Source organism: Streptomyces sp. NPDC049040, assembly GCF_043197715.1.
In the GTDB taxonomy this organism is placed as follows: domain Bacteria; phylum Actinomycetota; class Actinomycetes; order Streptomycetales; family Streptomycetaceae; genus Actinacidiphila.
The window spans coordinates 402,889-455,926 of the sequence record NZ_JBICTO010000002.1 but is presented as its reverse complement, the minus strand read 5'-3'; the positions used below and the strand labels follow the sequence as shown (position 1 = coordinate 455,926).

The 53,038-nt window shown below is 72.9% G+C and carries 46 protein-coding genes (1 of these 46 cut by a window edge); 15 read left to right on the top strand and 31 right to left on the bottom strand.

All coding sequences use genetic code 11. From position 1 onward, the window contains the following. Positions 1–159 precede the first annotated feature (159 nt). The 3 genes from ACGFMP_RS06875 to ACGFMP_RS06865 form a co-directional block, all read right to left on the bottom strand. Entirely contained in the window at positions 160–1,011 is an 852-nt protein-coding gene (locus tag ACGFMP_RS06875; protein WP_393670770.1) for a transglycosylase SLT domain-containing protein, read from the bottom strand. 322 nt (positions 1,012–1,333) lie between these two features. After that, entirely contained in the window at positions 1,334–1,882 is a 549-nt protein-coding gene (locus ACGFMP_RS06870) for a hypothetical protein (RefSeq protein WP_393670768.1), read from the bottom strand. A 171-nt stretch (positions 1,883–2,053) separates the two neighbouring features. Continuing rightward, complete coding sequence (locus ACGFMP_RS06865) at positions 2,054–3,502, bottom strand: MFS transporter (RefSeq protein ID WP_393670767.1); 1,449 nt, start codon at positions 3,500–3,502, stop codon at positions 2,054–2,056. A 127-nt stretch (positions 3,503–3,629) separates the two neighbouring features. Here ACGFMP_RS06865 and ACGFMP_RS06860 point away from each other — a divergent pair, with 127 nt between their 5' ends. Continuing rightward, a complete protein-coding gene (locus ACGFMP_RS06860) occupies positions 3,630–4,664 on the top strand; it encodes an Lrp/AsnC family transcriptional regulator (protein WP_393670766.1) in 1,035 nt (344 codons plus the stop codon). Here ACGFMP_RS06860 and era read toward each other — a convergent pair. Beyond that, positions 4,661–5,614 (bottom strand): GTPase Era, encoded by a 954-nt coding sequence (gene era / locus ACGFMP_RS06855; RefSeq protein ID WP_393670765.1) that lies wholly within the window; start codon positions 5,612–5,614, stop codon positions 4,661–4,663. The two genes, ACGFMP_RS06860 and era, sit on opposite strands and share 4 nt — an antisense overlap. A 181-nt stretch (positions 5,615–5,795) precedes the next feature. Between era and ACGFMP_RS06850 the strand changes: the two genes are divergently transcribed. Further along, positions 5,796–7,145, top strand: coding sequence for an ammonium transporter (locus ACGFMP_RS06850; RefSeq protein WP_393670763.1), 1,350 nt, complete (start codon positions 5,796–5,798; stop codon positions 7,143–7,145). Next, the gene (locus ACGFMP_RS06845; RefSeq protein WP_393670762.1) at positions 7,142–7,480 is read left to right on the top strand and encodes a P-II family nitrogen regulator; all 339 of its coding nucleotides are present in this window, start codon (positions 7,142–7,144) and stop codon (positions 7,478–7,480) included. Before ACGFMP_RS06850 ends, ACGFMP_RS06845 begins: the two co-directional genes overlap by 4 nt. 6 nt (positions 7,481–7,486) lie before the next feature. Here the strand turns inward: ACGFMP_RS06845 and ACGFMP_RS06840 are convergent, their stop codons facing one another. Beyond that, positions 7,487–7,864, bottom strand: a complete 378-nt coding sequence (locus tag ACGFMP_RS06840; RefSeq protein ID WP_393670761.1) for a cytidine deaminase — start codon at positions 7,862–7,864, stop codon at positions 7,487–7,489. A gap of 113 nt (positions 7,865–7,977) precedes the next feature. On the opposite strand from ACGFMP_RS06840, the gene ACGFMP_RS06835 reads away from it, so the two are divergent. Next, the gene (locus ACGFMP_RS06835; protein WP_393670760.1) at positions 7,978–8,160 is read left to right on the top strand and encodes a DUF2304 domain-containing protein; all 183 of its coding nucleotides are present in this window, start codon (positions 7,978–7,980) and stop codon (positions 8,158–8,160) included. A gap of 10 nt (positions 8,161–8,170) precedes the next feature. Here ACGFMP_RS06835 and ACGFMP_RS06830 read toward each other — a convergent pair whose 3' ends face one another. The 7 genes from ACGFMP_RS06830 to ACGFMP_RS06800 all read right to left on the bottom strand — a co-directional run bounded on the left by ACGFMP_RS06830 (position 8,171) and on the right by ACGFMP_RS06800 (position 16,580). After that, the gene (locus ACGFMP_RS06830) at positions 8,171–9,100 is read right to left on the bottom strand and encodes a phosphotransferase (protein ID WP_393670758.1); all 930 of its coding nucleotides are present in this window, start codon (positions 9,098–9,100) and stop codon (positions 8,171–8,173) included. Positions 9,101–9,149: 49 nt separating this feature from the next. After that, the gene (locus tag ACGFMP_RS06825; RefSeq protein ID WP_393670757.1) at positions 9,150–11,786 is read right to left on the bottom strand and encodes an ATP/GTP-binding protein; all 2,637 of its coding nucleotides are present in this window, start codon (positions 11,784–11,786) and stop codon (positions 9,150–9,152) included. A gap of 109 nt (positions 11,787–11,895) precedes the next feature. Continuing rightward, a complete protein-coding gene (locus ACGFMP_RS06820; protein WP_393670755.1) occupies positions 11,896–12,252 on the bottom strand; it encodes a YybH family protein in 357 nt (118 codons plus the stop codon). 111 nt (positions 12,253–12,363) lie between these two features. Then, positions 12,364–13,692, bottom strand: a complete 1,329-nt coding sequence (locus tag ACGFMP_RS06815; RefSeq protein ID WP_393670754.1) for a hemolysin family protein — start codon at positions 13,690–13,692, stop codon at positions 12,364–12,366. Positions 13,693–13,708: 16 nt separating this feature from the next. Next, positions 13,709–14,203, bottom strand: coding sequence for an rRNA maturation RNase YbeY (ybeY, locus tag ACGFMP_RS06810; RefSeq protein ID WP_393670753.1), 495 nt, complete (start codon positions 14,201–14,203; stop codon positions 13,709–13,711). A gap of 14 nt (positions 14,204–14,217) precedes the next feature. Continuing rightward, positions 14,218–15,294, bottom strand: a complete 1,077-nt coding sequence (locus ACGFMP_RS06805) for a PhoH family protein (protein WP_393670752.1) — start codon at positions 15,292–15,294, stop codon at positions 14,218–14,220. Positions 15,295–15,461: 167 nt separating this feature from the next. Next, positions 15,462–16,580 (bottom strand): carbohydrate kinase family protein, encoded by a 1,119-nt coding sequence (locus ACGFMP_RS06800; protein WP_393670751.1) that lies wholly within the window; start codon positions 16,578–16,580, stop codon positions 15,462–15,464. Between ACGFMP_RS06800 and ACGFMP_RS06795 the strand changes: the two genes are divergently transcribed. Then, entirely contained in the window at positions 16,579–17,940 is a 1,362-nt protein-coding gene (locus ACGFMP_RS06795; RefSeq protein ID WP_393670750.1) for a 6-phospho-beta-glucosidase, read from the top strand. The genes ACGFMP_RS06800 and ACGFMP_RS06795 overlap by 2 nt on opposite strands. A 141-nt stretch (positions 17,941–18,081) precedes the next feature. Further along, complete coding sequence (locus ACGFMP_RS06790) at positions 18,082–18,885, top strand: HAD family acid phosphatase (RefSeq protein WP_393670749.1); 804 nt, start codon at positions 18,082–18,084, stop codon at positions 18,883–18,885. Between the two features lie 62 nt (positions 18,886–18,947). On the opposite strand, the gene ACGFMP_RS06785 is transcribed toward ACGFMP_RS06790, so the two are convergent. From ACGFMP_RS06785 to ACGFMP_RS06775, 3 genes are all read right to left on the bottom strand, one after another. Next, positions 18,948–19,853: a ribonuclease Z gene (locus ACGFMP_RS06785; RefSeq protein WP_393670748.1), complete on the bottom strand. Its 906-nt coding sequence runs from the start codon at positions 19,851–19,853 to the stop codon at positions 18,948–18,950. Between the two features lie 22 nt (positions 19,854–19,875). After that, the gene (locus ACGFMP_RS06780) at positions 19,876–20,232 is read right to left on the bottom strand and encodes a histidine triad nucleotide-binding protein (RefSeq protein WP_393670746.1); all 357 of its coding nucleotides are present in this window, start codon (positions 20,230–20,232) and stop codon (positions 19,876–19,878) included. A gap of 294 nt (positions 20,233–20,526) precedes the next feature. Then, positions 20,527–20,904, bottom strand: a complete 378-nt coding sequence (locus tag ACGFMP_RS06775) for a transposase (RefSeq protein WP_393670745.1) — start codon at positions 20,902–20,904, stop codon at positions 20,527–20,529. Between the two features lie 625 nt (positions 20,905–21,529). Between ACGFMP_RS06775 and ACGFMP_RS06770 the strand changes: the two genes are divergently transcribed. From ACGFMP_RS06770 to ACGFMP_RS06760, 3 genes are read left to right on the top strand one after another with little or no spacing between them, the layout of a single operon-like run. Beyond that, a complete protein-coding gene (locus ACGFMP_RS06770) occupies positions 21,530–22,762 on the top strand; it encodes a hypothetical protein (protein ID WP_393670744.1) in 1,233 nt (410 codons plus the stop codon). A 39-nt stretch (positions 22,763–22,801) separates the two neighbouring features. Continuing rightward, complete coding sequence (locus ACGFMP_RS06765; protein ID WP_393670742.1) at positions 22,802–24,904, top strand: tetratricopeptide repeat protein; 2,103 nt, start codon at positions 22,802–22,804, stop codon at positions 24,902–24,904. After that, positions 24,901–25,443 (top strand): flavin reductase family protein, encoded by a 543-nt coding sequence (locus tag ACGFMP_RS06760; RefSeq protein ID WP_393670741.1) that lies wholly within the window; start codon positions 24,901–24,903, stop codon positions 25,441–25,443. The genes ACGFMP_RS06765 and ACGFMP_RS06760 overlap by 4 nt, the downstream gene beginning before the upstream one ends. A 33-nt stretch (positions 25,444–25,476) precedes the next feature. On the opposite strand, the gene ACGFMP_RS06755 is transcribed toward ACGFMP_RS06760, so the two are convergent. Then, on the bottom strand, positions 25,477–28,800 hold the full coding sequence (locus ACGFMP_RS06755; protein WP_393670740.1) for a S41 family peptidase: 3,324 nt from the start codon (positions 28,798–28,800) through the stop codon (positions 25,477–25,479). Between the two features lie 19 nt (positions 28,801–28,819). Beyond that, positions 28,820–29,203: a hypothetical protein gene (locus ACGFMP_RS06750; protein ID WP_393670739.1), complete on the bottom strand. Its 384-nt coding sequence runs from the start codon at positions 29,201–29,203 to the stop codon at positions 28,820–28,822. A gap of 200 nt (positions 29,204–29,403) precedes the next feature. Here ACGFMP_RS06750 and ACGFMP_RS06745 point away from each other — a divergent pair, with 200 nt between their 5' ends. After that, positions 29,404–30,240, top strand: a complete 837-nt coding sequence (locus ACGFMP_RS06745; RefSeq protein WP_393670738.1) for an alpha/beta fold hydrolase — start codon at positions 29,404–29,406, stop codon at positions 30,238–30,240. Positions 30,241–30,308: 68 nt separating this feature from the next. On the opposite strand, the gene ACGFMP_RS06740 is transcribed toward ACGFMP_RS06745, so the two are convergent. The 4 genes from ACGFMP_RS06740 to hrcA form a co-directional block, all read right to left on the bottom strand. Next, entirely contained in the window at positions 30,309–31,052 is a 744-nt protein-coding gene (locus ACGFMP_RS06740) for a 16S rRNA (uracil(1498)-N(3))-methyltransferase (RefSeq protein WP_393670736.1), read from the bottom strand. Next, positions 31,049–32,110, bottom strand: coding sequence for a nitronate monooxygenase (locus ACGFMP_RS06735; protein ID WP_393670735.1), 1,062 nt, complete (start codon positions 32,108–32,110; stop codon positions 31,049–31,051). Before ACGFMP_RS06735 ends, ACGFMP_RS06740 begins: the two co-directional genes overlap by 4 nt. Positions 32,111–32,522: 412 nt before the next feature. Then, positions 32,523–33,656: a molecular chaperone DnaJ gene (gene dnaJ / locus ACGFMP_RS06730; RefSeq protein WP_393670734.1), complete on the bottom strand. Its 1,134-nt coding sequence runs from the start codon at positions 33,654–33,656 to the stop codon at positions 32,523–32,525. Further along, positions 33,657–34,673, bottom strand: a complete 1,017-nt coding sequence (gene hrcA / locus ACGFMP_RS06725) for a heat-inducible transcriptional repressor HrcA (protein ID WP_393670733.1) — start codon at positions 34,671–34,673, stop codon at positions 33,657–33,659. A gap of 175 nt (positions 34,674–34,848) precedes the next feature. On the opposite strand from hrcA, the gene ACGFMP_RS06720 reads away from it, so the two are divergent. Next, positions 34,849–35,592: an MBL fold metallo-hydrolase gene (locus ACGFMP_RS06720; RefSeq protein ID WP_393671354.1), complete on the top strand. Its 744-nt coding sequence runs from the start codon at positions 34,849–34,851 to the stop codon at positions 35,590–35,592. 34 nt (positions 35,593–35,626) lie between these two features. Beyond that, a complete protein-coding gene (locus ACGFMP_RS06715) occupies positions 35,627–36,451 on the top strand; it encodes a DUF3097 domain-containing protein (protein WP_393670732.1) in 825 nt (274 codons plus the stop codon). Positions 36,452–36,470: 19 nt separating this feature from the next. Here ACGFMP_RS06715 and hemW read toward each other — a convergent pair whose 3' ends face one another. The 4 genes from hemW to lepA all read right to left on the bottom strand — a co-directional run bounded on the left by hemW (position 36,471) and on the right by lepA (position 43,852). Continuing rightward, the gene (gene hemW / locus ACGFMP_RS06710; protein ID WP_393670730.1) at positions 36,471–37,703 is read right to left on the bottom strand and encodes a radical SAM family heme chaperone HemW; all 1,233 of its coding nucleotides are present in this window, start codon (positions 37,701–37,703) and stop codon (positions 36,471–36,473) included. A 38-nt stretch (positions 37,704–37,741) separates the two neighbouring features. Beyond that, a complete protein-coding gene (locus ACGFMP_RS06705) occupies positions 37,742–39,571 on the bottom strand; it encodes a SpoIIE family protein phosphatase (protein ID WP_393670728.1) in 1,830 nt (609 codons plus the stop codon). Between the two features lie 299 nt (positions 39,572–39,870). Continuing rightward, complete coding sequence (locus tag ACGFMP_RS06700; RefSeq protein ID WP_393670726.1) at positions 39,871–41,754, bottom strand: AMP-dependent synthetase/ligase; 1,884 nt, start codon at positions 41,752–41,754, stop codon at positions 39,871–39,873. A 223-nt stretch (positions 41,755–41,977) separates the two neighbouring features. Then, entirely contained in the window at positions 41,978–43,852 is a 1,875-nt protein-coding gene (gene lepA, locus ACGFMP_RS06695; protein WP_393670724.1) for a translation elongation factor 4, read from the bottom strand. Positions 43,853–44,091: 239 nt separating this feature from the next. Here lepA and rpsT point away from each other — a divergent pair, with 239 nt between their 5' ends. Further along, the gene (rpsT, locus tag ACGFMP_RS06690; protein WP_327291173.1) at positions 44,092–44,358 is read left to right on the top strand and encodes a 30S ribosomal protein S20; all 267 of its coding nucleotides are present in this window, start codon (positions 44,092–44,094) and stop codon (positions 44,356–44,358) included. Between the two features lie 278 nt (positions 44,359–44,636). Then, entirely contained in the window at positions 44,637–45,554 is a 918-nt protein-coding gene (locus ACGFMP_RS06685; RefSeq protein ID WP_393670723.1) for a hypothetical protein, read from the top strand. Positions 45,555–45,708: 154 nt separating this feature from the next. Here ACGFMP_RS06685 and holA read toward each other — a convergent pair whose 3' ends face one another. After that, complete coding sequence (gene holA / locus ACGFMP_RS06680) at positions 45,709–46,695, bottom strand: DNA polymerase III subunit delta (protein WP_393670722.1); 987 nt, start codon at positions 46,693–46,695, stop codon at positions 45,709–45,711. 64 nt (positions 46,696–46,759) lie between these two features. On the opposite strand from holA, the gene ACGFMP_RS06675 reads away from it, so the two are divergent. Further along, positions 46,760–46,999, top strand: a complete 240-nt coding sequence (locus ACGFMP_RS06675; protein WP_393670720.1) for a hypothetical protein — start codon at positions 46,760–46,762, stop codon at positions 46,997–46,999. A gap of 50 nt (positions 47,000–47,049) precedes the next feature. Here ACGFMP_RS06675 and ACGFMP_RS06670 read toward each other — a convergent pair whose 3' ends face one another. From ACGFMP_RS06670 to ACGFMP_RS06650, 5 genes are all read right to left on the bottom strand, one after another. Then, positions 47,050–48,312, bottom strand: coding sequence for an MFS transporter (locus ACGFMP_RS06670; RefSeq protein ID WP_393670719.1), 1,263 nt, complete (start codon positions 48,310–48,312; stop codon positions 47,050–47,052). Continuing rightward, positions 48,309–48,947, bottom strand: a complete 639-nt coding sequence (locus ACGFMP_RS06665; RefSeq protein ID WP_393670717.1) for a winged helix-turn-helix domain-containing protein — start codon at positions 48,945–48,947, stop codon at positions 48,309–48,311. Before ACGFMP_RS06665 ends, ACGFMP_RS06670 begins: the two co-directional genes overlap by 4 nt. 157 nt (positions 48,948–49,104) lie before the next feature. Further along, entirely contained in the window at positions 49,105–51,744 is a 2,640-nt protein-coding gene (locus tag ACGFMP_RS06660) for a ComEC/Rec2 family competence protein (protein WP_393670716.1), read from the bottom strand. After that, positions 51,741–52,604 (bottom strand): helix-hairpin-helix domain-containing protein, encoded by an 864-nt coding sequence (locus tag ACGFMP_RS06655; RefSeq protein ID WP_393670714.1) that lies wholly within the window; start codon positions 52,602–52,604, stop codon positions 51,741–51,743. Before ACGFMP_RS06655 ends, ACGFMP_RS06660 begins: the two co-directional genes overlap by 4 nt. An 86-nt stretch (positions 52,605–52,690) precedes the next feature. After that, positions 52,691–53,038 carry the 3' portion of a DegV family protein gene (locus tag ACGFMP_RS06650; protein ID WP_393670713.1) on the bottom strand. The gene runs 498 nt beyond the window's last position, so the window shows 348 of its 846 coding nt (coding positions 499–846); the start codon falls outside the window, past its right edge — the gene reads right to left on this strand; it ends in the stop codon at positions 52,691–52,693.

The following is a 53,038-nucleotide window of genomic DNA, read 5'->3' as shown; positions in this document are numbered from 1 at the left end:
GGTTTGGTGGGGGGGGGGGGGGGGGGGGGGGGGGGGGCGCCCCCCCCGGCGCCCCGCCCCCGCCCCCGGGGGGGCGGGGGGGGGGGGGGGGGCCCGCCGGGGGGGGGGGGGCCGGCCCCCCCCCGCCGCCCTTTCGTTGTCACCCTCGGGTGAGGGCGATCAGTACGCCGAGTCGACGTTGTCCATCGTGCCGTACCGGTCGGCCGCGTAGTTGCACGCGGCGGTGATGTTGGCGACCGGGTCGTAGATGTTGTGGGACGTTCCGGACACGTGGTAGCGGTCGAAGGTCGGGTTGATCACCTGGAGCAGACCCTTCGAGGGAATGCCGTTGCGGGCGTTGATGTCCCACAGGTTGATGGCCTTCGGGTTACCACTGGACTCGCGGATGATGTTCCGGTGGATTCCCTCGTAGGTGCCGGGAATCCCCTTCTTGTGCATGATGTCGAGCGACTGCTTGATCCAGCCGTCCAGGTTGTTCGCGTACTTCTTGACGGTCGCCTTCTTCGGCGCGGCGGCCTTCTTCGCGACGACGGCCTTCTTCGGCGTGATGGAGTGCGCCTTCTTCGGCGTGACGGAGTGCGCCTTCTTCGGCGCGGCCACGGCCGCACGGTGGGTGGAGCGCTCGGCTGCGGGCTTCTGCTTCGTGCGCTGCGCGGCGTCGGCTGCGGCCTTCTTCTTGGCGGCCTGCTCGGCGGTCGCCTTCTTCGCGGCATCGGCCAGGTCGGTCTTCTTCTGGGCCTTCTGCTGCGTGGACTCGTGGATCACGTGCTGCGACGCCATACCGGTCTGCGCGCCGAGTTCCTTGGCGTGCGTACCGGTGGAGACGGAGAACCCGGTGGGGTCAGCCGCCGCGGTCGCCGAACCGGCTCCTGCGGTCGCTTCCAGCCCGGTGACCGTCAGCACGACCGCGGCTGCGGCGACGGCGCCGGCTGCGGTGACCTTGTGCTTCTTCGACATCTGGTTGAACTTCGCGAACGTCGGGAGCTTCTTCGGGATCGTGGGGAGCTGCATTAGGGATTTACCTCTTCCGTAGCGGGACCCCTGAATTGTTAGAGGTGGCGGAAGGCCGGGTCAAAGACCCCGTCTACGCAACGCATTCGTAGCGGTCGAATGGAAGGGCGATCCTCCCTGCGATACCGGGCCGGGTATTCACTAAGCGGCTTAGTATGTGACCCACGCCCTATCGAGGGGATCACAAGGGGGCGCCCTTTCATTCACGGCGGGTGAACGAAGGGGCGCTTTACGTGAGGAGAATATGTGACCCCGGTCACCGAAAACGGGGGGTCGAATCAGGACAGAAGCACGGAAGGACGGCTGAAACGGACCGCACCGGCTAGGCGGTGGCGGCCTCGCCGTCCGGGCCGGTCAGCGGAACGCCGAAACGGCGGACCGCGGCGCTGATCTCCTCCTTGGAGGTGTCCAGGGCCGCGGGGAAGACCACCAGCGGGGTGCCGTAGCGCTCGGTCCTGCGGCGGGCGACGCCCTCAGGGCTCGCCATGAAGAGTGCGGGGGCGAGGACCGGCAGCTCAGCCGGGCCCGCGGGGAGGAAGGCCAGGCCGGTGCCCTTGCCGACCTCGCGGACCTCCCGGATCTCGGTCCAGCGGACGGTGCGGCCGTCGAAGAGAGCGATCCCAGCCTCGTCGATCCGCAGCAGCGGGCCCAGCGAGCGCAGCCGCAGCTGGCGCACGACCATCAGCAGCACGGCTGCCAGTATCAGGCCCATCAGCGACATTCCGACGAGGGCGACGATGTGGTCGTGCCGTCCGGCCAGCCGCAGCACGCCCAGGCTGCTGCACACGATGCTCACCAGCTGCCACCTGATGGCACCGGGCCCGATCTCCAGCGGCCCGGAAACCGGGCCGCTCCCCCCGCGCTGCTTCATGTCCCGCCTTTCGCCGGCCTCAGCGTAGTGAAGCCGACAGCCGCACGTATATACGGGTCAGCACGCTGACCCGTATATACGTGCGGCTGTACATACGGCGGGCTCCACCAGCGGCGGGGCGGGGCGGGGCGCGGCCCGCCCCCGGTGTCACGGCCCCTCGGCAGAAGCGGGTCAGCGGGCGGCGGGCTTGCGCTCCGCTGCGGCCGGGGCGTCCGGGCCGTGCGCGGGAAGGGCGGGGGCCGCGGTCCGGGAGGGGCGGACCAAGGCGAAGACGGCGAGCGCGCCCGCGAGACCGGCGGCGGCCGCGTACCAGGAGATCCGGTCGAGGCCGGCGGCGTAGGCCGCGTGCTCGCTCCCGCCCAGGGAGGCGACCGTACGCAGCCGGTCGGTGAAGACCGCGCCGAGCAGCGCGACGCCGATGGTCATGCCGAGCTGGCGTGCGGTGTTGACGGCGCCGCCCGCCATGCCCGCCTGGTGCGGCGGGACCGCGTCATTGGCGGCGGAGGCCAGCACCGGCGTGGTGAGGCCGACGCCGGCGCCGATCACCGCCAGCCCGGTGAAGATCGCGGACTGGCCGGAGGAGGTGCGGACCGTCAGCGCCAGCAGGGCGCAGCCCAGGCCGATGACGAGCAGGCCGCCGGCGATGGGGACCCGCGCGGGGACGCGGTGCATGTGCCGCCCGGCGACCGCGGCGACGACGAAGGCGGTACCCGCCATCGGCATCAGGGCAAGGCCGCCGCGGATCGGGCTGAGGCCGAGCACGTCCTGCAGCCACAGCGAGAAGTAGACCAGGCCGCTGAAGGCCGCGGCCTGGTAGAGCAGGGCACCGCCGAGCAGGCCGCAGAAGCCGGGGCGGCGCAGCAGCGCGAGGTCGATCATGGGGTGGCCGGAGCGGGCCTCGACCGCGACGAAGGCGACCGCCGCCGCCACGGTCACCGCGAAGGCGGCCAGTGTCGGCGCGCCGGCCCAGCCGTCGTCGCCGCCGCGGATCAGGGCGTAGGTGAGGGCGGCCGCTGCCAGCGTGAAGGTGGCGGCGCCCGGCAGGTCCAGCCGGCCCTTCCCGCGCCTGCCGGCCGGCGGCAGGGCCCGCTGGGCGATCACGATCGCGACGGCGGCGACGGGCAAGTTGACCAGGAAGACGGCCTCCCAGCCGAAGCCCTGGGTGAGCAGGCCGCCGAGTATCGGCCCGGCCGCGGCCGCCGCGCCATTGACCGCGCCCCACACGCCGAAGGCGACCCCGCGGTCACGTCCCTGGTAGGTCAGGGCGACCAGCGCGGCCGAGGTGGCGAACATCGCCGCCCCGCCGACCCCCTGCACGGCCCGCGCCGCGATCAGCGCGCCCGCGTTCGGCGACAGCGCGGCGCCCAGCGAGGCCGCCGCGAAGACGCAGAGCCCGGCGACGTAGATCCGCCGGTGGCCGAGCAGATCGCCGAGCGAGCCCGCGACCAGCAGCAGCGCGGCCAGGGCGAGGGCGTAGCCGTCGATCACCCACTGCAGGGAGGAGAAGGGCGCGTCGAGGTCGGACGCCATCTTCGGCAGGGCGACATTCACGATCGTGACGTCGACGAGCAGGATGAAGGCGCCCAGGCAGATCGTCACGAGGGGCAGCCATTTGCGCATCGGGGGACTCCGTTCTCACTGTGGTGCGGCTGTGCGGGGTGGACGGCCCCAGATTGCGGGGCGCCGCTCACCCACCACAGCGGACGGGGCTCTGACGGCGGAATCCGACACCGCATAGCCTGTCCTGATGCAATCCGACACTCGGTGGGAGCCGCTGGGCGATCTCGACCTGCTCGATCGGCAGGTGGCGCAGGCGCTCCAGCTCGACGGCCGGGCCCCCTTCCGGCGGATCGGCGAGGTGCTCGGCGTGTCCGACCAGACGGTCGCCCGGCGCTACGCCCGGCTGCGGGCGTCCGCGGGCCTGCGGGTCCTCGGGCTGACCGACCCGCTGCGGGTCGGGCTCACCCCCTGGTTCGTCCGGGTCCGCTGCACCCCCGACGCCGCCGGGTCCATCGGCGAGGCGCTGGCCAGGCGTACCGACACCCGCTGGGTCAGCCTGCTGTCCGGCGGCACGGAGATCTGCTGCCTCACCTACGCCTCGGGTCCCGACACGGACGCCGACGCGCTGCTGCTGCAGAAGCTGCCCAGGACACCGCAGGTGGTGCAGGTCACAGCGCACGCGCTGCTGCACGTCTTCTTCGGCCACGACCTCAGCCCCTTCAGCAGGACCGGGCCGCTGGAGCCCGCGCGGGTACGGGCGCTGCGGCCGCCGCCCGTCGCGGCGGACGGTGATCCGGTGCCGCTCGGCGACGCCGACCGTCGGATGCTCACGGAGCTCGCCAGGGACGGGCGCGTCCCCGCGGCGGAATTGGCCGCGATCACCGGCTGGTCCGCGACGTCCGTGCGGCGCCGGATGGCAGAGCTGCGCACGGCCGGGGCGCTCTACTACGACCTCGACTTCGGGTCGGGGCTGCTCGCACCCGACATGCGGGCGGTGCTGCTGCTCGAGGTCGAGCCGGCCAGCCTCGCCGCGGCGGGCGCCGCACTGGCCGAGCACGAGGAGGTGGCCTTCGCGGCCGCGACCACGGGGACGGCGAACGTCTACGCGTCGCTGCTGTGCCGCGACGCGCGGGCGCTCTACCGCTATCTCAGCGGTCCTGTGGCGGCGATTCCCGGGGTCCGCAGGACGGAGACGGCGCCGATCCACCGCACCCTGAAGGGCCCGAGCCCCTACCCGGGCCCGGCCCGGGTGGGCGGTGCCCGCCGCGCGGGGAAGCTCTAGAAGCCCAGCTTCCTGAGCTGCCTCGGGTCGCGCTGCCAGTCCTTGGCCACCTTGACGTGGAGGTCGAGGAAGACCGGCGTGCCCAGCAGCGCCTCGATCTGGTGGCGGGACTTGACGCCGACCTCCTTGAGGCGGGCGCCCTTGGGCCCGATGATGATGCCCTTCTGCGAGGGCCGCTCGATGTAGAGGTTCGCGTGGATGTCCAGCAGCGGGCGGTCGGCGGGCCGGCCCTCCCGCGGCAGCATCTCCTCGACCACCACCGCGATCGAGTGCGGAAGCTCGTCGCGTACCCCTTCGAGCGCCGCCTCGCGGATCAGCTCGGCGACCATGATCTGCTCGGGCTCGTCGGTGAGGTCGCCCTCGGGGTAGAGGGCGGGGCCCTCCGGGAGCAGCGGGACGAGGAGGTCGGCGAGCAGGCCGACCTGCTCACCGGCGACCGCCGAGACCGGCACGATCTCCGCCCACTCGAAGCCGAGGTCGCGGCCGAGCTTGTCGACGGCCAGGAGCTGGTGGGCCAGGGCCTTGGAGTCGACGAGGTCGGTCTTGGTGACCACCGCGACCTTCGGGGTCTTGCGGATCCCGGCCAGCTCGCGCGCGATGAAGGTGTCACCAGGGCCGAGCTTCTGGTCGGCGGGCAGGCAGAAGCCGATCACGTCGACCTCGGACCAGGTGCTGCGCACCACGTCGTTGAGGCGTTCGCCGAGCAGGGTGCGGGGCTTGTGCAGGCCCGGGGTGTCGACCAGGACGAGCTGGGCCTCCGGGCGGTGCACGATGCCGCGCACGGTGTGCCGGGTCGTCTGTGGCCGGTTGGAGGTGATCGCCACCTTCTGGCCGACCAGAGCGTTCGTGAGGGTGGACTTGCCGGCGTTGGGTCGGCCGACGAAGCAGGCGAAGCCGGACCGGTGCACGGGGCCGGCGGCGGAGGGGGTACGAGCGCTCATGTGCCTCATTCTCCCCGACAACGGGGATGCGGGTGACGCCCGCGGCCGGTGCGTACCCGGGGCAGGCCCCGGGTACGCCCGGCGGGCGCCCACGTGAGGGTGTCGAAACGCCCGCGCAACACGAAACACCGCGGAAACACGACCGCCCACGTACGGTAACGCGCGCCCGTGACGCTTCCACTACCCGCCCGTGGAAGGGGACCCCCTCGTGCTGCTGCTGACCGCCGACCAGACGGCCGTGAACGCGGCCGACACCGCCTGGCTGCTGGCCGCCACCGCCCTGGTGCTGCTGATGACGCCGGGACTCGCGCTCTTCTACGGCGGCATGGTCCGCAGCAAGAGCGTCCTCAACATGCTCATGATGAGCTTCGTGTCGATCGCGCTGGTCACGATGGTCTGGCTGATCGCCGGCTACTCCCTCGCCTTCGGCCACGACGCCGGCGGGCTCGGCCTGATCGGCAACCTCCGCCAGGCCGGGATGCACGGCATCGGCCCCACCTCGATGCACGGGCACGTCCCCACCCTGCTCTTCGCGACCTTCCAGCTGACCTTCGCGGTGATCACCGCGGCCCTGATCAGCGGCGCGGTGGCGGACCGGGCCCGGTTCGGCGCGTGGGTGGTCTTCGTCGTGGTGTGGACGCTGGCCGTATACGTCCCCGTGGCGCACTGGGTCTTCGCCGACGGCGGCTGGATCGCGGCGAAACTGCACGCCCTGGACTACGCGGGCGGCACGGTCGTCGAGGTGTGCTCCGGCGCCTCAGGACTCGCGCTGGCGATCGTGCTCGGGCCCCGGCTGGGCTTCCGCAAGGACTCGATGCGGCCGCACAACCTGCCGCTGGTGCTGCTGGGCGCGGGGCTGCTGTGGTTCGGCTGGTTCGGCTTCAACGCCGGTTCCGCGCTGGGCGCCAACGGCATGGCGGGCGCCGCCTTCCTCAACACCCAGACCGCGGGCTGCGCGGGCCTGCTGGGCTGGCTGATCGTCGAGAAGCGCAGGGACGGGCACGCCACCACGCTGGGCGCCGCGTCCGGGTCGATCGCCGGCCTGGTCGCGATCACCCCGTCGTGCGGCAGCGTGGACGTGCCGGGCGCGGCCGTGGTGGGGCTCGCGGCGGGCGTGCTGTGCTCGTACGCGGTGAGCTGGAAATTCCGCTGGGGCGTGGACGATTCGCTGGACGTGGTCGGCGTGCACCTGATGGGCGGCATCGTCGGCACCCTGCTCATCGGGCTGCTCGCCACCGAGTCGATGACCGGCGGACCCGAGGGCCTGCTGTACGGCGGCGGGCTCGCGCAACTGGGCAGGCAGGCCGTCGCCGTCGCCGCGGTGGGGGCGTACGCCTTCGCCGTGACCTACGGGCTCGGCAAGGCGATCGACAAGGTGATGGGCTTCCGGGCGAGCGAGGAGCACGAAAGGACCGGCCTGGACCTCACGGTGCACGCGGAGACGGCCTACGATCACGGCGTACTCACGCACGGCATGTCCCACGGCGCCGCCGTGCACGCCGGCGCGCAGGCCGCCCACGACAGGAGCCCACTGGGATGAAGCTGGTCACCGCCGTCATCAAGCCGTACAAGCTGGACGACGTGAAGACGGCCCTGCAGGAGATGGGGGTGCAGGGCATGACGGTCACCGAGGCCAGCGGCTACGGCAGGCAGCGCGGCCACACCGAGGTCTACCGAGGTGCCGAATACCGCGTCGACCTGGTCCCCAAGGCCAGGATCGAGGTGCTGGTCGAGGACGCGGAAGCCGACGCGGTCATCGACGCGCTGGTCGCGGCGGCCCGTACCGGCAAGATCGGCGACGGCAAGGTGTGGTCGGTGCCGGTCGACACGGCGGTACGCGTCAGGACCGGTGAACGCGGCCCCGACGCCCTGTGAGCCGGCTCAGCCCGCGCTGACGACGCCGCGTACGGACCCGTCGGGGCCCGCCACGATCACCGGCACCGCGGCGCCGCCCAGGTCGCGGACCGCGGCCCGGTCGGCGTCGTCCGCCCCGGCCGCGGCGGTGACCACCACGGCCGCCTCGAGCGACGTCGCACCGCTGGCCACCGCCATCGCGACCGCGGTCTGCAACGCGCTCAGCCGCAGCGACTCCAGTGCGACCGTGCCCGCCACGTACGTCCTGCCGGTCTCGTCGCGCACGGCCGCCCCCTCGGGCACCCCGTTGCGCGCCCGTGCGGACCTGGCCAGCGTGACGAGCTTGCGGTCTTCCGGGTCCGGCAGGTCGGTGGCCGGCTGCTGATCACTCATACGCGCGATCATAGGGCGTTCCGCCGGGCATGGCTCTCCGTGTCCGAACATGCGCGCTCGGCGACCGGAGCCTAGCCTGACTGAGCAGTGTGTGTCAGTTGGAGGTGACCCGCATGCTCCTGCACATGCCCTTTGTCATAGCCCTCGCGGCCGTCACGATCTTCCTGAAGCGCAAGAGCGCCCTCAAGTCCAGCCACGCCCTCGCCTGCGGCGCCCTCGGCTTCTACCTGGCCGACACCGGCCTGGCCGGCTCGATCCACGAGGCGAGCGCCAACCTGCTGGGCATGCTCGGCACCTTCACCGTCTGACCCGGCCGGCTCAGCCGGCGGGGCCCCGGGGGACGGATTCCATGAAGTCGACCATCCGCCGGTAGTACGTCGCACGAGCCGGGTCGGGAAAGCGCACGTTGTGCCGGTGGTAACGGTGGAACGCGATGATGGTCGCCGCGTGGGCGATCTCGACAGGCAGTTCCGCCCTGTCCTCGGCCGACAGTGGGCGCACATCGGCGTACCCCTCGACCAGGAGACCGAGGCGGTCCGCGGCGAGGTGCCCGTCGGCGTCCTGGCAGAGTCCGACCGCTGCCATGCCGAGGTCGAGCAGCGGGTCGTCCAGGGACGCGGTTTCCCAGTCGATGATGGACAACTGCCCGTCGGGGCGGACGATGAGGTTGTCCGCGAAGAGGTCACCGTGAATCGCAGTCGGCGTCCGGCGGTGAGCGGCCTCGTGGCGTCCGACCTCGGCCAGCTGCCCGTTCAGCCAGCCTGCGAAGTCCCGGTCGGGGAAGGCCGCGGCGGCGGCCCGGTGCTCGGAGGAGAGGCGCCGCGTGCCGACCGGCAGGTCCAGACTCCCAGGCGAGAAGCCGTGCAGCGTCGCGAGGAGTTCTCCCGCAGCGCCGAGCAGGGCCCGCGGCAACGGGTCCTCCACCTCGCCGGCGATCAGTTCCTTGAGGAGGAAGGGCCGGCCTCGGACGACGGTCACATCGTCGCCGTCTCGGTTTGCCACGACCTGCGCGGTGGGCAGCCCCAGACGCGCGAAACCTCGGGTCATCCCCGCCAGGTGCCGTGCGCTGGCCTCGTCGTGGTTGTCGAGGGCGCTCAACACGTAAGCGCGACCGTCGTGCGGGGTGTCCAGCCGGAAGCTGGAGTTCGCGGCTCCGCCCTTCATCGGCCGCACGGCCGGCTCCCGCAGTCCGTACCAGGCGGCAAGGGCAGGCAGGTCGAGATCGCCGAGGGCGGTGTAGGTGGCCACGGCTGCACGGTAGCGGTCGGCGACGGTGGTCGGGAGGCGGTCGGGATTTTCAGCGCAGGCCGAGGGCGGCTCGGCGGTCCGCGGCGATCGCTGCCCACCGGGCAGCCGTCGCCGGAGTGCCGTCGATCCAGCTGGCCCGTGGCAGATCCGCCGGTGGCTCGCTGGAGTCGAAGAAGTGGGAAATCTCCAGGAGGTAGGCGAATTCGGCTCCGTTCACGCAGTCACGCAACCGGGCGCGCGCCGCATCGAGTGCCGGCTGGTCGCCGCGGACAGCGTGGTGGAAGCAGACCGCCAGCCGGGCGTAGGCGACAGACGAGGTGAGGCCGCTGGCTCGGGCGTCGGCTTCGACCTCGCCTGCGCGCACCGGCATGTCGGATTCGGCCCCCGCGTCCCTGAGCAGAGCGGCGTTCCTGGCCTGGATCTCGGCCCAGCGGATGCGGGCACCCTGGAGTAGGTGCTCCGCGAGTTGAATCTGCTGGTCGGCGCGGGCACGATCCTGGAAGGCGGCGGCAAAGGACAGGCAGGCCCGGCTCAATGCGGCCTCGCCTTCGGCCGATTCGGCCTCCGCCTGGCGGCAGGCGTCGTCATAGGCGGAGCAGGCCAGGGCGATATTGCCCTGCGTCCACCACAGGTCGCCGAGCGTGCGGTGGTGCCGGCTGTCGCTGCCGAGCCTCTCGGTGGCGGCCAGCACCGCAGGGAAGTCGCCGAGTCGCCGGCCGAGATGGACGAGTCCGCGGGCCGCGGCCGAGGCCAGTGGGCTGCTTCCCGCGGCGACCAGCTCCATGCCTGCCGCGGACTCGTACGGGCGGCCCAGGTCCCGCTGGCACTCGGCAAGGTAGTAGCGGGCGAGATCCTGTGCGGAGTACGGAAGCCTGCCGGCGGCGAGAATGTCGGTGAGTTCGTTGACCACTTCCTGCCGGTGGACTCGCTGCCGTCGCGCGATGGCGCTGATGGTGTCGGCGAGCGCGGACGCCGGTCCGGCCTGCGTACTCGGCGGCAGCTCCACCGGCTCCCATACGAAGTCGGCGACATAGCGGTATGCAGCGTCCACCAGCCATCCGAGTTCGAGCCCGTGGTCCCGGGCCAGCCGCAGCCCCTGGTTGAGGCATGCCAGCAGCCGGGGCCGGTCCGCACCGAGGGCCGGTAGTTCCGCGCCCAGCGCGTCGAGAGCCCGCTGCGCCGCCCGATGCCAGTCCGCCGCGGACCAGCGGTCCTCCGCAGTCTCGTCGGCGTCACGGACCGCTTCTCGTATCAGGTTGTGCAGGTGGTACGGCCAGGGAGCCGCGGTGTCGGAGTCGATGAACGGCCGCTCGACCAGTTGGAGTGCGGGTGCGTCCCGCGCCAGGCCGGAGGCCGCCGTCGCCAGGTCGACCGAGAACGAGTCGAACAGGCTGATCGTTCGGAGCACTTGGCGCTCGCCCGCGGAAAGATCACGGAACGTGCGGGCCACCAGCGCGGGAAAGTCGTAGTGGAATTCGCCGGCGCCGGGCTGATGTCCGGTGCGCTGGTAAAGGTCGAGGTAGCGCATGACCGCCAGGTCGAGATACAGCGGCAGTCCGTGGGAGCGCCGGACGATCTCGTGCCGGGTGTCCGCGGCCATCAGCGGCTGTCCGTCGCGAGTGAGTCGCCTGCACAGGTACTGTTCGCAGTCCTGGGCGGAGAGGTAGCCGACCCGGTGCTGGCGGGGCTCGGCAGTGCTGCCCGGTGCGAGCTGCGGCCACGCCGACGGGCCGGTCCAGTCGAGTTGGCCGTCGAGGCGGTCGTCGTCCCACTGGAGGCGGTTTCGCCCGGTGATGACGAACAGGGCGTTGGGCATCAGCCAGGCGACGCGCTGGACAAGGCGCTCCAGTTCGCGATGCGAGCGATCACCGACGTCTTCGAAGGTGTCGAGCAGCACCACGGGAGTGCCCGACTGATCGGCGGGGAGCTGGTCGAGATCCCACGCCAGCAGGTGGGCGTAGTACGAGAGCGCGTCCGGGTCGGCCTCCGCTTCCAGCAGATCCGCGAGGCGGGCGCAGCCTGCCAGCGCTCTCACGCTCTGACGGTGCTCGCGCAACGAGCCGACCACGGAGCGCAGGCTCTGCCCCACCAGCGCACCGAGCGTGCCGGGCAAGGCAACGGCCTGGGCGATGTCCCCGAGGACGGACTGCACCTGCTCGGGCAGCGACACTGCGCTGGCGAAGCGCCGCAGGAAGCCATGGCGGCGGAGATACGCCTCCAGCGGATCACCGGGGTGATTGACGTCCCAGTAGCGCCGCAGTGCAAGGTCGAACGCAGGCATCGGTCGTCCCAGACGTCCGACCGTCAGTCGCAGTGCCAGCACTACATCCTCGAAGTCGAGGCCGGACTGCCGCGAGAGGTCGATGCGAACGGGAAGTAAGCGGCCGACCCCGTCGGGCACCGGTGTCCACTGCGCCGTGCTCTGCCCGTCGGCCGACAGATGCTCTTCCAGATGCCTGGAGAAGGTGGACTTGCCGATGCCGCCCACGCCGTAGAAGACCAACACGTTGCGGCGCGCGCTCTCGAAGTCCTCGAGGCTGAAGTCGGGTCGGCGGACCGCGGCGGCGTGGGCTTCCAGACTGCGCGCCACCGCGCCCCACTCGTCCATCCGGTCCGCGAAGACGTCCTCGGCGGTCAGGTTCTGCTGGTTGGAGCGAAAGAGGGAGCGGAGATCCGACCGGGGCAACGGCGTTTCCCTTCGGGGCTGGTGAGCTGAGGGTGTACGGCTGTGCACCCTCAGTTTACGAGCTCACCGGCCCGGGGTGAGGGCTCTGGGCATCCCCGCCGTATCGCCCTCACGCCTCCGGGCGGTCGATGACGCGGAGCCAGGTGCCGTCGGGCTGGCGGCGGGCCACCTGGACGCGGCCAGCGGTGCCGTCCTTCGGGGCGGTGGAGGTGAGGGCGAGGTCGCCGGTGGTCAGGGTGGGGAGGGGGTCCTCGACCTCGAAGACCGGGTCGGTGGCGAGCAGGCCGGCGTAGAGGGCGCGCAGGGCCGCGGTGCCCTGGGAGGGGCGGTCGACCGGGTAGGCGACGACCGCGTCGGGTTCGAAGAGTTCCAGGATGCCGTCGAGGTCGCGGGCGTTGACCCGGGCGACGAGCAGGCGGGCGATGTCCTCGGGGTGGCGGGCGCGTTCGCGGGTGGTGTCGGGCATGGTCGGGCTCCTGCTTCTCGCGTCGGGTGCTTGCTGCCGGGCTGCTTCCAGCCTGGCGCCGACTTGATCAGAAGTCCAAGGACCGCTTCTGCTGCTTACCAGAAGTGCTGGTCATACCTCGTCGTCCGGCGGGGGCGACTGCTCGTGCGACGCGGCCTCCGCGGCGTCCAGCGGCTCGACCAGCACCGTGCCGATCCGGTTGCGGCGGCCCGCCTGCGTCTCCGCGGTCAGCCGCAGCGCCACGGTGGAGCGTTCGCCCGAGCCGTCCTCCGGCAGCGGCACCACGGCGGTGGCGCCCGGGATCGGCACCCGGCCGAGGGACTTGGCGAGCAGCCCGCCGACCGTCTCGACGTCGTCGTCGTCGAGCAGCACCCCGTAAAGCTCGCCGAGGTCGCCGATGTCGAGGCGGGCGGTGACCCGGTGGCGGCCGTCGCCCAGCTCCTCCACCGGCGGGGTCTCCCGGTCGTACTCGTCGGTGATCTCGCCGACGATCTCCTCCAGGATGTCCTCGATGGTGACGATGCCCGCGGTGCCGCCGTACTCGTCGACCACGACCGCGACATGGTTGCGGTCCCGCTGCATCTCGCGCAGCAGGTCGCCGGCGTTCTTGGTGTCGGGCACGAAGGCGGCAGGCCGGATCAGCGTGGAGACCGGGTCGCTCTCCGCCTCCCGGCTGATGTGGGTGCGCCTTGCCAGGTCCTTGAGGTAGACGAAGCCGACCACGTCGTCCTCGCTCTCCCCGGTCACCGGGATGCGCGAGAAGCCGCTGCGCAGCGCCAGCGTGGTGGCCTGACGGATGGTCTTGAAGCGCTCGATCATGACCAGTTCAGGCCGCGGCACCATCACCTCGCGGACGATGGTGTCGCCCAACTCGAAGACCGAGTGCACCATCCGGCGCTCGTCGTCCTCGATCAGCGACTCGGACTCGGCCAGGTCGACCATCGCCCGCAGCTCCGCCTCGCTCGCGAACGGGCCGCGCTTGAAGCCCTTTCCGGGTGTCAGCGCGTTGCCGAGCAGGATGAGCAGCCCCGGCACAGGACCCATCACCCGGGCCAGCGGCAGCAGGACGTAGGAGGCGGCCGTCGCGGTGTTCATCGGGTGCTGGCGGCCGATGGTGCGCGGCGAGACGCCGACGGCGACGTACGACACCAGCACCATCACGCCGATGGCGACGGCCAGCACCTGCCAGGTGCGGTCGAAGCCGCGGTCGCAGACCACGGTGATCAGTACGGCGGCTGCGGTCTCGCAGCCGACCCTGACCAGCAGCGCGACATTGAGGTAGCGGGTCGGGTCGGAGGCCACCGCCAGCAGGTTCGCGGCGCCCTTGCGGCCCGAGCGCAGCGCGTCCTCGGCGCGGAAGCGGGAGATCCTGGCGATGGCCGCCTCGGCGCAGGCGGCCAGCCAGGCGACGATGACGAGCAGGACTGCGGAGACGATCATGCGGTGCGCGCCGCCGTCAGTGGGTGGTGGGCGCCGGCGAGGGCCCCTCGATGCCGCGCTCGGCGCGCCAGGCGTCGAGGATGGACTTCTGCAGGCCGAACATCTCGGCCTTGTCGTCCGCCTCCTCGTGGTCGTACCCGAGCAGGTGGAGGACGCCGTGCACGGTGAGCAGCTGCAGCTCCTGGTCCATGGAGTGCCCGGTCGGCGCCTCCTCCCCCTGCCGCTTGGCGACCTCGGGGCACAGCACGATGTCGCCGAGCAGCCCCTGTGCGGGCTCCTCGTCCTCCTTGCCGGGACGCAGCTCGTCCATCGGGAAGGACATCACATCGGTGGGGCCCGGCAGGTCCATCCACTGCACGTGCAGCTGCTCCATGGCGTCGGCGTCCACCGCGATCACCGACAATTCCGACAGCGGATGGATGCGCATGTGCTGGAGCGCGTAGCGGGCGGCGTCGAGGACCGCCTGCTCGTCGATATCCCAGCCGGACTCGTTGTTGACGTCGATCGCCATGATGATGTGGTCGGTTACTTTCTCTTGGTCCGTGCGCCGTTGCGGCCGCCGCCTGCGCCACTGCCGCCGTCTTCCGCGGCGATCTCGTTGTCGTAGCGCTCGTAGGCGTCCACGATGCGTCCGACCAGCTTATGGCGCACCACGTCGGTGCTGGTCAGCCGGGAGAAGTGGACGTCCTCGACATCGGCGAGGATGTCCTGCACCTGGCGCAGCCCGCTTTTCGTGCCGTTCGGCAGGTCCACCTGGGTGACGTCACCGGTGATGACGATCTTGGAATCGAAGCCGAGCCTGGTCAGGAACATCTTCATCTGCTCGGCGCTGGTGTTCTGCGCCTCGTCCAGGATGATGAAGGCGTCGTTGAGCGTACGCCCGCGCATGTAAGCCAGCGGGGCGACCTCGATGGTGCCGGCGGCCATCAGCCGGGGGATCGAGTCCGGGTCGAGCATGTCGTGCAGCGCGTCGTAGAGCGGGCGCAGATACGGGTCGATCTTCTCGTAGAGGGTGCCGGGCAGGAAGCCGAGCCGCTCGCCCGCCTCGACCGCGGGCCGGGTCAGGATGATGCGGTTGACCTGCTTGGACTGGAGCGCCTGCACGGCCTTGGCCATCGCCAGGTAGGTCTTGCCGGTACCCGCGGGGCCGATGCCGAAGACGATGGTGTGCCGGTCGATGGCGTCGACGTACCGCTTCTGGTTGAGCGTCTTGGGGCGGATGGTGCGGCCGCGGCTGGACAGGATGTTCTGGGTGAGCACCTGGGCGGGTGTCTCGGCGTCCTGGTCCGCGGCGTCGCCGTTGGCCCGCAGCATGGCGATGGAGCGCTCGACGGCGTCCTCGGTCATGGGCTGGCCGGTGCGGAGGACCAGCATCATCTCGTCGAAGAGCCGCTGGACGAGTGCCACGTCGCCGGCCTCGCCGACGGCGCTGATCTCGTTGCCCCGTACATGGATGTCGACGGCCGGGAACGCCTGCTCGATCACGCGGAGGAGAGCGTCGCCAGATCCCAGGACGGTCACCATGGGGTGCTTGGCCGGTACGACGAAGTGGGCGCGCGCCTGTGGCGGCTGCGGCTGCTGCTTTGTCGGTGTCTGTGTCATGGGCCGGCGCTAGGGCCTGCTCATCCCGCTTTCTGCTGATCGAGGAAAGCCCGTTCGGGCCTTGGGTTACCAAGCCTACGACGTGGGCCGTCGGCCGCCGAGGGGATTAGGGGACGTCCGGCGGATCCTGCCGGGCCCGCGACGCCCGGCGGCCGGGCGGCCTGGGGTCATGCGCGGCGGAAGCCGATGGTGGGCACCGCCCGCGGCAGCGGCCAGCGGCGGGGGGCCGGCGGGATCAGGTCGTCGAGGAAGGCGTACCTCCGCAGCGCCTCCGCGGGGCTGCCCGCGGCGGTCTTGGCCCGCGTCCACCAGGCGGCGACCTCGGGCCAGCCGGGCGCGGACAGCGAGCCGCCGAACTCCTGGACGGACAGCGCGGCGCACAGCGAGCCGAAGGCGAGCCGGTCGGTGAGCGGCCAGCCGGCCAGGGTGCCGGTGACGAATCCGGCCACGAAGACGTCCCCCGCCCCTGTCGGGTCGAGGGCGTCCACGATGAGCGCGGGCACCTCGGCGGTCTCGCCGCTGCCCGAGTCCACGGCGACCGCGCCTTCGGCCCCGAGGGTGACCACGGCCAGCGGGACCCTTTCCGCGAGCTTGCGGGCGGCGGCGGCCGGGGTGGGGGTGCGGGTGTAGCGCATGGCCTCCTCCGCGTTGGGCAGGAAGGCGGCGCAGTGGTGCAGTCCGTCGAGGTCCGCCGGGTCCCAGCGGCCGGTGTCGTCCCAGCCGACGTCGGCGAAGACCTTGGTGCCGGTCGCGGCGGCGCGGCCGATCCACTCGCGGTCGGCTTCGGGCGCCGGCTCCTCGTCCGAGGCCCTTTCGCGCTGGCCGAGCGAGGCGACGGCCGCCCGTGCGGGCGGCGGGCAGGCGGGGACGGCCTCCTCGGGCGGCGGCGCCCGGTGCCCGTGGCTGACCATGGTGCGCTCGCCCTCGTAGGCCATCGAGACGGTGACCGGGGAGTGCCAGCCGGGGATGCGGCGGGAGGGCCCCAGGTCGACCCCCTCCCCCACCGACAGGCTCTCCCAGCAGTAGTCGCCGTAGACGTCGTCACCGAAGGCCGCGGCCAGGGTGGTGTGCAGGCCGAGCCGGGCGAGCGCCGTCGCCATGTTCGCCACCCCGCCGGGGCTGGAGCCCATGCCCCGCGCCCAGGACTCGGTGCCGCGCACGGGCGCGCTGTCGAGGCCGGTGAAGATGACGTCGAGGAAGACGGTGCCGGTGAGGTAGACATCGGTCGCCGGGTCCCCCGCGGCACGCAGCGTGCCGAGCGGGTCGAGAACGGGCTGGTCGTCCATGGAACACACTGTGCACGACAGCACTGACAGTGACGGGGATCCACGGGGAGGAGCAGGGGTGAAGCTCACGATTCTGGGCGGTGGCGGTTTCCGGGTGCCGCTGGTGCACCGGGCGCTGGCCGGCGACCCGCTGATCACCGAGGTGGTGCTGCACGACGAGGACCCGCGGCGGCTGCGGGTGGTGGCGGCGGTGCTGGCGGGCTCGGGGCCGGGCGGCCCGCAGGTGCGGCTCGCCGGTGATCTGGACGACGCGGTGCGGGGCGCGGACTTCGTCTTCTCCGCGATCAGGGTCGGCGGGACGGCGGGGCGGGTCCGCGACGAGCGGCTGCCGCTGGCCGAGGGGGTGCTCGGGCAGGAGACGGTGGGCGCGGGCGGGGTGCTGTACGGGCTGCGGACGCTGCCGGTCGCGGTGCGGATCGCCGAGCGGGTCCGGGCACTTGCGCCCGACGCGTGGGTGATCAACTTCACCAATCCGGCGGGCATGGTCACCGAGGCGATGTCCCGGGTGCTGGGGCCGCGGGTGATCGGGATCTGCGACTCCCCTGTGGGCCTGGTGCGGCGCGCCGCACGGGCGGCCGGCGCCGACCCGGACGCGCCGGACTTCGGCTACGACTACGTGGGCCTGAACCACCTGGGCTGGCTGCGCCGCCTCACCGTGGCGGGCCGCGACCTGCTGCCCGGCCTGCTGGCGGACCCGGCGGCGCTCGGCACCTTCGAGGAGGGGCGGCTTTTCGGTCCCGAGTGGCTCGCGGCGCTCGGCTCGCTGCCGAACGAATACCTGCACTACTACTACTTCCGCCGCGAGACGCTGGCCGCGGTGCGGTCCGCCGAGCACACCAGGGGGGAGTACCTCGACCGGCAGCAGGGCGCCTTCTTCGCGGCGGCGGACCGCGAGCCGTCCCGGGCGTTCGAGCTGTGGGAGGGTGCCAGGCGGCAGCGGGAGGAAACGTACGGCGCGGACAGCCGTGCGGCGAGCGGCGGCTGGCAGCGCGACCCGCACGACCTGGACGGCGGCGGTTACGACCGGGTGGCGCTCGCGCTGATGCGCGCGATCGCGCGGGACGAGCGGACCGTGCTGATCCTCAACGTTCCCGGTGGCGGGGCGCTGCCTTTCCTCGACGCCGGGGCGGTGGTGGAAGTGCCGTGCGAGGTGGGGGCGTTCGGGGCGCGCCCGTTGCCGGTGGCGGCGCCGGACGAGCACCAGGCCGGGCTGATGCTGGCGGTCAAGGCGGTGGAGCGGGCGGCCATCGAGGCGGCGGCGGGGGGATCGCGGCGGGCCGCGCTGCGGGCGCTGGCACTGCACCCGCTGGTGGACTCGGCCGCGGCGGCGTCGCGGATCCTCGACGCCGCCGGTTGGTGACACATCGGCGAACTCCGGTGAAACATCAGGGAAACAGCTTCTGACCTGCGATGTGACGATACGCGCGTAGACCTTGCTTGACCTGCCCGGATCAGTGGGTCTAACTTTCGCCGCACCAACCAGCGTTGAAGGAGCACCGTCATGTCCCGTGCCCGTCTGTCCCGCCGTTCGCTGGCACTGACCGCCGCCGCGGTCACCCTGGGCGCCACTTTCTACGGCGTCGGCGCCGCCACCGCGGACAACTCGGTGCCGCGCAGCGACAAGGAGATCCCCAACCTCACCGACGTGGTGAACGACATCAAGGCCTACTACGGCGACACGGTCGACGCCTCGGGCGAGCACTTCGCGTCGGCCGACAGCAGCTACGCCCGCCAGCTGGCCGGCATCGAGGCCAAGGCCAAGGCCGACCTGGCGCACGCGCTGCGCGACAACGGCCACGGCGGGCACGGCAGCCGGGGCAGGAAGTCGGCGATCGTGCTGGATGTCGACGACACCAGCGTGCTGACCTACAACTACGAGCTGGAGGTGGGCTTCAACTACACCCCCGCCAGCAACCAGGCCTACCTGGACACCAAGAACATGCCGGCGGTCTTCGGCATGGACACCCTGGCCAACTGGGCCGCCGACCAGGGCGTCACGGTCTTCTGGATCACCGGCCGCCCCGAGGCCCAGCGCGCCGACACCGTACGCAACCTGTCCGCGGTCGGCTACAAGGCCGCGCCCGACACCGCGCACCTCTACCTCAAGAACAACGCGGCCCCGCCGGCGTACCTGAGCTGCGGCTCGACCTGCACCACCATCCAGTACAAGTCCGGCACCCGGGCGCACATCGAGTCGCTGGGCTACGACATCATCGGCAACTTCGGCGACCAGTACAGCGACCTGTCCGGCGGTTACGCGGACAAGTCCTTCAAGCTGCCCAACCCGATGTACTTCCTGCCGTAGGCGCAGCCGAACCCGTCCCCGTGGTCAGCCACGACGGGAGTGGGAGCGCGGCGGTCCCGGGCTCAGCGGCGGCTGGGCACCGGGACCCGCACCAGGTCGGCCGCGATGGTCAGGCCGCCGGTGTAGCCGGCCGCCCTGGCCTGCTCCTCGAAGCCCGCGGGCTCCGGGTAGCGCTGCGAGAAGTGCGTCAGCACCAGGTGGCGCACGCCCGCGTCGCGGGCCACCGCCGCGGCCTGACCGGCGGTCAGGTGGCCGAACTCCTCGGCCATCCGGGCGTCCTGGTCCTGGAAGGTCGACTCGATCACCAGCAGGTCGCAGCCTTCGGCCAGCTCCGGCACCGCGTCGCAGAGCCTGGTGTCCATCACGAAGGCGAACCGCTGGCCCGGCCGCGGCTCGCTGACCTCGGCGAGGGTGACGCCGTTCAGCTCGCCCTCGCGCTGGAGGCGGCCGATGTCGGGTCCCGCGATGCCGTGTTCCGCCAGCCGGGCGGGCAGTATCCGGCGCCCGTCGGGTTCGGTGAGCCGGTAGCCGTACGCCTCGACGGGGTGGGAGAGCCGGCGCGCCTCCAGGGTGAAGTCCGGTGTCACGGCGAGCACCCCGTCGCCGGTGACGGGCTGCTCGCGCAAGGGCACCGTCTCGCGGTAGGCGGTGGCGTGCCGCAGCCGGTCGAAGTAGCGCTGCCCGCCGGCCGGGTAGTGGGCGGTGACCGGATGCGGCACCCGGTCGAGGTTGATGCGCTGGATCACCCCGGCAAGGCCGAGCGAGTGATCGCCGTGGAAGTGGGTGACGCAGATCCTGGTCAGGTCGTGCGCGGACACCCCGGCGTGCAGCATCTGGCGCTGGCTGCCTTCGCCGGGGTCGAAGAGGATGCCCTCGCCGTCCCAGCGCAGCACGTAGCCGTTGTGGTTGCGCTGCCGGGTCGGGACCTGGCTGGCGGTGCCGAGGACGACGAGTTCGCGAGCGGACATCGGTTCCGGCGGCGGGGCCGCCTCAGACCAGCCGCTGGAGGTCGCGGCCGCCGAGCACATGGGCGTGGGCGTGGAAGACGGTCTGCCCAGCGCCGGGGCCGGTGTTGAAGACGACCCGGTAGCCGCTGCCGTCGACCTTCTCCTGCGCCGCGACCTCCCCGGCCTCGCGCAGGACGTCGACGACCGCGCCGGGGTCGGCCGCCGCCAGGGCCGCGGCGTCCGGGTAGTGCACCCGGGGGATGACCAGGACGTGGGTCGGCGCCTGCGGGTTGATGTCCCGGAAGGCGAGGGTGGTCGGCGTCTCGCGGACGATCGTGGCGGGGATCTCACCCGCGACGATCTTGCAGAACAGGCAGTCGGCCTGGGGCTCTCCCGCCATGGCGGGGCTCCCTTCTCGGGGCGTACGGGGCTTCGCATCGTACCGGCCCGCGACCTCCGCAAGATCCACCCCTGCCGGTCGGACCCGCCGCGGCCGGCGGGATGCGCCGCGCGCCGGCCGGGCCTGTCGCCTCTCGGCCGGAACCGCCGTCAACCGGCCGGATCCGCCCTCGGCCCCGACCGCCCGTTCGGTCACGGGGGGTCACCACTCCCGCGGGTGGCACCGGCCCGCCGGCCGGCCAGGGAGGCCGGGGCGCCGCTCGGGCGACCCGGCAAAACAACGGGACATTTGCGGTCATGGTGGGGCGTCTCGCGTGGCTGCCGCCGAAACGCCCCTCCGGTCGGCCGCCGCCACTATCGCGGCGACCCAGCGCTGTTCACGGAAGGACAAGTACGGGTCGTCGGCCCTGACTTGCAGCCGCCGCCACAGATCCGCCCTGGTCCACGCGGTGAACCTGCGGTGAGCGGTGGCGGGTGAGACATCGAAGCGTGGCGGCAGCTGCCGCCACGGACACTCGGACATCAGGACGTACACCACGGCCGTGAACACCCGGCGCTCGTCCAGTGGCGCGGTACCCCCGCCCTGGCGCCGGCCGGTAAAGGCCGGGAGCAGCGACTCCACCAGGTCCCATAAGTCATCGGTCACCAATCGCTGAGCCAGATCAAACACCATGCGACACCGGTAAAACATCGTTCCCACTAAACACAGCCACGTGAGACACCTTCCCCGTCGATGACTCCCGAGCATTCCGGGATCCTGCGCCGACTATGACACCGCCGCCGCGCTTCCGTCCACGGAACCCGGATCATCACGGAACGCATAATGCGGCTTTCCCAATAGGATTTGATCTTGGCCGCGAGCGGCCGAATACGCTCCGTTGACCCGTTGACACGCTTCCGTGTCCCATGTAAATCTGTCGGGGCCGGAGACGAGGGAAGCCCCGTTTCCGAATGGACCGGTGAACGCACCATCTTGTGGCCAAAGCATTCCCTTTTCTTTCTGATACGCCCGAGAAATCGGGACGCCGCCGAATTGTCGGACGGCGAAGTGCACCGCCTGAGAGAAGGAGTCCGCCATGAAGAAGATCACCGTTCGCAAGGCCGGCACCGTACGTCTGACCTCGGCCGCCGCCTCGGCCTACTGCTGCGGCGCCAGCTGAGTCACCGGCCCGGGCCGGTCCCGTACTCGGGACGGCCCGGGCCGAGCCCGCACGGCCCGGGCCACCTGAGCACGACAGCCCCATACAGCGCGACCGCAGTCCCGACAGCCGCCTGCGACCCGTACCAGTGAGGCAGATATGGCAACGGTTTCCCCGGATCTCGACAGGCCGGTGCGGCTGCACCCGCTGACTTATCTGGAGGAGGGCGAGGAGGTCACCGTCGGCCGTGCCGACATCGACTCCTACGGACTCTTCCCGGTGGACGGCGCCGCGCTGCTGCGCCGCCTCGAAGCCGGCGAATCACCCAACGCCGCCGCCCGCTGGTACACCGAGACCTACGGCGAGCAGGTGGACGTCGCGGAATTCCTCGAGGTCCTGGAGGAGCTCGAGCTGCTGGTCAAGGACGGCGAGGAAGCGGTCGCCGCGGCCGGTCCCGTGCGCTGGCAGCGCCTCGGGCGGGCGGTCTTCTCACCCGTCGCCTGGGCGGCCTACGGCCTGCTGGTCGTCGCCGCCCTGATCGCCGCGATCCGCACCCCGGACCTGGTGCCGCGCTACCAGCACCTGTTCTTCACCCACTCCTCGCTGGTGGTGCTCACCCTCGGCATCGTGCTCGGCCAGGTGCCGTGGATCCTCGCCCACGAGGCCTTCCACGCCCTCGCGGGCCGCAGGCTCGGCCTGAACTCGACCCTGTCGATCGGCCGGCGCTTCTACTACGTCGTCTTCGTGACCGCGCTGGACGGCCTGGTGGCGGTGCCCCGCCGCAAGCGCTACCTGCCGATGCTGGCCGGCATGCTGCTGGACGTCCTGGTGATCTGCGGACTGACCCTCGGCGCGGCAGGGCTGCACGGCTCCGGCGGTGCGGCCGGTGTGGTCTACCGGCTGCTGCTGTCCATGGCCTTCGCGGTGGTGCTGCGGCTGGCCTGGCAGTTCTACTTCTTCCTGCGCACGGACCTGTACTACCTGGCGATCACCGTCCTGGGCTGCAACGACCTGCAGACCGTCGCCCGCCAGCAGCTCCGCAACCGCTTCGCGCGGCTGGTCAGGCGGCCCGACCGCGCGGTCGACGAGTCCGGCTGGACCGACCGGGACCGCGACGTCGCCCGCTGGTACTCCTGGCTCATGCTGGCCGGCTACGTCTTCTTGACCACGACCCTGCTGACCGCCGTCATCCCGACCGGCGTGAAGGTGACGCGGATGGCCGTGCACAAGCTCCACACGAACCTCTCGCCGGCCAGCGTCGCCGACGTGATCGTCTTCCTGATCCTCAACTTCGGCGAGCTGATCCTGGCCGGCTACCTGGCCGTCCGGAGCCGGCGGCGCAGGACCAGGACAGCGGCGGCCCCCGCCGCGTCACCCGCGCAGGCCGCCTGACCCGCCGGGCACCCCGCCACCAGCCAAGGAGACCGTCGCATGGACCAGGCAGAATCCCGCCACCACTGGGTGCACGGCGGCACGCGGCAGGACCGGGCCGCGACCGTACGCGCCCTCACCCTGGCGCCACCGCTCCTGCCGTCCGGCCTGCTGCCGCCCGTCGACGCGCACCGCAGGCTGCGCGGCCCGTACACCGCGGCCAACGCCGTGGTCCGTGCGCTGGTGCCGGAGGTGCTGCGGCGGGACGCGGCCCCGGTACGCCGCTACGACATCGAGGTGCTCTCCGTGGCGCCCGAACTCGGCGACCAGGTGCCCAACTCGCGCGAGACGCTGACCTCGATGGCGCTGCCCGCCGAGCGCACCCGCTACTACGCCCGGCTGCGGACCAAGCGGATCGCCAACGGCCTGGCCGAACTCGTCCGCGACACGCTCCCCGCGGACGGCCCGCGCACCCTGGTGGTGGAGAACGCCGAGCACGCCGAGGCCACCGACGTCGAGTTCCTGGCCGCCCTGGTACGGCGGATCGACCCGGCCCGGCTCAGCGTCGTGATCTGCTCGGGCGAGGGCGAAGGGCTGGACGAGCGCCTGCGGTCGGTGCTGGACGCGCGTGCCCTGCGGACCGCCGCGGACGGCGCCGCGGGACAAGCCGAGCCGGACCACCGGGACGCCTGGGCGTACGTCAGCGGCGAGTGCCTGGCGCAGGAGCCCGGCGCGCGGGCCGGCTACGACGCGCTGGCGCCCGCGGAAAGGGCCGCGCTCCACGACCGGCGGGCCGCGGAGCTCCGCGATGCCGGCGACTTCTCCTACGGCCTCGGCGCGCTCCCCTACCACCTCGCCCTCGGCAGCGACCCGGCGGGCGCCGCCCTCCCCGTGCTGCTGGCGGCAGCCGACCACTGCCTGGTGAACGGCTTCTACGACGCCGTCGTCGAATACGGCACCCGGGCATTCGCACTGCTCGACGACGCACCGGACGACACGTTGTGGTGGAAGTTCGCGGTCAAACAAGGGCTCGCCCTCTCGATATTGTCCAGGACCCGGGAGGCCGAGGAAATATACGACCGCGCAAGACTGCAGTACACGGATCCGGCGGTCCACATGGCATGCGCCTATTCCACGGCAATGCTTTACACCCGCCACAATGACCCGGCCGACCGTGACGAGAAGAAAGCAAAAGCCCTGCTGAACGGCGCGGTGGCCACCGCATCGCTGCTGCCCGACCGGGTCGAACGCGCCTTCCAGAGCGCCTTCTACAAGAACGGCCGTGCCCTGGTCGAGGTCAATCTCGGCGACCCGCAGGAAGCGCTGCGGCTGGTCACCGAATGCATCGACGACCTGGACCGGCGGCTGAACCCCGACGAGCACCGCCTGCACCGGTCGGTGCTGAAGAACAATCGCGCACGCGTCTACGTCGGCCTCGGCCGACTGGACGAGGCGCTGGCCGACTACGCGGTGGTCATCGACCAGGACCCCAACCACGCCGAGCACTACCTGGAGCGCGGCAACATCCTGCGCCGCCTCGGCCGCCCCGCGGAGGCACTCGCCGACTACGAGCGCGCGATGCGGCTCTCCCCGCCCTTCCCCGAGATCTGCTATAACCGCGGCGACCTGCGGCTGTCCGAGGGCGACACGGACGGGGCGCTCGACGACTTCAGCTACGTCATCGACCTCGAACCGGACTTCGTGGACGCCTACATCAACCGGGCGGGGCTGCACCTGGACGAGGGCCGCCAGGACGCCGCCCGGCAGGACGCCGAGACCGGGCTGCTGCTCGACCCCGACAACGCCTACCTGCACGTCGTCCTCGGCCAGGTGCACGCCGAGCGGGAGGACCACGCGGCAGCCGAGGAGGCCTACGACCGGGCGGTCGCCGCGGACCCGACGCTGGTGGCCGCGCTGTCCGGCCGGGCCACCGTCCGCTACGAGCGCGGCCGGCCGGACGCCGCGCTCGACGACCTGACCCGCGCCGTCGAGCTGGCCCCTGACGACGCGGCGCTGCGCTACAACCGGGCCTTCCTCCACCAGGCCCGCGAGGACTGGCAGAACGCGATCGCCGACCTGGAGGCCGCCGCGGCCCTGGCCCCCGACGACGAGGACATCGCCGCCGCGCTCAAGACCTGTCGTGTGACGACGGGCGCGGCGTGACCACCACCGGGCCGGCCGTCCGCGCGACGGCCGGCCCGCCGCTCCCCCCGGCCCGGCCCGCGCCTGCGGGCCCTGCGGAACAGCGGGCACTGCGCGACGTTCTCGGCCGCTACGCCACCGGGGTCGCCGTCGTCACCACGCGATACCGCGGCATGCCGGCCGGGGTGACCGTCAACTCCTTCACCTCGGTCTCCCTCGACCCGCCGCTCGTCCTGTGGTGCCTGAACGCGGCGTCCGGCAGCCGTGCCGCCTTCACCGGCGCGGAGCACTTCGCGGTGAACGTGCTGGCGGCCGGCCAGGGCGATCTGGCGACCCGCTTCACCTGCCCGGGCGACCGCTTCGCCGGCCTGCCGCCGCACAGCGGGCCGCACGGCCTGCCGCTGCTGCCGGGCGCGGTCGCCGTACTGCTCTGCCGCCGCACCAGGGTGCTGCCCGCGGGCGACCACCTGCTGCTGCTCGGCACCGTCGAGAGCCACAGCCGCACGCCCGGGCCCGCGCTGCTTTTCGCCGACGGCAGTTACCACAGCGGCCCCGGCTGAGGGCTGTCCCGCGCCCGGCGGCCCCCGTGCGCGTCACTGCCCGGGCAGCGGGGGCAGCGACGGCGCGGTCTTCGCCGGGGAGGTCTCCAGGGCGGCCAGCGCCAGCGAGATCGCCGCGTCGAGCTGGGGGTCCTCGCCCGCGGCCCAGTGCTGCGGGGCGCGGACCACCTCCACGTCCGGGTCGACGCCGTGGTTCTCCACGTCCCAGCCGTAACCCTCCAGCCAGAAGGCGTACTTGGGCTGGGTCACCCCGGTGCCGTCGACCAGCTGGTAGCGGCTGTCGATGCCGATCACACCACCCCAGGTGCGGGTGCCGACGACCGGGCCGATGCCCAGGGCGCGGATCGCCGCGTTGACCACGTCGCCGTCGGAGCCGGAGAACTCGTCGGCCACCGCGACGATCGGCCCCCGCGGGGCGTCCTGCGGGTAGCTGACCGGGTGGGCGCCGCGCGGCAGGTCCCAGCCGACGATGCGCCGGGCCAGCTTCTCGATCACCAGCTGCGAGGTGTGGCCGCCGCGGTTCTCCCGCAGGTCCACCACCAGGCCCTCGCGCGTCACCTCCACCCGCAGGTCGCGGTGCAGCTGCGCCCAGCCGCTGCCGACCATGTCGGGCACGTGCAGATAGCCGAGCCGGCCGCCGGACTCCTCGTGCACGCGGGCCCTGCGCCCGGCCACCCAGTCGTGGTAGCGCAGCGGCTCCTCGTCGCCGAGCGGCACCGCCACCACGTGCCGGACAGGTCCGCCCGCCGCGGCGGCGACCGACAGCTCGACCGGCTTGCCCGCGGTGCCCACCAGCAGCGGGCCGGGGCCGGCCACCGGGTCCACCGGGCGGCCGTCGACCGCGAGCAGCACGTCGCCCGCGCGTACCGCCACGCCAGGCGCCGAGAGCGGGGAGCGGGCGTGCGGGTCGGAGGACTCGCCGGGCAGCACCCGGTCGACCCGCCAGCGCCCGTCGCCCGCGGGCGAGATGTCCGCGCCGAGCAGCCCCTGCCGGTGCAGCGGGTCGCGGTAGCCGCCGGGCGGGGTGACGTAGGCGTGCGAGGTGCCCAGCTCGCCGTGCAGCTCCCACAGCAGGTCGACCAGGTCGTCGTGGGTGGCGATCCGGTCGAGCAGCGGGCGGTAGCGGTCGGCGACGCCGTCCCAGTCGAGGCCGCCCATGTCGGCTCGCCAGAAGTTGTCCCTGGCCAGCCGGTGGGTCTCGGCGAACATCTGCCGCCACTCGTCCTGCGGGTGCACGGTCACCCGGATCCTGGACAGGTCCACGGTGACCGAGCCGCCCGACTCGTCGTCCGGGTCCGCCTTGCTGTCGGCCGGCACCACCCGCAGCCGGCCGCCACCGCTGAGCAGCACCTTCGAGCCGTCGCCCGTCACCGCGAAGTCGTCGGCGTCCTCGGCGATCTCCTCCATCCGCAGCTGCGCCAGGTCGTAGCGCTCCAGCAGGGTGCCGGGCGGCTCCGCCTCGGGTGTGGCGAGGGCCGAGCCGAGGGTGCCGACCAGCGGGTGCCTGAGCCACAGCACGCCGCCCTTGGCCGCGCGCAGCCCCGAGTAGCGGCTCGCCTCGACCGGGAAGGGCACGATCCGGTCGGCCAGCCCCTCGGTGTCCACCCGGGTGACGGGGGTGCGCGGGCCGTCGCCCTTGCTGTCGCCGTCGCCCTTGTCGCGGCCCTTGTCCTCGTCGCCCTTGCCGCCGCCGTCCCCCTCGTCCTCGTCCGGCTCGTACGGCCTGCCGTGCCGCTGCGGCCCGAAGGGCGAAGGGGTCGTCGCGGCCAACGTGATCAGGTACGGGCGGCAGGCGTTGGCGAAGGACAGGTCGAAGACATGGGCGTCGTAGACCGGGTCGAAAGCCCGCTCGGACAGGAACGCCAGATGGCGCCCGTCGGCGGTGAAGGCGGGGGCGTAGTCGTTGAAGCGCAGCGGTGTCGCGTCGATCACCGCGAGGTCCGCGGTGGCGGCGAGCTTCAGCTGCCGCAGCGTGCCGGGGCCGGGCGCCGACCAGGCGAGCCACGCGGAGTCCGGCGAGAAGGCGAGCCCGGTGGCGTCCCCCGCATCGCTGGACGCGACCTCGCGGACCTCGCCGGTCTGCGTCTCCACCAGCAGTACCCGGCCGTCGTGCGACGCGACCGCGATGCGGTGCCCGTCGGGCGACACCTCGATCTCCAGCACCCTGCCGAGCCGCCCGGCGGCCAGCCGCCGCGGTGCGGTGCCGGCCGGCACGCCCACCGCGGGGGCCACTTCGAGGGCGTCCTCGCCGCCGTCCGCGTCGGTCACCCACACCACGTGCTGCTCGCCGTCCGCACCGCCGGGCGCGAAGACCCGGGGGTGCCGGGTCCGCACCCCGGGCTGCGCGGCCAGCGCGCGGGCCGGACCGCCCCTGTGGGTGACCCAGTGCGTGGTGCCGCGGATCTCCACCGCGCTGCCGCGGCCCGTGTGGTCGGGGCGGGCGTCGCCCACGTAGTGCGCGGCGCGCACCGGGTGCGGCTGGAGGTCGGTGCGCTGGCCGCCGAGGGCGATGTCCAGCGGGCGCGGCCCGGCGTCCGCCAGGTCGTCCAGCAGGTGCAACCGCCCGCCCGCGGTCCAGGCCACCCGGACGCCGTCCGTACCCGCGTGCCGGGCGTAGAAACCGTCGAGGGCGCTGTGCCTGCGCAGGTCGGAGCCGTCCGGGAGGCTGGAGTAGAGCGCGCCGACGCCCTCGTGGTCGGACAGGAAGGCGATCCGCCCGCCCACCCACATCGGGCACTCGAGATTCCCGTCGAGCCCCGCGTGCAGCCGCCCGAACTCCCCGCTGCCGTCCGGGTCGAGCCACAACTTCCCCGCGGTGCCGCCGCGGTAGCGCTTCCAGTACGCCGCCTCGCGCCCCATCGGCACCGAGAGCAGCAGCACCGCGCCGCCGGGGCCGTACGCCAGGTCGCCGACCGGGCCGTAGGGCAGCGTCGCGCCCTGGCTGCCGTCCAGCGGGACCGTACGCGCCCAGGTGCGGCGGGATGACGGCTGGCCGTGCGCGGTGGTCGCGACCAGCTCACCGTCCGGCGTCCAGCCGCGCACCGCCGTCCGGGGGTCGCCCCAGTACGTCAGCCGGCGTGAGGGGCCGCCGTCGAGCGGCGCCGCGTGCACCTCGGGGGCGCCGTCCCTGGTCGACGTCCACGCCACCAGGTCGCCGCCCGGCGCCACTCTCGGCCGCCCGACCGGCATGTTGTCCGCGCTCACCCGCCAGGCACGCCCGCCGTCCAGCGGCGCGACCCACACGTCGTCCTCCGCGGTGAAGGCGATCAACTCGCCGTGCGGGTGCGGGTGCCTGAGGTACGAGGGCTGCGGCGCCTGGCGGTTCACGCTCGGCTGCTTCGGTGTCGGGTGCGTCACCAGGCCAGCCTAACTTCGATCAACTCGTCGCCGGAGTGCGCTTTCCGCAGTCCCCGAGCCCCGTCACGTCGAACACCCGGCGCGAGCCGACGGTCGCGGTCAAGTGGCCGCGCACGCAGGTGTTGTCCAACTGCTCGGTCACCTTGCCCTTCACCGAGATCTTCTGCTGGTCGTCCGTCCGCCCCAGGCAGTCGACGGACGCCTGCTTCGTGCCCGTCGACGCGCTGCACGACAGCCACTGCACCTTCACGTCGTCCGCTTTCAAGGCGTGGGTGGCCAACTGATCCGTCGTCGCGGACACCGCGCTGCTGCCGAGTCCGTCCGCCGGATCGCATGCCGCCACCGACACCGCCGCGGCGGCCAGCAGCGTCCCGACCGCCCATCTTCTGCCGCTCTTTCCCATCCCCCAACGGTCCTGCGGCCCTGCCCGCCGGTCCATCCCCCACACGGCCGATTCGCACCCTTACGGGACCGGGCCCGACCCGCCACCCCAGCGTCTCACTGTGCGGTCGGCGTCTCATCCAGTGGTCCGCGCGAGATGCGATCACCGCGGCCGCGCGGTGCGGTGGAGGGACGGCCCGCGATCCCGCCCGGAGGAGACCCATGGGGTACATCACCGTCGGCAGCGAGAACTCGACCACGGTCGAGCTGTACTACGAGGACCACGGCGAAGGGCAGCCCGTCGTCCTCATCCACGGGTACCCGCTCAGCGGGGCCTCCTGGGAGCGCCAGATCCCCGTCCTGCTCAAGGCGGGACACCGCGTCATCACCTACGACAGGCGCGGCTTCGGCAGGTCGAGCCAGCCCTCGGCCGGCTACGACTACGACACCTTCGCCGCCGACCTCAAGGTCCTGGTCGACCGGCTCGACCTGCGCGACGCGGTCCTGGCCGGATTCTCCATGGGCAGCGGCGAGGTCACCCGCTACCTGGGCAGCTACGGCTCCGAGCGGGTCGCCAAGGCGGCGCTCTTCGGGCCGATCCCGCCCTTCCTGCTCCGCACCGACGACAATCCCGACGGGGTCGAGCAGTCGGTCTTCGACGGCCTCAGGGACGGGATCGTCGCCGACCGGCCGGCCTTCCTCAAGGCCTTCCTCGACGACTTCAACAACGTCGACAAGCTCGGCGGCGGGCGGATCAGCGAACAGGCGTGGCAGCAGCAGTGGAACGTCGCGGCCGGTGCGTCGCCCATCGCCACCCTGGCCTGCGTCTCGTCCTGGCTCACCGACTTCCGCGCCGACGTCCAGCGCAACGACGTGCCCACGCTCGTGGTCCAGGGCAACGACGACCGCATCCTCCCGATCGCCTCGACCGGGCGGCGGCTGCCCGCACTGCTCAAGGACTGCCGGTTCGTCGAGATCGAAGGGGGCCCGCACAACATCGGCTGGACCCACGCGGACGAGCTGAACTCGGCCTTCACCGGATTCCTGTCCGAATCCTGAGGCCGCGGGCCGCGGGCCGCGGGCCGCGGATCGCGGGAAGCCGCCCGCAGGCCCCGCGGGCCAGGACGTCAGGACCAGCGACCGGTGCGGGTGAGCAGCAGCGCGGTGGCGGCGACGCCTGCCGTGGAGGTACGCAGCACCGTCGGCCCGAGACGGTAGGCGGCGGCGCCCGCTGCCGCGAAGGCCGCGAGTTCGTCAGGCGACACCCCGCCCTCGGGGCCCACGACCAGCACCACGGACCCCGACGAGGGCAGTGCCGCGCCGGCCAGCGCGGCGGCACCCTCCTCGTGCAGGACCCCGGCGAAGTCCGCGCCGCCGAGCAGCGCGGCGACCTGCCGGGTCGTCATCAGCTCACCGACCGAGGGAAAGCGCAGCCGCCGCGCCTGCTTGGCCGCCTCCCGGGCGGTGGCACGCCACTTCGCCAGCGACTTGGCGCCGCGCTCCCCCCGCCACTGCGTCACGCAGCGGGACGCCGCCCACGGCACGACCGCGTCGACCCCCGCCTCCGTCATCGTCTCGACGGCCAGCTCGCCGCGGTCGCCCTTGGGCAGCGCCTGGACGACGGTGATCCGCGGAGCGGGCTCGTCCTCCTCCCGGACGCCGCGCACGTCGACATCCAGCTCGTCCTTGCCGCGTGCCGCCGCCACGACGCCGTGGGCGCCCCGCCCGGCGCCGTCCGTCAGGACGACCTCCTCGCCGGGCTGCAACCGCCGTACGGACACAGCGTGCCGGCCCTCGGGCCCGTCCAGGGTGATCCTGGACGGGCCGCCGTCCAGAGCGGCGGGCTCCACCAGGAAGACAGGTGCGGTCACGGTCCGACCTCCCTGGCCGCCTGGAGTTCGGCGACCAGCAGCTCCACCAGGTGCCCTGCGGACACCTCGCGGGCCAGCCGGTGGCCCTGCCCGGCCCACAGCGCCATCGCCTGCGGGTCACCGGCGGCGGCCGCGGCCTTGCGCAGCGGTGCGGTCAGATGGTGTATCTGCGGATAGCCGCGCGGTGCGTACGGACCGTGCTCGCGGACGAAGCGGTTGACCAGCGCGCGGGCCGGGCGGCCGGAGAAGGCGCGGGTCAGCTCGGTCCTGGCGAAGACCGGGTCGGTGATCGCCCGCTTGTGCAGCGGGTCCGCGCCGGACTCGGGGCAGACAAGGAAGGCCGTACCGAGCTGGGCGGCGTCCGCGCCCGCCGCGAACACCGCCGCGATCTGGCCGCCCCGCATCAGGCCCCCGGTCGCGATCAGCGGCAGCTGCACCGCCTCGCGCACCTGCGGCAGCAGCGCCAGCAGACCGGTGCCCGCGCCGTCGAACTGCGGTTCGTCCCGGTGGGTGCCCTGGTGGCCGCCGGCCTCCACGCCCTGCACGCACACCGCGTCGGCGCCGGCCCACTGCGCGGCCAGCGCCTCCGGCACCGAGGTGGCCGTGACCACCGTGTACGTACCGGCCTTCCGGAAGGCGTCGAGCACCGACCGGGCCGGGCAGCCGAAGGTGAAGCTCACCATCGGCACCGGGTCCTCCAGCAGGATCGCGACCTTGGCGTCGTACGCGTCGTCCGAGCCCGCGTCGGGGTCGCCGAGCGCTGTCGCGTACCAGGCCTCCTCGCCGGCGAGCTGCTCGGCGTAGACGGCCACGGCGGAAGGGTCGGTGGCCCCGGGCTGGGGCATGAACAGATTCACCCCGAACGGGTGGGTGCTCTGGTCGCGGAGCTGCCGGATCTCCTCGTACATCGCCTCCGGCGTCTTGTACCCGGCCGCCAGGAAGCCCAGCCCGCCGGCCGCCGCCACCGCTGTCGCCAGCCGCGGGTTGGCTGCACCGCCGGCCATCGGGGCCTGGACGATCGGGTACGCCGAGAAGGAAGTCAGACTGGGCGCGGACATGGGGCTAGCCTGCCATGCGCTCGGCGCGCGGCCGCACATCGCCCCCGGCGCCGGGGTGCCCACCCGCCCGGTTCGCGCCACGCCCGCCGGTGCCCGCCGGGGGCGCGGGGAACGGCACGGGCAACCCACCACGACCATCGCGTGACGACGACCACGACCACCCCCAGGGACGCGGGGAACAGCGCGGGCAACCCACCACGACCGGTGGGCCGTCCGCGACAGCAGCAGCCCCTTGGGGTCGGTGACGACCCGCGCCCCGTGCGGGGGTTGTCGCGCGGTTCCCCGCCCCCGGCGGCCACCCCCTGCCGAAGGGGAACCGGGGCGCCCGCGCCCCGGGGGGGACGGCGATCCCTCTGGCGGAAGGGAGTGCGCGCCACCCGCGCCCGGGGCGGGGAAGGGGATGCGGCCGGGGCTATCGGCCGTTGAAGGCGTCCTTCAGGCGGGAGAAGAGGCCCTGCTGGCCCGGCGCGAACTGGCCCGTCGGGCGTTCTTCGCCGCGGAGTTTGGCGAGGCGGCGGATCAGGTCCTCCTGGTCGGCGTCGAGCTTGTGCGGGGTCACGACCTCGACGTGGACCACGAGGTCACCGCGGCCGCCGCCGCGCAGGTGCGTGATGCCGCGCTGGTGCAGCGGGATCGACTGGCCTGACTGCGTACCGGGCCGGATGTCGATCTCCTCGAGACCGTCGAGCGTCTCCAGCGGGCACTTCGTGCCGAGTGCGGCGGCCGTCATCGGGATGGTGACCGTGCAGTGCAGGTCGTCGCCGCGGCGCTGGAAGACCAGGTGCGGGACTTCGCGGATCTCGACGTAGAGGTCGCCGGCGGGGCCGCCGCCGGGGCCGACCTCGCCCTCGCCCGCGAGCTGGATACGGGTGCCGTTGTCCACGCCCGCGGGGATCTTGACGGTGAGCGTGCGGCGGGACCGCACCCGTCCGTCGCCTGCGCACTCCGGGCACGGCGTGGGCACGACGGTGCCGAAGCCCTGGCACTGCGGGCAGGGCCTGGACGTCATGACCTGGCCGAGGAAGGAGCGGGTGACCTGGGACACCTCGCCGCGGCCGCGGCACATGTCGCAGGTCTGCGCGGCGGTGCCGGGCGCGGCCCCTTCGCCGTTGCAGGTCCCGCAGGTCACCGCGGTGTCGACCTGGATGTCCTTGGTGGTGCCGAAGGCCGCCTCTTCGAGGTCGATCTCCAGCCGGATCATGGCGTCCTGCCCGCGCCGGGTGCGCGAGCGCGGTCCGCGCTGCTGCGACTGCCCGAAGAAGGCGTCCATGATGTCGCTGAAGTTCCCGAAGCCCTGCCCGAAGCCCGCGCCCGCGCCACCGCCGGCGGCGGACAGCGGGTCGCCGCCGAGGTCGTAGACCTGCTTCTTCTGCGGGTCGGAGAGCACCTCGTAAGCGGCGTTGATCTCCTTGAACCGCTCCTGCGTCTTGGGGTCGGGGTTGACGTCAGGGTGCAGTTCCCGGGCGAGACGGCGGAAAGCCTTCTTGATCTCGTCCGGACCTGCGTCGCGGCGCACGCCTAGTACGGCGTAGTAGTCCGTGGCCACTTACGACTCCGCCAGGATCTGTCCGACGTAACGTGCCACTGCGCGTACCGCTCCCATCGTTCCGGGGTAGTCCATGCGGGTCGGTCCGACCACGCCGAGTTTGGCGACTGCCTCGTCGCCCGAACCGTAGCCGACCGCCACCACCGAGGTGGAGTTGAGGCCCTCGTGAAAATTCTCATGACCGATCCGGACGGTCATGGTGGAGTCCTTGGCCTCGCCGAGCAGTTTGAGCAGCACCATCTGCTCCTCCAATGCTTCGAGCACCGGCCTGATCGTCAGCGGGAAGTCGTGGTTGAACCTGGTCAGGTTGGCAGCGCCGCCGAGCATGATGCGCTCTTCCGTCTGCTCGACCAGGGTTTCCAGCAGGGTGGCGAGCACTCCGGCGACCGCGGGGCGGTCGTCGGGGTCGAAGCTCTCCGGCACGTCCTGGACCAGCGGCGGCACGTCGGCGAAGCGGCGGCCGACGACCCGGCTGTTGAGCCGGGCCCGCAGGTCGGCGAGCACCGTCTCGCCGACCGGGGCGGGGCAGTCGATCAGCCGCTGCTCGACCCGTCCGGTGTCGGTGATGAGCACCAGCATGATGCGGGCGGGCGCGAGCGCCAGGAGTTCCACGTGCCGCACCGAGGACCGGGTCAGCGACGGATACTGCACGACGGCGACCTGCCGGGTGAGCTGCGCGAGCAGCCGCACGGTCCTGGCCACGACGTCGTCCAGGTCGACCGCGCCGTCCAGGAAGTTCTGGATCGCCCGGCGCTCGGCGGACGACAGCGGCTTGACGCCGGCCATCTTGTCCACGAACAGCCGGTATCCCTTGTCGGTGGGGATACGGCCGGCACTGGTGTGCGGCTGGGCGATGTAGCCCTCGTCCTCCAGCACCGCCATGTCGTTGCGCACGGTGGCCGGGGACACGCCGAGCCGGTGACGCTCCGTGAGTGCCTTGGAACCGACCGGCTCCTCGGTGCCGACGTAGTCCTGAACGATGGCACGCAGGACTTCGAGTCTGCGTTCGCTCAGCATCGCGCACCTCCAACCGCCATGTTCCCGGCCTGGCACTCCGCCGTTTCGAGTGCCAGCTTTCCCGCAGCAAGTGTACGGCGAGGCGGCAAGGGCTCGGCAAGGGTGCGGCACACCGGGTACGCGGAGGTGGCGGCCCGCGGCCCCGCGGCGGCGATAGCGTCACCCCGTGGAATCTGTGGAGCGCACGGAGGATCCGGGTTCGGGTGGTTCTGTCTGGGAGCAGCTGGCTCCCGGGGTCGCCCGGCGCAGGATGCCCCATCTCGATGTGACGATCGGCCTGGTGGTCGGGTCCGACGGCGTGCTGCTGGTGGACACGGCCTCGACGCTGCGCGAGGGCGAGGAGCTGCGCGCGCAGGTCGAGGCGCTGACCGGGCGGGCGGTCACCCACATCGCCCTCACCCATGGCCACTTCGACCATGTCTTCGGCACCGCGGCCTTCCCCGGGGCCGAGGTGTTCGGGCAGCGCTCGCTCGGGGATCACCTGCGCCGGGAGCGCGAGGCGCTGCGGGAGAGCGCCGTCGGGCACGGCACCGACCCGGCGGAGGCGGAGCGCGCGGCGCGGGCGCTGGTGCCGCCCACCCGGCAGGTGACCGGGGAGGTCGCCGTCGACCTGGGCGAGCGGCCGGTCCGGCTGGTGCACCCGGGGACCGGGCACACCGACCACGACCTGGTGGTGGTCGTGCCCGGCGCCACCGCGAGCGACCCGGTGGTGGTCTTCTGCGGCGACCTGGTCGAGGAGTCCGGCGAGCCGCAGGCGGGCGACGACGCGGACCCGGCCCGCTGGCCGGCCACCCTGGACGCGCTGCTGGCGCTCGGCGGCGAGACGGGCCGCTACGTGCCGGGCCACGGGGCGGTGGTCGACGCGCGTTTCCTGCGGGCCCAGCGGGACGCGCTGGCGGCGCGTTTCGGGACGTCCTAGGGAGCGGCAGGGGCGGCTGGCTACGATCGCCACCATGCGCAGCAGGAGCTACGACCCCGATCTGACCCCGCCGTGGAAGAAGAGCGGCCCGGCGCCCGAGGTGGCGGCGGAGGCCGACCTCGTGGTCGAGGAGGCCGCCACCGGCTTCTGCGGGGCGGTGGTGCGCTGCGAGAAGAGCGCGGAGGGGCTGACGGTCACCCTGGAGGACCGGTTCGGCAAGCACCGGGTCTTCCCGATGACGCCCCGCGGCTTCCTGATCGACGGCCGCACGGTCACGCTGGTGCGCCCGCAGGCCGTGGCGGCGCCCCGCGGTCCGCTGCTGTCGGCTTCGGGCTCCGTCGCGGTGCCGGACGCCAAGGCACGGGTGGCGCGGGCCGGGCGGATCTACGTGGAGGGGCGGCACGACGCCGAGCTGGTCGAGCGGGTGTGGGGCCACGACCTGCGGGTCGAGGGGGTGGTCGTGGAGTATCTGGAGGGCGTCGACGACCTGCCCGCGATCGTGGCGGACTTCGGCCCGGCCCCCGGCGCCCGCCTGGGCGTGCTGGTCGACCACCTGGTGCCCGGCTCCAAGGAGTCCCGTATCGCCGCGTCGGTGAGCGGCGCGGACGTCCTGGTGGTGGGGCACCCCTACATCGACGTGTGGGAGGCGGTGAAGCCCGCCTCGGTCGGCATCCGGCAGTGGCCGCGGGTGCCGCGCGGCGAGGACTGGAAGACCGGGGTGTGCCGCGCGCTGGGCTGGGACATGTCCACGGGCGAGGCGTGGCAGCGGATCCTGGCGTCGGTGCGCACGTACAAGGACCTCCAGCCCGAACTGCTGGGATCGGTGGAGCACCTGATCGACTTCGTGACGGTGCCCTGAGCCGGCGGCGGGGCGCCGCTCAGTCGGTGAGGTCGCACACCACGGCGTCGGCCAGCAGCCGGCCGCGCAGGGTGAGGACGGCCCGTCCGGCCGCGTGCGCGGCGGGCTCCAGCAGGCCGTCCGCCACCGCGCGGACCGCGGCCCGCGCGCCGGCCTCGGTGAGCAGGTCCAGCGGGCAGCCCGCGGAAAGGCGCAGCTCCAGCAGGATCCGCTCGATCCTGCGGTCCTCTTCCCCGAGGACCTCCCGTCCCGCGCCGGGGGTGCGGGACTCGGCGATCGCCTGCGCGTAGGCGCCGGGGTGCTTGACGTTCCACCAGCGCACCCCGCCGACGTGGCTGTGCGCGCCGGGGCCGGCGCCCCACCAGTCGGCGCCGGTCCAGTACAGCTCGTTGTGGCGGCACCTGCCCGCTTCCGTGGTGGCCCAGTTGGAGACCTCGTACCAGCCGAATCCGGCCGCGGACAGCCGTTCGTCGGCGATGAGGTAGCGGTCGGCGTGCTCGTCGTCGTCGGTCATCGGCACCTCGCCGCGCCGGATCCGCCGGGCCAGCCCGGTACCCTCCTCGACGATCAGCGCGTAGGCCGACACATGGTCGGGCCCGGCGGCCGTCGCCGCGTCCAGCGAGGCCCGCCAGTCGTCGTCGGACTCGCCGGGGGTGCCGTAGATCAGGTCGAGGTTGACGTGCTCGAAGCCGGCGGCGCGGGCTTCCGCGACGCACGCCTCCGGCCGCCCCGGGGTGTGGGTGCGGTCGAGGACCTGCAGGACGTGCTGCCGGGCGCTCTGCATGCCGAAGGACATCCGGTTGAAGCCGCCGTCCCGCAGCTCCGCCAGGTACGCCGGGTCGACGGACTCGGGGTTGGCCTCCGTGGTGATCTCCGCGTCCGGCGCGAGCCCGAACTCGTCGCGGATCGCGCCGAGCATCCGCACCAGGTCGGCGGCCGGCAGCAGGGTGGGGGTGCCGCCGCCGACGAAGACGGTCTCGGCCTGCCGCGGGTCGTCCCCGAGCACCTTCCTGGCCAGCCGGATCTCCTCGATGAGGACGTCGGCGTAGTTGTCGCGGGACGCCAGCGCACCGCCGGAGCCGCGCAGCTCGCTCGCGGTGTAGGTGTTGAAGTCGCAGTAGCCGCAGCGGGTGGCGCAGTAGGGCACGTGGAGGTAGAAGCCGAGCGGCCGTCCCGCGGCGCCGGTCAGCGCCTGCGGCGGCAGGGCGCCGTTGTCGGGCACGGGTTCGCCGTCGGGCAGTACGGAGGGCATTCCCCCAGTATCCGGCACCGCGGCCGTTGCCCGGCACGTCAGCGGGCCTGGAGCACGAGCACCGCGAGATCGTCGGCGGGCGGCGCGATGTCGTAGGCGTGCACCGCGTGCCGGACGCGTTCGGCGATACCGGCCGCGTCCAGGCCGGTGCAGCCGCCGAGAACCGCGGCCAGGCCGTCGTCGTCGTCGAACAGCCGCCGGCCGCGGCGGCGCTCGGTGACGCCGTCGGTGACGCACAGCAGGGTGTCGCCCGGCGCCAGGCCGAAGGACTCGCTCACGTACTGCGTCGTATCCGAGATCCCGAGCAGTATCTGCGGGGTGGCCGCCTCCCTGACCGTGCCGTTCCGGCCGAGCACCAGGGGCAGCGGGTGCCCGGCGGAGGCCAGCGTGCAGTGGGCGCCGCGCTCCGGGGCGTAGGGCGTGACCTCGCCGTAGAGCAGCGAGAGGAAGCGGGCCTGGCCGCCGTCCCAGGCCGCGGTCCCGCCCACCAGCGCGGCGGCGGCCTCGTCGGCCAGCGCCTTGTTGAGCCGGTCGAGCACGTCGCAGACGCCGTAGCCCTCGCGGGCCAGCAACCGCAGCATCGGGCGGGCGATGCCGGCGAGCGAGGCGGCCTCGGGGCCGTTGCCGCACACGTCGCCCAGCGCGAAGCACCAGCGGCCGTCCCCTGCGGGGAACAGGTCGTAGAAGTCACCGCCGACCCAGTCGCCGGCCAGCGGCTCGTAGACGACGGCGTGCTCGACACCCGGGATCCTCCCCACCGCCGGCGGCAGCAGGCCGCGCTGGAGGACCGAACTGATCATCGCCTGGCGGGCGTACTGCCGGGCCGTGTCCATCGCCAGGGCGACCCTGCGGGCGAAGTCCTCGACCAGGCCGGTCATCTCGTCGGGCAGGCCGAGCTCCCCCGCCCGGCCCAGCAGCAGCGTGCCGTGGCAGCGCCCCGCCACGGTCAGCGGCACCACGAGGGCGCCGCCACCGCCGCACCCCGCGCCGTCGGACGCGGGCCAGGCCGCCCGCCGAGCCCCGGGCCGCGGGGCCGCCTCAGGCGGTGACTTCTCGAGAACGGCCCGCAGCCCGTCGATCCGCTGCTCCTCGCTGTGCCACACGCTCGCCAGCCGCGGCTCGGCATCCGCCGGGTAGACCCACACCGCGCACCAGTCGGCGATCCGCGGCACCAGCAGCTGCGCCGCGAGCGAGGTCACGTTGTCCTCGTCCAGCTGGCCCGCGAGCAGGTCGGAGGCCTCGGCGAGGAAGGACAGCGCGCCGCGTTCGACCCAGTCCGAGCCGCAGCCCCGGCAGGCGGGCGGCGGCTCGGGCGCGAACAACTCCGCGGGCGGTTCCGGGCTGGGAGCCGGCAGCGGGGTGTCGGCTGCGGGCCCGCCGTCCGGCAGGTCGAAGCGGCACCACACCGTCTTGCGGTCGCGGCGGTAGCTGATGCCCCAGGCGTCGGACAGCGCGGCGACGAGCTGGAGTCCGCGGCCGCCCTCCCGGCTGTCGTCGGGGATGTCGGGACCCTCGTCGTCGCGGAGCACCCGCGCCGGGTGGTGGTCCGACACCTCGACCACGACGCCGGGCGGCCACTCCCGGGTGTCGAGGCGGCATGCCAGCTCGACGGCGGTGCCGGCGTGGACCACGGCGTTCGTCACCAGCTCGCTCACCAGGAGCGTGCCGTCGTCCATCAGCCGGTCGCCGATGCCGGCCGCCTCGGGCGGCCCAGTCTCCGCCCACTGCGCCAGCGCGGCCCGCAGGAAGCGGCGGGCGGCACCGGCCGCCTGCTGGGTGCCGGGCAGACTCGTCCGCGACACGGGTTCTGCCGGGTCCGGGGCCGTCTCGCGGGCCTCGCCCGCACGGCGAGCAGGGGGGAGCCTCACCACTCCATGGTTACAGGCCGCCACCGCTCGGTGTCACTCCGTGACACCCGCGTGGGTCCCTTTCCCGCGAACACCGCCCGCCCCGGACGGCGACCCACTAACATCCCGCGTCATCCCCCTCCCGCCCGGCCGGGAAAGGGCGCGCGCGGTTCCACTCCTCTGGTTCCGGGAGGGGTCGGCCCGTGGCGGCGCCCCGCCCCTGCGTGGCGGAGGGCAGCCGTCAGCGTCGCGCGGGCCGCGCGGGCAGCCCGCAGGGCGGCGGGGGGCGGAGTGGCCCCCGCCGCCCTGCCCGAAAGGCGCTACGCCTCGCGGGCGCCCGCGTACATCTCCTCGATGAGCGTGGCGAACTCCCGCTCCACGACCGGGCGCTTCAGCTTCAGGCTGGGCGTGAGGTCACCGTGCTCGACGTCGAGGTCGCGCGGCAGCAGCCGGAACTGCCGGATCTGCTGCCAGCGCTGGAGCCCTTCGTTGAGCTGCTGCACGTAGCCGCCGATGAGCTCGCGGACCTCGGCCGTGGCGACGACCTCCGCGTAGGACTTGCCGCCGAGGTCGTGCTCCGCCGCCCAGTCGAGGATCGTCGGCTCGTCGAGCGCGAGCAGAGCCGTGCAGAAGTTGCGCCCGCCGCCGACGACCAGCACGTTGCTGACGAAGGGGCACACCGCCTTGAACTGCCCCTCCACCTCCGCCGGGGCGATGTACTTGCCGCCCGAGGTCTTGATCAGGTCCTTCTTGCGGTCGGTGATCTTGAGGAAGCCGTCGGGCGACAGTTCCCCGATGTCCCCGGTGTGGAACCACCCGTCCGGTTCGAGGACCTCCGCGGTCTTCTCGGGCAGCCCGTGGTAGCCCTGCATGATGCCCGGTCCGCGCAGCAGGATCTCGCCGTCCTCGGCGATGCGGACCTCGAGGCCCGGCAGCGCCTTGCCGACCGTGCCGGTGCGGTAGCTCTCACCCGGGTTGACGAAGCTGGCGGCGCTGGACTCGGTGAGGCCGTAGCCTTCCAGGATGTGGATGCCGGCGCCGGCGAAGAAGTAGCCGATGTCGGGGGCGAGCGCGGCGGAGCCGGACACGCAGGCCCGCAGCCGGCCGCCGAAGGCCTCCCGCAGCTTGGCGTAGACGAGCTTGTCGGCCAGCGCGTGCTTGGTCCGCAGCCCCATCGGCGCCGAGGGCGTCCCGGTCAGCCGCATGCTGGTCTGCGTGGCCTTGGCGTAGTCGCGCGCGACGGCCGCCGCCCACTGGAAGATCCGGTACTTCGCCGCGCCGCCCGCACGCGCGCGGCCCGCCACACCGTTGTAGACCTTCTCGAAGATCCGCGGGACCGCGGCCATGTACGTCGGCTGCACGATCGGCAGGTTCTCGATGATCTTGTCGACCCGGCCGTCGACGGCGGTGATGTGCCCGACGGAGATCTGCCCGGCGGTCAGCACCTTGCCGAAGACGTGCGCGAGCGGCAGCCACAGATACTGCACGTCCTCGGGCTCCAGCAGGTCGATCGCCTGGATGGCCCGCGCCATGTACGACCAGCAGTCGTGCGGCAGCCGGACGCCCTTGGGGCGGCCCGTGGTGCCGGAGGTGTAGATCAGCGTGGCGAGCTGGTCGCCGGTGATCGCCGCGACGGCGTCGACCACCGCGCCGGGGTGCTGCGCCAGATAGGCCTCGCCGCGCTTCTCCAGCTCCGCGAGCGAGAGCACCCAACCGTCGCCCGCCTCGTCGAGCGCGCCCTCCGGGTCGATCACGACCACATGGGCGAGCTCGGGCAGCTCTGCCCTGCGCCGCCTGGCCTTGTCGAGCTGCGCGGCGTCCTCCGCGATCAGGACGCGGCTGCCGGAGTCGGCGAGGATGAAGGCGGTCTCGTCGGCGTTGGTGCTCGGATAGACGGTGGTGGTGGCCGCCCCGGCGCACAGCACCCCGAGGTCGGCGAGGATCCACTCGACGCGGGTGTTGGAGGCGATGGCGACGCGCTCCTCGGGGCGCACCCCGAGGTCCATGAGGCCGGCCGCGATGGCGTACACCCTGCGGGAGGACTCCCCCCAGGTCAGCGACTTCCAGCCGTCGGGGCCCTCACCGCTCTCCGGCGGCACCGGGTAGCGGTAGGCCTCCGCGTCCGGCGTGGCCGCCACCCGGTCAAGGAAGAGCGTCGCCACGGAGGGCGGCCGATTCTCGAGCAACGTCTGTGTGTCGGTCACCGCAACCTCCGGGCACGCGCGGGCGTTCTTAACTCACCAGTAACCTATCCGTCGGATCAGAGTAGAGGGCCGACGCCTCGCGCGTAAGAGGGTGCGACCTGCGCGTCGCATCTCCCCAGGAGCCCCGCCCCGGGCACTCCCACCGGCGGCTTCACCTGGGAGTACCCCCGCGCGGCGCGGGCGGGGGCGCCGTACGCTCGCGCCGCGCCCCGCGTCCGCCGCCCTACTTCTTCGCCTTGGACTCTCCGTCGGAGTCGGTGGACAGCACCGCGATGAAGGCCTCCTGCGGCACCTCCACGCTGCCGACCATCTTCATCCGCTTCTTGCCCTCCTTCTGCTTCTCCAGCAGCTTGCGCTTCCGGGAGATGTCACCGCCATAGCACTTGGCGAGCACGTCCTTGCGGATGGCGCGCACCGTCTCGCGGGCGATCACCCGGGCGCCGATGGCGGCCTGGATCGGCACCTCGAAGTTCTGCCGCGGGATCAGCTCGCGCAACTTGGCGACCAGCCGGACGCCGTACGCGTACGCCTTCTCCTTGTGGGTGATCGCCGAGAAGGCGTCCACCTTGTCGCCGTGCAGCAGGATGTCGACCTTGACCAGGTCGGCGCTCTGCTCCCCGGTGGGCTCGTAGTCCAGCGAGGCGTAGCCGCGCGTCTTGGACTTGAGGTTGTCGAAGAAGTCGAAGACGATCTCGGCCAGCGGCAGGGTGTAGCGGATCTCGACCCGGTCCTCCGACAGGTAGTCCATGCCCAGCAGCGAGCCGCGCCGGTTCTGGCACAGCTCCATGATCGCGCCGATGAACTCGGTCGGGGCGAGCACCGTGGCCCGCACCACCGGCTCGTGGACCTCGGAGATCTTGCCCTCGGGGAATTCACTCGGATTGGTGACGACGTGCTCGGTGCCGTCCTCCATCAGGACCCGGTAGACGACGTTGGGCGCCGTCGCGATCAGGTCGAGGCCGAACTCGCGCTCCAGCCGCTCGCGGATCACGTCCAGGTGCAGCAGGCCGAGGAAGCCGACCCGGAAGCCGAAGCCGAGCGCGGCGGACGTCTCCGGCTCGTAGACCAGCGCCGCGTCGTTGAGCTGGAGCTTGTCCAGGGCCTCGCGCAGCTCCGGGTAGTCGGAGCCGTCCAGCGGGTACAGGCCGGAGAAGACCATCGGCTTCGGGTCCTTGTAGCCGCCCAGCGCCTCGGTGGCGCCCGCCGTGAGGGTGGTGATGGTGTCACCGACCTTGGACTGCCGTACGTCCTTCACACCGGTGATCAGATAGCCGACCTCGCCCACGCCGAGACCGTCGGCGGGCAGCATCTCCGGCGAGTTGGTGCCGATCTCCAGCAGCTCGTGGGTGGCGCCGGTGGACATCATCCGGATCCGCTCGCGCTTGGTGAGCTGCCCGTCGATGACCCTGACGTAGGTGACCACGCCGCGGTAGGAGTCGTAGACCGAGTCGAAGATCATCGCGCGGGCGGGCGCGCCGGCGATGCCGACCGGGGCGGGGACGTCCCTGACCACCCGGTCGAGCAGCGCGTCCACCCCGACGCCGGTCTTCGCCGAGACCCGCAGCACGTCGTCGGGGTCGCAGCCGATGAGGTTCGCCAGCTCCTCGGAGAACTTCTCCGGCTGCGCGGCGGGCAGGTCGATCTTGTTCAGCACCGGGATGATCGTGAGGTCGTTCTCCATCGCGAGATAGAGATTGGCCAGCGTCTGGGCCTCGATGCCCTGCGCCGCGTCCACCAGCAGGACGGTGCCCTCGCAGGCGGCGAGCGAGCGGGACACCTCGTAGGTGAAGTCGACGTGCCCCGGGGTGTCGATCATGTTCAGGATGTGCGTACCGCCACCGCCGGTGGGCTGCCAGGGCAGCCGGACGGCCTGCGACTTGATGGTGATACCGCGCTCGCGCTCGATGTCCATCCGGTCGAGGTACTGAGCGCGCATCTGCCGCGCGTCGACGACTCCGGTGAGCTGGAGCATCCGGTCGGCGAGCGTCGACTTGCCGTGGTCGATGTGCGCGATGATGCAGAAGTTGCGGATCAGCGCCGGGTCGGTACGGCTCGGCTCCGGCACGTGGGCCGGCACGGAAGAGGGAGTCGCGGGCACGCAGGGTCCATTTTCTCGAGACGCCCGCCGCCGCGCTCGGCGCGGGACGCGGTCTCTGCTGGCTGGTCGGATCGATACGTAGGCGTCCATAGTCCCATGGCCGGCGGCCGCCGGACGGTTTGGGAGCGCCCGAGTGCTGCTGGTAACCTGGGGCGCTGTGCCTCGTGACCCCTCCGGTCGAGTACCGCGGGACCCGAGGCGCTGATCCTTTCGGTAAACGAACCTGAGAAGGCTCTTTCGTGGCGAACATCAAGTCCCAGATCAAGCGCAACAAGACCAACGAGAAGGCGCGCCTGCGCAACAAGGCGGTCAAGTCCGAGCTCAAGACCGCGGTCCGCCGCACCCGCGAGGCTGTCGCCTCCGGTGACGCCGCCAAGGCCGAGGCCGCCGCGCGCGCCGCGTCCAAGAAGCTCGACAAGGCCGTGAGCAAGGGCGTCATCCACAAGAACCAGGCCGCGAACAAGAAGTCGGCCATCGCGCAGTCGGTCGCCGCGCTCCAGGGCTGATCACCCTTCGCAGCACCCGAGCACCACCGCACGACCTGTGAGACCCGCACGACCTGCATTGCCGGTACGGCCCGCGCGGTTTCCGCGCACCAGGGTCGGCGGCACCGCGGGCAACCGGAATCAGCGGCCCCTCTACCGCCCGGACCCGCATCGCCCAAGACCCGTGCCGCACGCGGACGTTCGCCACGTGCCTGCGGCGCACCGACACACCTCTGCTGCCCGTCCGGGATTCCCGGACGGGCAGTACGTTCAGCTGACAGTGTCGATATCCTCACGGCATGTCGATGCCGCCGCCGCCTGACCAGCCGGGCGCCAATCCCTACCAGAACCCCCCGCAGGGCCCGGGAGCGGTGCCCCCGCCGGGGCCGCCGGGGCAGATACCGGGCCAGCCGCAGGCCGGCGGATACGGAGCGCCCGTACCCCCGCAGCACAATCCCTACGCCCAGACATCGGCCGGCCCCTACGGTGCGCCGGCGCCCGCCTACTACGGTCCCGCGCAGCAGCCGGGTGCCGTCCCCGCGGGCGGTCTGCGGGGCGGGGCGGGCAAAGCGGTGCTGTGGGCCGTGGTCGGCGCCGCCGTGGCGTCCGCGCTGTGGGGCGGCGGATTGGTGCTGCTCCGCAAGGACTCGGGCAAGGCCGATCTTCGCGGCTACACCGCCAAGAAGGACCTGTGCGACTCCTCCGACCTGAGCGCCTTCAAGACCGAATACCCCAAGCCCGACCCGGACCCCACCTCCTACACCAGCGACCGTCCCACCGTGGTGCAGATGTTCTGCTCGGAGAGCCTGGACAAGGACGACTCCACCTCCTCCGGCTCGGACTACTCCTACTCCTACGTCTCCATCGAGGCGGACCTGCACCGCAAGAGCGACCCGCAGCCGGAGTTCAGCGACCACTGGAAGAGCTTCGAGGACCACGGCTCGGCCCCCGACGACAAGTACAAGACCACACCGGTCGACGGCTTCGGCGACGAGGCGTACCTGGTCACCAAGGACACCGCCACCACGTCGGGCTCCGACCTGAGCGGCAGCCGCGAGGTGGTGCTCGCCGTACGGGACGGCTGGATGACCTTCACGCTGTCGTGGAACGGCTACGCCTCCTCGCTGGACGAGGGCAGCGACAAGATCGCGACACTCGACCAGGCGACGGACTGGGTGAAGTCGTCCACCAAGGCGACCATGGCCAAGCTCAAGTAGGCAGGGGGCCGTTCAGCCGGCCGATGCGGCTCGGGTGGCTCGTGCGGCCCGGCCGACTCGGCCGGTTTCGGCCGGTTTCGGCGGTTCGAGCCGCTTGGGCGGCTCGCGGGCGCGGGCCGGCCGTAGGGTCCAGGTCAGGTCAGGTGCGGTCAGGTCAGGTGCGGCTGCGGGCGGCGCGGGCGATGATGACCACGGCCTTCTCCAGGGCGTACGCCGGGTCCGCGGCGGCGCCCTTGACCGCCGCGTCGGCCTCCGCGACCGCGCGCAGCGCGACCGAGACCCCGTCCGCGCTCCAGCCGCGGATCTGCTGCCGTACCCGGTCGATCTTCCACGGCGGCATGCCGAGCTCACGGGCCAGCTGGCCCGGGTTGGCACCGCGCGGGGCCGAGGCGAGCTTGCCGATGGCGCGGACCCCGGAGGCCAGCGCGAAGGTGATGCCGGGGAGCGGCTGGCCCACCGACAGAGCCCAGCGCAGCCGCTCCAGCGCCTCGGCCGTCCGCCCGGTCACCGCCAGGTCGGCGACCTCGAAGCCGGTGGCCTCGGCGCGGCCGGTGTAGTAGCGGGCGACCACCTCCACGTCGACCGTGCCCTCGGTGTCCGCGACCAGCTGCGAGCACGCGCTGGCCAGCTCCCGCAGGTCGCTGCCGATCGCGTCGACCAGGGTCTGCGCCGCCTCGGGCGTCACGGACCTGCCGAGCGTGCGGAACTCGCCGCGTACGAAGGCCAGCCGGTCGGCCGGCTTGGTCATCTTCGGGCACGCCACCTCCCGGGCGCCCGCCTTGCGCGCCGCGTCGAGCAGCGGCTTGCCCTTGGCCCCGCCGGCGTGCAGCAGCACCAGGGTGATCTCCTCCGCCGGCGCGGCCAGATAGGCCTTGACGTCCTTGACCGTGTCGCTGGACAGGTCCTGCGCATTGCGCACGACGACGACCTTGCGCTCGGCGAAGAGGGACGGGCTGGTCAGCTCGGCCAGGGTGCCCGGTTGCAGCGCCTCCGGCGCCAGGTCGCGCACGTCGGTGTCGGCGTCCACCGCCCGGGCGGCAAGCACCACCTCCCGCACGGCACGGTCGAGCAGCAGGTCCTCCTGCCCCACGGCGAGCGTGAGCGCGGCGAGCGGGTCGTCTTGAGCGGTCTTCCTTGCCATCGCCGCCCAGCATCCCACGCCCCTGTGACATCCGGGCCGCCGCTCCCCACGGCACAATGTCCGGGTGACCGACGTACGCCATGTCCTGGTACTTCCCGACCGCGATGCCGCGGAGGAGGTCGGTGCCGACCTCGCCGACCGCTTCTCCCTCGCGGAAGAGCCCCGGCTGGTGCGTGACGCCCTCGCCGGCGAGGACGACGCGGAGGACGCCCAGTGGCTGGTGGTCGTCGAGGACCCCGGCGGGCGCCTCGACACCGCCGTGCTCGACGCGCTCGCGGCGTCGCACGACGGCTGGCTGGAGTAGCCGCACAGGGCGCCTCACCCGGTCCGCGCACCAGTGAGGTCGGGGGCCGGTCACGGTGACGTGGGCAGTTCCCGGGTGCGGGGAACGGGGGACGGGAGCAGCCACAGGAAGCCGAGGGTGCCGGCGAGGGTGGCCACCCACAGGGCGGGGCGCAGGCCGATCGTGGATCCGAGGAAGCCGCCGGCCAGGGCACCGAGCGGCCGGACGCCGTAGTTGACGGTGCGGAAGGCGCCGCTGACACGGGAGCGCAGGGCGTTCGGGATGATCGCCGCCTGGAGCGAACCCGCGGATATGTCCAGCAGCATCACGCCGAGGCCCGCGAGGAATTCCGCGGCGGCGAAGGTGCCCAGGAGCAGCGGGGTCGGGCCGCCGGCCAGGGGCACGAGGACGAGCGGCGCGGGGAAGGCGACGGCGCCGACGGTGAGCGCGGGGCCGACGCCTATCGCCCGGACGATCCGCCCGCTGATCACCGCCCCGAGCAGGCTGCCGAAGGCTCCCGCGCCGATGACCAGGCCCAGCGTCCCGGCGCTCAGGCCGAGTTCGCCGACGACGTAGAGGACCAGCAGGGTGTTGAAGATGAAGTTGAAGAAGTTGATGGTCGCGACGCTCGCGAGCATCGCCCGGAGCAGCGGGGAGCGGGCGATGAACCGCAGCCCGGCCGTCAGCTGGCCCTTGCCGCGCTCGGCGGCGGGTGGTTCGACGGGGGCTATCCGGGCGAGTTGGGAGGCCGAGGCCAGATAGGACAGCGCGTCGGTGAGCAACGCGAGGGGTGCGGCGAGCAGCTGGACCAGCAGGCCGCCCGCGCTCGGCCCGGCGACGAACGAGAAGGCCCGGCTGCCGTTGGTGAGGGAGTTGCCCGCCACGTACTGCTCGGGAGTGACCAGCGACACGAAAAGCGTGGCATTGCACACGTCGAAGACGACCGCCAGCGTGCCGACCGCGAAGACGACGACACAGAGCTGGGCGAAGGTGAGCACACCGAGCGCGTAGCCGAGGGGCAGCGAGGCCATCAGCGCCGCCCGGACCAGGTCGGCGGCGATCATGGTCTGCCGGCGCCGCCCCCGCCGGTCCGCCCAGGCGCCGGCGGGCAGCGAGAACAGCAGCGCGGGCAGCAGGCCGGCGAAACGCAGCCAGCCCATACCGGTGGGTCCGACGTGCAACACGAGGACGGCGGTCAGCGGGACGGCAAGGTAGCTGACCTCGTCACCGAAGAGCGAGACCGTCTGGCCGGTCCAGTAGCGCCGGAACTGCCGTTCGTGCAGCAGCGCCGGGGCGCGGGAGGCCAGCGAGCGCACCGCGGTGGCCGTGCTCACGGCTGCTCCTCCGGGCGGTCCTGCCCGGCCTCGGGCCGGGCGCCGTCCGTGAACGTCTCGGGTGCGACATAGGCGACGTTCAGATAGGCGACCCGGCGGGCGCCCTCCGGCCGCAGCCCGGGGTCGTGGTTGCGGCCGGCGAACTCCCCGACCATCGCGTCCAGCCGCTCGCCGAGATCGCGCAGCTCCTGCGGGGTGAGGTAGAGGATCGCGTCGGAGTGGCGCTCGGCCTGCTGCCATTCGGCGGGCAGGGCGTGCCGGGTCTCCAGCGCCCGCATCATGCGGTGGAACTGGTTCTCCGCGACCGCCGCGTTCAGCGCCTCGGCCGCGGAGGCGACCGCGGGGTCCTCCGAATAGTTGGGCCAGTTCGTGTACGCGGCGGTGGCCCGCCACGGCTTCTCCCGGCCGGGGCCGCCCGGGTCGGCCTCCTCCACCAGGCCGTACTTGGCCAGTATCCGCAGGTGGTACGAGCAGCTGGCAACGGACTCGCCCGTCAGCTCCGCGGCCCGGGTCGCGGTGAACGGCCCCTCAAGCCGGAGCAGTCCGACCAGGGCCATCCGGGTGGGATGGGCGTACGCGCGCAGGGCGCGCGGGTCGGTGAGGTGGACCTGGTGGTCCCATGGTTTCTCCGTCATGTGTCTAAAGCTAGCTTTCTAAAGAGTTCTTTACAAGGGTTCCTTTATCAACAGACCTTTAGAGCCCCCCGTGGCGCCTCGGGCCCGTGCCGGCCCGGTCCCCGCCCCCCGGTCCCGGTCCCGCGCCGCCCCGAGCCCGCTTCATCCCAGGCCCGGTTCACCCCGAGCCCGCCAGGACCGTCCGCAACCCGGCAGGACCGTCGCCCGCCACCGCGATCGGGCCGTCCGTGTCGGTCCTCAGCACCGCCGCGCCCAGAGCCCGCAACGCGGCGACCGTACGGTCCGCCGGGTGGCCGTACCGGTTGAGCGCGCCCACCGAGATCAGTGCCAGCCGCGGCCTCGTACGGGCGAACAGCGCCGGGTCCTGATAGCCGCTGCCGTGGTGCGCGACCTTGAGGACGTCGACCCTCGGCAGGTCCGGCGTCGCGTCCAGCACCTCCTGCTGGGCCACCGGGCCCAGGTCCCCCGCGAGCAGCAGCGTCAGGCCGCCGGTGCGGACCAGCAGCGCCACGCTCGCGTCGTTCGGGTCGTCGTCAGGGAGCGCGTCCGGGGTCGAGGGAGGCCACAGCACCCGCCAGGACAGAGGTCCCGAGGAGCGCCGCTCCCCCGCGCTCGCCCGCAGGGTCGGCACCCCCGCGGCGGCCGCCTCCCGGCGCACCCGGGCGGCCTGCGCCGCCGGCTCGTCCAGCACCGTCGTCTCGATCGCGCCGACACTGCGCCCGTGCAGCACACCCGGGAGGCCGTCCGCATGGTCGGCGTGGAAATGCGTCAGGATCAGCAGCGGGATCGTCGTCACCCGCAGCGCCCGCAGGCAGCGGTCGGCCAGGGCCGGGTCGGGCCCGGTGTCCACCACGACGGCGCTGCCGGGCCCCGCGGACAGCGCCAGCGCATCCCCCTGGCCGACATCGCACATCGCGAACCGCCAGTCGCCCGGCGGCCACGCCGTGACAAGACCGGGCAGCGGCAACGGGCGCACCAGCGCCAGCAGCAGGAGCAGCGCCCCCGCCGCCGCGGGCCACGGCCGCCCGATCAGCGCCCTGCCGCCCACCGCCAGCGCGACCGTCAGCGCGACCAGCAATGCCGCGCCCGGCCAGCCGCCGGGCCACCCGATCTCCGCCCCGGGCAGGGCCGCGCCATGCCGCGCGACCGTCACGATCCACCGGGTCGGCCAGCCGGCGAGCCACGCCACGGCCGCCGCGGCCGGCGGGGCGAACGGTGCCAGCACCAGGGCGCAGAACCCCAGCACCGTCGCAGGCGCCACGGCAGGCTCCGCCAGCAGATTGCACGGCACGGCGACCAGGCTGAGGCGCGCCGACAGCACCACGATCAGCGGGCCGCAGGCCGCTTGCGCCGCGCCCGCCGCCGCCAGGGCCTCTGCGAGCCTGTGCGGCACACCCCGGGAGCGCAGGGCCGCACTCCAGCGCGGGGCCAGCGTCAGCAGCGAGCCGGTGGCCAAAACGGACAGCGCGAAGCCGTAAGAGCGCGCGACGGTCGGGTCGTAGAGCACCAGCAGCAGGACGGCGCCGCACAGGGCGGGCAGCAGCGAGCGGCGGCGGCCGGTGCCGATCGCCAGCAACGTGATCAGGCCACACGCGGCGGCCCGCAGCACGCTCGGGCTCGGCCGGCTGACGAGTACGAAGGCCGCGGTCAGGCCCACGCCGAGCACTGCCGTGAGGCGCAGCGGGATGCCGAGCGCGGCGGCCAGACCGCGGCGTTCGGCCCGGATCGCCCTTGCCGGCGGCCCGATCAGCAGGAGCAGCACGATCGTCAGGTTCGCCCCTGACACCGCGGTCAAATGAGCCAGGTCCGTCGCGTGGAAGGCGTCCTTCAACTCCGGTGGCAGGCCGCTGGTGTCGCCGATCACCAGGCCGGGCAGCAGCGCCCGGGCGTCGGGCGGCAGCCCGGCACTCGCTCTGCGCAGGCCTGCCCGCAGACGGGCGGCGGCGCGCTGCGGTGCGCTGGGCGGGGCCAGGATCCGGGGCGGGCCTGTGGCATGCAGGACGGCAGCGGCCGTGTCCCCCGGGCGGGTGGGCGGTGTCAGTCGTGCCCTGACCGCCAAAGTGGTCGACGGCAGCAGCCGGAGCCAGGACCCCAGGTCGCGGTCCGCCATCAGCACGACGGGGGTGCGGGTCCTCATGGCGCCGACACGGACGGCTTCCGCGGTCACCACCGCGAGGCGGGGCGTCCCCGGGGTGCGGGGATGCGTGGCGAACGGGTCCGCGGTGATCCGCAGTTCGAGTCGCACCGGTGTCCTCGGTGCGGTGCCGGACGCCAGCCGCGGGATGGGGCCGCGATGGCGGTCGGCGTCCGCCAGCGCCGCAACGGTGGTGGCCGCCACGACGGCCAGCAGGGTCGCCGCTGTCGCTGCGGTGAGGGTGGGGACGCGGGTGCGCTTTCCGCTCGGGCTCGGGCTCGGGCTCGGGCTCGGGTGTGGGCGCCGGGGGCTGGGCGGTCCGGGCGCCGAGCCGCCGGCGGGGTTGTCCAGGCCGGGGCCCGGACCGGCTGCGCTGCGGGTGGCTCGAGCCGCCGCCAAAGCGGTTGCCACGACGGCGGCCACGACGGTGACGGTGACGGTGAGGATGGCCGCCGCACCGACTGCCGGTGTCAGAGCTGCGGCAGCCCAGGCCGCCAGGGCGGGCGGGAGCAGACGGAGATCCGGGGGGCCGTCCTGGCGGGGGTTCGACGCGCCCAGGCGGGACGCCGCCGCCGCGTGCACGGCGGCACGCCCCTGTGGATGCGGGCTCCCCGCCTCCATTTCCCGCGCGGCCACCGGCGTGGGCGTCTTCGGGGTGGTCATAGGTGGACCAGGGGTTTGAGGGTGGTGAACTTGCGGTCGCCGATGCCTGGCACTTGGCGGAGTTGCTGGAGGGAGGTGAAACCGCCGTGCTGGGTGCGGAAGTCAAGGATGTGCTGGGCCAGGACCGGGCCGACGCCGGGGAGGGCGTCGAGTTGGGGGGCCGTCGCCGAGTTGAGGCCGAGGGGGGCGCCCGGAGCCGGGTCGGTGGAGGCGGCACCGGCCCCGGCCCCGGTGTCGGCCGGTGGGGCGAGGCCGACCAGGAGTTGTTCGCCGTCGGCCAGGGGGCGGGCAAGGTTGAGGGCCGTGGTGTCGGTGCCCGGGAGCGCGCCGCCCGCCGCGGACAGGGCGTCGGCCACACGGGAGCCGGGGGGAAGCCGGCGTAAACCCGGGCGCGCGACCTTGCCCGCGATGTCGATCGTGAGGCTCGGCCGGGCGGAGGCCGTGGGAGGCGGGGCGGCGGCAGGTACCGCGACGGGGACGCGGACCGCGCGCGGGCGGCCCGACACGTAATGCTGGACTGCCAGCCCCGTGCCCACCAGCAGGACGACCGCCAGGGCCAGCACCGTGCGGAATTCCAGGCCGCAGCGGAGCAGCAGCCACATCCGCAGGCCGTCCAGCCGCCCCTTCGACGGCTCGGGCGGTGGGTCAGGGGGCGGGATCGGGGGTGACGGCTGAATCTGGTCGCCGAACATCGCGGCGGCGCGCTCCCGGGTGAGCGCGGACCTGGCCTGCGCCGCGGCGGCCCTGCGGCGCGGGCGGATGACGGTGAGCGGGCCTGCCGGGCCCAGCGGGTTCGTCGCGTTCGTCGCGTTCGTCGCGTTCGTTGCGTTCGTTGCGTTCGTTGCGTTCGTTGCGTTCATACCGATCATCGTGGACCGGCCCACCCGGCCCGCGATGATCTTGGTCCGCAGCCTGTGGATAACTCCCGGCCTGTGGACAACCGCACTCAGTGCGGCGAGATCACCACGCCCAGCAGCCCGGGTCCCGCGTGCGCGCCGATCACCGCGCCCACCTCGCTGACCACGAGGTCGTCCAGGCCGGACACCCGCTCGCGCAGCCGCTCCGCGAGGGTCGCCGCCCGGTCGGCCGCGGCGAGGTGGTGGACCGCGAGGGCCACCCGGCGGTTGCCCGCCTGCTCGACCACGATCTCCTCGAGGCGGGTGATCGCCTTCGAGGCGGTGCGGACCTTCTCCAGCAGTTCGATCCGGCCGTCGGCGAGGCGCAGCAGCGGCTTCACCGCGAGCGCCGACCCGAACAGGGCCTGGGCGGCGCCGATACGGCCGCCCCTGCGCAG

Coding starts and splice junctions, on each gene's coding strand:
- ACGFMP_RS06875 (WP_393670770.1), bottom strand. CDS start 1,011: ATGCAGCTCCCCACGATCCCGAAGAAGCTCCCGACGTTCGCGAAGTTC.
- ACGFMP_RS06870 (WP_393670768.1), bottom strand. CDS start 1,882: ATGAAGCAGCGCGGGGGGAGCGGCCCGGTTTCCGGGCCGCTGGAGATC.
- ACGFMP_RS06865 (WP_393670767.1), bottom strand. CDS start 3,502: ATGCGCAAATGGCTGCCCCTCGTGACGATCTGCCTGGGCGCCTTCATC.
- ACGFMP_RS06860 (WP_393670766.1), top strand. CDS start 3,630: ATGCAATCCGACACTCGGTGGGAGCCGCTGGGCGATCTCGACCTGCTC.
- era (WP_393670765.1), bottom strand. CDS start 5,614: ATGAGGCACATGAGCGCTCGTACCCCCTCCGCCGCCGGCCCCGTGCAC.
- ACGFMP_RS06845 (WP_393670762.1), top strand. CDS start 7,142: ATGAAGCTGGTCACCGCCGTCATCAAGCCGTACAAGCTGGACGACGTG.
- ACGFMP_RS06840 (WP_393670761.1), bottom strand. CDS start 7,864: ATGATCGCGCGTATGAGTGATCAGCAGCCGGCCACCGACCTGCCGGAC.
- ACGFMP_RS06835 (WP_393670760.1), top strand. CDS start 7,978: ATGCCCTTTGTCATAGCCCTCGCGGCCGTCACGATCTTCCTGAAGCGC.
- ACGFMP_RS06820 (WP_393670755.1), bottom strand. CDS start 12,252: ATGCCCGACACCACCCGCGAACGCGCCCGCCACCCCGAGGACATCGCC.
- ACGFMP_RS06815 (WP_393670754.1), bottom strand. CDS start 13,692: ATGATCGTCTCCGCAGTCCTGCTCGTCATCGTCGCCTGGCTGGCCGCC.
- ybeY (WP_393670753.1), bottom strand. CDS start 14,203: ATGGCGATCGACGTCAACAACGAGTCCGGCTGGGATATCGACGAGCAG.
- ACGFMP_RS06805 (WP_393670752.1), bottom strand. CDS start 15,294: ATGACACAGACACCGACAAAGCAGCAGCCGCAGCCGCCACAGGCGCGC.
- ACGFMP_RS06795 (WP_393670750.1), top strand. CDS start 16,579: ATGGAACACACTGTGCACGACAGCACTGACAGTGACGGGGATCCACGG.
- ACGFMP_RS06800 (WP_393670751.1), bottom strand. CDS start 16,580: ATGGACGACCAGCCCGTTCTCGACCCGCTCGGCACGCTGCGTGCCGCG.
- ACGFMP_RS06790 (WP_393670749.1), top strand. CDS start 18,082: ATGTCCCGTGCCCGTCTGTCCCGCCGTTCGCTGGCACTGACCGCCGCC.
- ACGFMP_RS06785 (WP_393670748.1), bottom strand. CDS start 19,853: ATGTCCGCTCGCGAACTCGTCGTCCTCGGCACCGCCAGCCAGGTCCCG.
- ACGFMP_RS06780 (WP_393670746.1), bottom strand. CDS start 20,232: ATGGCGGGAGAGCCCCAGGCCGACTGCCTGTTCTGCAAGATCGTCGCG.
- ACGFMP_RS06775 (WP_393670745.1), bottom strand. CDS start 20,904: ATGGTGTTTGATCTGGCTCAGCGATTGGTGACCGATGACTTATGGGAC.
- ACGFMP_RS06770 (WP_393670744.1), top strand. CDS start 21,530: ATGGCAACGGTTTCCCCGGATCTCGACAGGCCGGTGCGGCTGCACCCG.
- ACGFMP_RS06765 (WP_393670742.1), top strand. CDS start 22,802: ATGGACCAGGCAGAATCCCGCCACCACTGGGTGCACGGCGGCACGCGG.
- ACGFMP_RS06750 (WP_393670739.1), bottom strand. CDS start 29,203: ATGGGAAAGAGCGGCAGAAGATGGGCGGTCGGGACGCTGCTGGCCGCC.
- ACGFMP_RS06745 (WP_393670738.1), top strand. CDS start 29,404: ATGGGGTACATCACCGTCGGCAGCGAGAACTCGACCACGGTCGAGCTG.
- ACGFMP_RS06735 (WP_393670735.1), bottom strand. CDS start 32,110: ATGTCCGCGCCCAGTCTGACTTCCTTCTCGGCGTACCCGATCGTCCAG.
- hrcA (WP_393670733.1), bottom strand. CDS start 34,673: ATGCTGAGCGAACGCAGACTCGAAGTCCTGCGTGCCATCGTTCAGGAC.
- ACGFMP_RS06715 (WP_393670732.1), top strand. CDS start 35,627: ATGCGCAGCAGGAGCTACGACCCCGATCTGACCCCGCCGTGGAAGAAG.
- hemW (WP_393670730.1), bottom strand. CDS start 37,703: ATGCCCTCCGTACTGCCCGACGGCGAACCCGTGCCCGACAACGGCGCC.
- ACGFMP_RS06685 (WP_393670723.1), top strand. CDS start 44,637: ATGTCGATGCCGCCGCCGCCTGACCAGCCGGGCGCCAATCCCTACCAG.
- holA (WP_393670722.1), bottom strand. CDS start 46,695: ATGGCAAGGAAGACCGCTCAAGACGACCCGCTCGCCGCGCTCACGCTC.
- ACGFMP_RS06665 (WP_393670717.1), bottom strand. CDS start 48,947: ATGACGGAGAAACCATGGGACCACCAGGTCCACCTCACCGACCCGCGC.
- ACGFMP_RS06660 (WP_393670716.1), bottom strand. CDS start 51,744: ATGACCACCCCGAAGACGCCCACGCCGGTGGCCGCGCGGGAAATGGAG.
- ACGFMP_RS06655 (WP_393670714.1), bottom strand. CDS start 52,604: ATGAACGCAACGAACGCAACGAACGCAACGAACGCAACGAACGCGACG.